This window comes from Nocardioides sp. 1609 (assembly GCF_004522105.1).
Taxonomy (GTDB): domain Bacteria; phylum Actinomycetota; class Actinomycetes; order Propionibacteriales; family Nocardioidaceae; genus Nocardioides.
Map to the genome: position 1 here is coordinate 454,700 of NZ_SPUJ01000004.1, position 55,092 is coordinate 509,791.

Sequence of the window (55,092 nt, forward strand, 5' to 3'; positions counted from 1 at the left end):
GGCCCGGGTCGTCGAGGCCGGGTCGTTGACGACGACGTCGCCGCTCGCGGTGAAGCCGACGATCACGAGCAGGTGTCCGGCGGTCGAGGAGATGGGGGCGCCGTCGAGCTCGCCGGCGCCGAAGGAGACCGAGGCCACCAGCGGGATGCCGGCGGCGATGAACCGCTCGGCCTCCCGCAGCGAGCGGAGCCGGGTCACGAAGGCCTTGCCCGCGCGCGGGGCGGCGTAGGCGGTGTTGAACGGCCAGTTGCCGGTGCCGTCGTAGGAGTGGTCGAACGTCGCCCGGGCGGCGAAGTCGACCCACGGGTCGGTGTGGCCGCCGGGGACCCAGGAGTAGGCCCGCGGCCGCGGCAGCTTGCCGTAGTAGCCCAGCACCATCGAGGTGGACGTCGGGCTGCACCAGGCCTCGCCACCGCCGCCCCACTGGGGGAAGTGGCCGGTGTGGGTCATCTGCGAGTAGAGCGGGACGTCGAGCACCGTGCCGCGCGCGGGACCGGGACGCGACGTGCCCGGGGCGTCGGCCGGCAGCCGCGAGGTGACGGCGCCGACGGTGTCGAAGGACGGCGTGGCCGTCGTGCCGGCGCGGCGGGCCAGCACGACCCGGACCTGCCAGGAGCCGAGCCCGCCGGGCGCGCGCCAGGTGTCGACGTTGACGTCGGCGAGGTCGTCGGACTGCCCGCTCTGCGTGGTTCGCTCGAGGTGGACGTCGGAGGAGGCCCAGCGCCCGAGGAGGTCCCAGCTGGACAGCCGGCCGGCGGCGTCGCGCCCGCGCACCCGGACCTCGACGAAGCTGTCGCCGGGCGTGGCCGCCGACCAGGACGGGATCAGCTCGGTGAAGGAGAAGCCGGGGGAGACCCACGGCGACTCCCAGGTCGCGGCGTCGTAGCGCCTGCCCGCGACCGAGCGCCGGGCCGTCGGGGCCGCGAGGGTGACCCGCCCGCGGGCGACGGCGGCGCCGGAGACCTTGCCGGCGCGCAGCTCGGCCGTGGAGTCCCACTGGGCGTAGTCGATCTGACGGGCCGTGGCGGGTGCCGCCTGCGCCGTACCGGGGCTCATCGCGGCAACGTAACAGGAGGTGAGGACGGCGCCGAGGCCGATCCGGACCAGCGGCCGGACCAGGGGCCGGACCAGGGGTCGCACGAGGGGCCGGACGCGGGGGAAGGTCACCGCAGCACGGTACGTCACACTCGTCACTCCTGCCACAGAAGTCGCGGATGCGCCGCCCGGCCCCGGCGTTCTCTAGACTCGGGCAGTGACTTTCCGGCTCTACGACACCGCGACGCGCGAGGTGCGCGACTTCGTCCCCCTGGAGGAGGGCAAGGCGGGCATCTACGTCTGCGGGCTCACCGTGCAGTCCGAGCCGCACGTCGGCCACGTGCGCTCGGCGGTGAACTTCGACGTGCTGCGGCGCTGGCTGACCCACACCGGGCACGACGTCACCTTCATCCGCAACGTCACCGACATCGACGACAAGATCCTCACCAAGTCGGCCGAGCAGGGCCGCCCGTGGTTCAACCTCGCCTACGCGATGCACGCCGAGCTCACCCGGGCGCTCGCCTCGATCAACGTGCTGGCGCCGACCTACGAGCCCGGCGCCACCGGCCACGTGCCCGAGATGCTCCAGATGATTGAGACGCTGATCGCGAACGGGCACGCCTACGCCGCCGAGGACGGCTCCGGCGACGTCTACTTCGACGTCCGGTCCTGGCCGGCCTACGGCGAGCTCACCGGGCAGAAGGTCGACGACATGGAGCCGGCCGGCGACGCCGACCCGCGCGGCAAGCGTGACCCGCGCGACTTCGCGCTGTGGAAGGGCTGGAAGCAGGACTCCGAGCCGGCGACCGCGGCCTGGCCCTCGCCGTACGGCCCCGGCCGTCCCGGCTGGCACATCGAGTGCTCGGCGATGGCGGGCAAGTACCTCGGGCCCGCCTTCGACATCCACGGCGGCGGCGTCGACCTGCGCTTCCCGCACCACGAGAACGAGCAGGCCCAGTCGCGCGCGGCCGGCCACGCGTTCGCGTCGTACTGGATGCACAACGCCTGGATCACCACCGCCGGCGAGAAGATGAGCAAGTCGCTCGGCAACAGCCTGCTGGTGCCCAAGGTGCTCGAGCGGGTGCGCGGGATCGAGCTGCGCTTCTACATGGTCAGCGCGCACTACCGCTCGCACGTCGAGTTCTCCTTCGAGGCGCTCGACGAGGCCGCGGTCGGCTTCCGGCGCATCGAGACGTTCCTCGACCGCGCCGGTGCGGGCGAGGTCGGCGCCGTGCCCGCGGAGTTCGTCGCCGCGATGGACGACGACCTCGGCACCCCCGCCGCCGTCGCCGTCATCTTCGACACCGTCCGCGAGGGCAACCGCGCCGAGGACCCCGCGCCGCACGCCGCGGCCGTGCGCGCCATGCTCGGCGTCCTCGGCCTCGACCCGGCCGACCCCGCGTGGGGCGCCGGCTCCAGCGACGACGCCGCCCTGACCGCGGTGGTCGACGCCCTCGTCGCCGGGCTGCTCGAGCAGCGGGCCGAGGCCCGGGCCGACAAGGACTACGCGCGCGCGGACGTCATCCGCGACCAGATCAAGGCGGCCGGCATCGTGGTGGAGGACACCCCTGCCGGCCCGAAGTGGAGTCTCAGCGATGCCCGGTAACTCTCAGCGCAAGGGCTCGATCCGCAAGTCGAGCAAGAAGCCGACCGCCGGCTCGGGCGGGCGCGTCAAGCGCGGCATCGAGGGCAAGGGCCCGACGCCGAAGGCGACCGACCGGCCCTACCACAAGGCGCACAAGGCGGCGCAGGCCAAGCGCGACGGCGCCGGGCAGGGCGGGCGCTCGTCGTCCGGCAACCGGCAGCGCCGCAAGGGCAGCGACTCCGAGTGGGTGGCCGGGCGCAACTCCGTGCTCGAGGCGCTGCGCGAGGGCATCCCCGTCAACGCCGTGTACGTCGCCGAGGGCGCCGAGCGCGACGGGCGGTTGCGCGAGGCGTTCAAGCTCGCCCAGGACAAGGGCGTCAGCCTGCTCGAGGTCAGCAAGGGCGAGCTCGACCGGCTCACGTCGGGCGCGATCCACCAGGGTCTCGCCGCGCGGATCCCGCCGTACAGCTACGCCCACCCCGACGACCTGCTCGACCTCGCCGACAAGAACCGCGAGAAGCCGCTGATCGTCGTCCTCGACTCGATCACCGACCCGCGCAACCTGGGCGCCGTCGTCCGGAGTGCCTCCGGGTTCGGTGCCCACGGCGTCGTCATCCCCGAGCGCAGGGCCGCCGGCATGACCGCCTCGGCGTGGAAGACGAGCGCCGGTGCCGCCGCCCGGATCCCGGTCGCGCAGACCGTCAACCTGGTGCGGCAGCTCAAGGCGTTCCAGGACGAGGGCTGCATGGTCGTCGGCCTGGCTGCCGACGGCGACCTCTCCCTGCCCGACCTCGTGGCCGACGCCGACCTGGCCCGCGGCCCGCTCGTCGTGGTCGTGGGCGCCGAGGGTGGCGGACTCTCGCGCCTGGTCTCCGAGACCTGCGACCACCTCGTCTCGATCCCGATGGCGACCACGCTCGAGTCGCTGAACGCCGGCGTCGCGGCGTCGGTCTGCCTCTACGCGATCAACCAGGCCCGCAGCTGAGCCGACCCGTCGGAGCTCTCCGGGGCCGTCGTCAGTCGGCGTCGCCACCGAGCGGCAGCGCGAGCTCGTCGGGCTTGTGGCGCAGGATCGTGTCGACGTAGTCACGGGCGGAGTCGTACAGGTCGACCTCGGCGCCGGCGCGCTCGGAGAGGTACCAGCGGTGCTGGAGCACCTCGTGGAAGATCTCGGCCGGCTCAAGCTTGCCGCGTGCCTCGGGCGGGACCATCCGGATGATGGGCTCGTAGACCTCGACCAGCCAGCGGTTGGCGACCAGGCCGCGGTCCTCGCGCCCCAGGTCGTAGGCCGCGGTGTAGGACGCCAGGTCGTTCAGCAGCCGCCGGGCCTGGGCGTCCTCGACGTTGAGACCGGTGAGGCCCTGCAGCTCGCGGCAGTGGTGGCCGAGCTCGACGACCTTCGGCTGAATCCGGATCGCGTCGCCGTCGAGGTCGGTGACGATGTCGAGCTCCTCGACGTCGAAGCCGAGGTCGTTGAGCCGCTCGATGCGCTGCTCGATGCGCCACATCTCGCCGGTGCCGAACTCCTCGACGACGGTGAGCTCGTCCCACAGCGCGTGGTAGCGGTCGGCCAGCAGCTCGATGATGGCGTGGGCGCCGACGTCGGTGCCCAGCGAGTTGCTGGCCTGGAGGTCGAGCAGCTCGGCGAACACGTTCTCGGTGGCGATGGTGACGTCGTACTCACGCATGCCGGCCGACAGCGTCTCGCGCAGCTCGCCGGTCTCGGCGTCGACGAGGTACGCCGCGAACCCGCCCGCCGCGCGCCGGAACAGCACGTTGCTGAGCGAGACGTCGCCCCAGTAGAAGCCGGCGAGGTGCAGCCGGACGAGCAGGACGACGATCGCGTCGACGAGGGAGGGGATGTTGTCGATGGTCAGGCCGTGGGAGAACAGGCTCCGGTAGGGGAGCGAGAACCGCAGGTGCTCGGTGAGCAGGGCCGCCGGCAGGTCCTCGCCCGAGGCGTCCGTGCGCCCGGTGACCACGCCCTGCGGGACGACGGCCGGCAGGCCCAGCCGCTGGAGGTCGCGCAGCAGCCGGTACTCCCGGAACGCGATCTCCTGCACGGTCTCCTTGACGGCGTACGTGCGCTGGCCGAGCCGGACGATCCGCACGACGTGCCGGCTCAGCCCGCGCGGCAGCGGCACCACGTGGTCGTCGGTCCACTCCTCGAGCGGAGTGGTCCAGGGCAGCGTCAGCAGCGCCGGGTCGGGGCGGTTGGCCACGATGTGCAACGCCATGACGCCACCGTAGCGGCCCACGATCGTCTACGGTGCGCCCATGATCTCCCTCCGCGCAGCCGCCGTGACCGCCGTCAGCGCCGCCGTCCTGTTGTCGCCGGTGCCGGCGATCGCCGACGGCTACACCCAGGTGGACGCCGTGCGCGACGTCACCCGGATCGACCTCGACGAGGAGGGCGACGTCACCGGCACGCCCGCACGGGGCGAGTCGGACACCGACATCCGCAGCGTCCGTTTCGACCTCGGCCCGCGCAGGCTCGTCATCGTCGCGAAGATGCGCTCGATCGGCCCGCGGGTCCGCGTCTTCGGGGTCGTCCGGACGAAGGGGACCACCTACGAGCTGATGGTCACGGCTGGTGGTCGCCTGCGGATCGACGACCGCAGCGAGGGACGGCAGACGTGCGAGGGCGCGGTCGCGCGCACCACCCCCGCGACCCGGGCCTACCGGGTGGCGGTGCCGACGTCGTGCCTCGGCGACCCGCGCTGGGCGCGCCTCGGGCTCGCCGTGGCGCGCTTCCGGCAGACCGAGTCCGAGTTCTCGGTCGTGGTCGACGACGTCGCCCGTACCGGCTACCCGAACCCGGACGCCGAGTTCGCGCTCGGCCCGCGCATCACCCGCGGCTGACCGGTCGCGGCTCGAGGAGGACGGCGCCCGCCCCCTGCTCGTGCAGGGTGTCGCCGGGGTTGGTGAGCGCGCAGCTGCGCAGGCTCAGGCAGCCGCAGCCGATGCAGGCGTCGAGCTTGTCGCGCAACAGCTCGATCCGGCGGATCTGCTCGTCGAGCCGGGGCCGCCAGGCGCGGCTGATCCGGTGCCAGTCCGACTTGGTCGGCGTCCGGCCCTCCGGCAGCTCGGCCAGCGCGGCGCCGATCTCCTCGAGGCTGAGGCCGACGCGCTGCGCCGTCCGGACGAACGCGACCCGGCGCAGGGTCGACTTGGCGTAGCGGCGCTGGTTGCCGGTCGTCCGCTCGGAGCCGATCAGGCCGCGTTCCTCGTAGAAGCGGAGCGCGCTCGGCGCGACCCCCGACCGCTCGGCGAGCTGGCCGATCGTGAGTGACATGGACCGACTGTACTTCGAGTTACCTTGAGGTTGCCGGTCGTGCGCGATCGGGCTCCCGTGGGCCAGTAGGATGCCTGCGCACGCCGGTGTAGCTCAGTTGGTAGAGCGCTTCTCTTGTAAAGAAGATGTCGCGGGTTCGACTCCTGTCACCGGCTCCACCCCTCGCCGAGCCCAGCGGACCGACCGGGCTCCCGACCTACCGCAGGCGGCGGGCCGCGAAGCGCGGCTCGGTCGAGGCGATCGCGTCCTGGGCGGCCACCAGCTGGATCTCGCGGGTGCCCGCGGCCAGCGTGGCCTCCAGGACGGCGTAGACCGCGGACGTCGTGAGCTCGAGCGCCCGCGCCGGCGAGCCGGTGCTGCGCAGGTGGGCGAGGTAGAGCGCGGCGGTCACGTCGCCGCAGCCGTTGGGGGCGATGGGCAGCAGCGGGGTCGTCACGGCCCAGGCGCCGTCGTCCGACACGGCGACGACGTCGAGGGTGTCGGGCTCGGAGTCACCGTGCAGCACCGAGGTGACCAGGACGTCGCGCGGGCCGGTGGCGCGCACGACGTCGACGGCGGCCAGGACCTCGTCGAGGGTGCCGGTCTCGCGGTCCGCGAGGAAGTCGAGCTCGAAGTGGTTGGGGGTGACGACGTCGGCGCGGGGCACGACCTGGTCGCGCATGTACTCCGGGATGCCGGGCCTGACGAACATCCCGCGGCCGCGGTCGCCCATCACGGGGTCGCAGCAGTAGACGGCGGCGGGGTTCAGCTGCTTGACCTTCGCGACGGCGTCGAGGATCACCGCCCCGACGGCGGGGTCGCCCTGGTAGCCGGACAGGACGGCGTCCGCGGTGCCCAGCACGCCGCGGTCCTCGATGCCCGCGATGACCTCCCGGACGTCGGCCGGGTCGAGGAGCGGGCCGCGCCAGGCGCCGTACCCGGTGTGGTTGGAGAAGTGCACCGTCAGCACCGGCCACACCTCGTGGCCGAGCCGCTGGAGCGGGAAGACCGCCGCGGAGTTGCCGACGTGCCCGTAGGCGACCGAGGACTGGATCGACAGGATCTTCACCGGCCCATCGTGCCAGAGGTGGCACCCTGTCCCCATGTCGCTTCCCCACGGTCGCCACTACCCGCCCGACACCTACCACGGCACCGACGGCGAGGTGTCGGCCTGGATGCGGCGGGCGGGCGAGCCGGCGGACGTCACCTACCGCACCGGCGGCACCTGCGAGTACCTCGCCACCGGCGACCGCACCGAAGGCCGCTTCGGCCTGTACCGGTGGAGCTTCGGCGAGGCCGAGAGCGGGCCCGACCCGCACTTCCACCGCTCGATCTCCGAGCAGTTCTACGTGCTCTCGGGTGAGGTCCGGCTCTTCGACGGCAACGACTGGACGACCGCCAGGTCCGGTGACTTCCTCTACGTGCCCGAGGGCGGCCTGCACGGCTTCCGGGGCGGCGGGCGCGCCACGATGCTGCTCATGTTCGCGCCGGGCGGGCCGCGGGAGGACTACTTCGAGACGCTGGCGCGGGGCGAGGAGATGAGCGAGGAGCAGCGGGCCGAGTTCATGGTCCGGCACGACACCTACTGGGTGTGACCGGGCCGGCGTGATCGACCCTGAGTAGCGTCGGAGCCATGACGGACATGGACTACCGACCCCTCGGCGACTCCGGACTGATGGTCAGCGCGGTCGGCCTCGGCTGCAACGCCTTCGGCCGCCGGGTCGACCTCGACGGCGTCCGCGGCATCCTGGACGCCGCGACCGACGTCGGGGTCACCCTCCTCGACACCGCCGACATCTACGGCGACCCGCCGGGCCGCAGCGAGGAGCTGCTCGGCGAGGCGCTCGACGGGCGCCGCGACGACTTCGTGCTGGCCACCAAGTTCGGCATGGACATGCGCGGGGCCCACGGCGAGGACCACGGCGTCCGGGCCTCGCGACGCTACGTGCGCCGCGCGGTCGAGGCGAGCCTGCGCCGGCTCCGCACCGACCACATCGACCTCTACCAGCTGCACACGCCCGACGAGACCACGCCGATCGAGGAGACCCTGTCGGTGCTCACCGACCTGGTCCGCGAGGGTGCGATCGGCTACCTCGGCTGCTCGAACTTCGCCGCGTGGCAGGTCGCGGACGCCGACTGGACCGCCCGCAGCGCCGGCCTGGAGCGTTTCGTCAGCGTGCAGAACCGCTACTCGCTGCTCGACCGGACCGTCGAGGACGAGGTGACCCCGGCCTGCGAGCAGTACGGCCTCGGCATCCTGCCGTTCTTCCCGCTCGAGTACGGGCTGCTCACCGGGAAGTACCGGCGCGGCCAGGCCGCGCCGTCCGGCTCGCGGGCCGCGTCCGCCGCCGCGCCGTGGCTGGAGAGCGCCGACTGGGACCGGATCGAGGCCGTCGAGGCCTACGCCGCCGCCCGCGACCTCGAGCCGATCGACGTCGCCGTCGCCGGGCTGGCCGCGCAGCCCGCCGTCGCGTCGGTGATCGCCGGCGTCAGCTCGGGCGACCAGGTGCGCCGCAACGCCGCGACCCTCGCCTGGGAGCCCACCGAGGCCGACCTGGTCGAGCTCGACGAGATCACCACCACCTGACAGCGGCGTCGCCCGGCCGCGTTCGGTGCGCGCGGCCGCCCTACTCCGTCGTGACCTCCGTCGGGACGCCCAGCGACCAGTCGATCGGGTCGGCCCCGCGCTCGGCGAGCAGCGCGTTGGTCCGGCTGAACGGGCGCGAGCCGAAGAAGCCGCGCGAGGCCGAGAGCGGGGAGGGGTGCGCCGACTCGACGACCGGCGTCGCTCCGAGCACCGGCTTCAGCGACTGGGCGTCACGACCCCAGAGGATCGCCACGAACGGCGGGCCCGACTCGGCCCGGGCCACGAGCGCGCGGATGGCGCACTCGGTGACCTCCTCCCACCCCCGGCCGCGGTGGGACGCCGGCGTGCCCGGCCGCACGGTCAGCACCCGGTTGAGCAGCATCACGCCCTGGTCGGACCACGCCGTGAGGTCGCCGTGGCGCGGCGGGACGACGTCCAGGTCGGCCCGGAGCTCGGTGTAGATGTTGACCAGGCTGCGGGGCAGCGGCCAGACGTCGTGCTCGACGGCGAAGCTGAGCCCGATCGGGTGGCCCGGCGTGGGGTAGGGGTCCTGACCGACGACGAGCACGCGGACGTCGGCCAGGGGTGCCCGGAACGCCCGGAACACGGCGTCGCCGGCCGGCAGGTAGGGGCGCCCGGCGGCCAGCTCCTCGCGCAGGAAGGTGCCGAGCTGCCCGATCCGGTCCTCGACCGGCGCGAGGGCCTCCGCCCAGTCGGCGGCCATCAGTCCACGGTCGACGAGTCCCGCCAGTGCGCCCATGCCGCCGACGCTACCGGCGACGGCCGGTCCCGAAGGGGTGGTGGGCTCCCGGACGGCAGCCTCAGCGGCGCTCGGGGACCCGCGCCGGGCGCTGGAGGCGGTCGAGGAACGCGACGAGCACGGCCTCGCGCAGCGCCGGGGCGGCCAGGTCGAGCAGCGCGTTGACCTCGGCCATCCGGGACGGGAGCGCGAGCCCGCCGTCGGCGCTCTCACCGATCAACCCGGCCGCGGCGAGCAGGCCGTCGAAGTCGTCGTCGCTGATCCCGGCCGGGTCGAGGGCCGAGACGAACGCCGCGACGCCGGCGTCGACGACCACCGGTCCGGCGGCCCGTGCCGCCGCGGTCGCCCCGGCGATGGCGGTCAGGAGCTCGGGCACGTGCGGCCGGGTGGCCGCGCTGACCGACAGGTGCACCGTCGCGGGGTGGCCGGCGTAGGACATCTGGGGCTGCACGTACCAACCGCGGTCGGCCATCTCGTCGCACAGCGTGAACGGGTCGAGCGTCTCGTCGGTGGCGAGGGCGACCAGCGTCGAGTCGGGCGGGACGACCAGGCGCAGCCCGGGGATCGGGGCGACGCCGGCCACGATGGCGTCCACGGCCGCGAAGACCTCCTCGGCGAGGCGCTCGTAGCCGGCGTCCCCGATCGACTCGACGACCGCCCAGGCGCCGGCCAGGGGACCGCCCGACCGGGTCGACTGCAGCGTGGAGTTCAGCATCGTGTACCCCGGCCAGGCAGCGCTCGCGAAGTACTGTGCCCGGCGCAGCGCCGAGGTGCGGTGCAGCAGGAGGGAGGCGCCCTTCGGGGCGTAGGCGTACTTGTGGAGGTCGACCGAGATCGACGTGACCCCCTCGACCGCGAAGGTCCACGGCGCGACGTCGCGGCCGAGCCGGCCGGCGTAGGGAAGCACCCAGCCGCCGATGCAGGCGTCGACGTGGCACCGGAGCCCGCGCCCGGCCGCCAGGGACGCGAGCTCGGTGACCGGGTCGACCACGCCGTGGGCGTACGACGGCGCGCTGGCCACCACCAGCACGGCGCGCTCGCCGAGGTCGTCCAGGGCCCGTGCCGTCGCGGCGACGTCGGCCCGGAAGTCGGAGCCGACCGGCACGAGCACGGCCTCGACGCCGAAGTAGTGCGCCGCCTTGTGGAAGGCCGCGTGCGCGGTGTCCGGCAGCACCATCGCCGGGCGCACGACGTCCGGGCGCGCGTCGCGGGCGCCCTGCACGGCCAGCAGCACCGACTCGGTGCCGCCGGAGGTGATCGTCCCGACGACGGTGTCGGGGGCGTCGAGCAGGCCGGCGGCGAAGCCGACCAGGTCGTTCTCCATCGCCAGCAGGCTCGGGAACGCCGTCGGGTCGAGCCCGTTGGACCCCGCGAACGCCGCCACCGCCTCGCGACCCACGCGGTCGACGTCGGCGAGACCGGAGTCGTAGACGTAGGCGAGGGTGCGCCCGCCGTGCACCGGCAGGTCGGCGGCCTGGAGCGTCCGGAGCCGGGCCAGGACGGCGTCCTCGGGGACGGACGGGCCGGTGGTCCGGCCGGTGGTCTGGCCGGTGGTCTGGTCGGTGGTCATGCGTGCTCCTGCCGGTCGGCGGTCTGCTGGTCGAGCTCCTCGTCGAGCCGGTAGCGGGCCAGCCACCACAGGCTCGCCACCACGAGCACCGCGGGCAGCAACGAGAAGCCCAGCGTGATCGCGGTGACGGCGCTGTCGGGCTGGGCGACGTCGCCGGTCGTGCCGGAACGGTAGTCGCCGAGGGCGAGCACCAGCGCGAACAGGCCGGGCCCCAGGGCCAGCCCGAGGGTCTCGCCGGCGGTCCAGACCCCGGTGTAGACGCCGGTCCGGTTCTCGCCGGTGGTGTGCGCGTCGGCGGCCGCCACGTCGGGGAGCATGGCGAGCGGGAAGACCTGGCAGCCGGCGTACCCCACCCCGACCAGCGCGACCGCCGCGAAGACGGCTGCCGCAGGAGCGACCTGCGCGGTCGCGGCGACGGCGGCGCCGAGCGCCAGCACGAGCGACGCGGCGAGGTAGGCGCGCCGCTTGCCGACGCGCGCGCCGATCGCCGACCAGGCCGGGGTCAGCAGCAGCGCGGGGCCCACGAAGCAGACGAAGAGGACGGTCGCGGAGCCGTCGCGACCCAGGACGTCGCCGGCGAGGTAGTCGACGCCGGCCAGCATGCAGCCGGTCGCGAGGGCCTGCAGCACGAACGTCGTCAGGAGCAGCCGGAAGTCGCGGGCGCCGGCGACGATCCTCAGCTGGTCGCGCAGCGTGCCCGGTCCGGGGTCGACCGCGCCGATCGGTGCCCGGCGGGTCCCGCGGTAGGCGCCGACGACGCCGACGAGGATCAGCGCGGCCATCACCAGCCCCATCACCCGGTAGCCGTCGCGCCCGCCCACGGCGTCGCGGATGACCGGGGCGGTCGCGCCCGCCAGCAGGATGGTGAAGGCGAGGATCGCGACCCGCCACGTCATCAGACGGGTGCGCTCGGCGTAGTCGTGGGTGATCTCGGCCGGCATCGCGACGAACGGGACCTGGAAGAAGGCGTAGGCCGAGGCGCACGCCAGGAACACCACCAGCACCCAGGTCGTCTCGAGGAGCCGGGAGTCCATGTCGGGTCCGGCGAAGAGCAGCGCGAACCCGGCCGCCAGCGCGATCCCGGCCCGGAGCAGCCACGGCCGCCGCGCACCGCGCGGATCGACGGTCCGGTCGCTGATCCGGCCGGCGACCGGGTTGAGGACGACGTCCCACGCCTTCGGGAGGACGACGACCAGACCGGCGAGCACGGCGGCCACCCCGAGCGTGTCGGTGAGGTAGGGCAGCAGCATCAGGCCCGGCACGGTGCCGAAGGCGCCCGTGGCCACCGACCCCATGCCGTAACCCACCCGGACCGAGCGGGTCAGCGGTGCCGACGCGGAGGCGGCGGGGGTCGCGGAGGTCACCCGCCGCAGACTAGAGGGGCAGCGCCGGGATCGAGGTCAGATGCCGCAGGTCGGTGCGCTCCAGCTGCGTCCGGCCCGGATGTCGACGTGCACGTGGTCGTCGTGACCGGGGTAGCCGGGGCCGAAGATGCCGCCGAACCCGGTGGAGCGGGCGTTCTGTGCGAGCGAGCAGAAGGAGGCGCCGACCAGGTCGATCGCGTTGCCGTAGGTGTGCTGGCCGGTGCCGCTGCCGCCGACCTGGCGGTCGCAGGCCTGCGAGCGGAAGCCGGAGGTCACGGTCAGGGGCACGTTGCCCATCCGCTGCCGCAGGGCCTCGGCCCGCCACATCGCGCGCTTGAGGTTCTCCTTGACCTGGGCCGCCGGGACGGAGCCGCCGCTGTACCCGCCGGCCCCGCAGCCGCCGTCGACCTCGGCGTAGGAGAAGTGCGCCGGGGTGCAGTCGGCGTCCTGGAGGGCGTAGATCTTCGCGTACGTCGCCGGCCCCGCGACCCCGTCGGCGCCCAGGCCGTGGGCGGACTGGAAGTTGCGGACCGCTGCGACGGTCTGGGGCCCGTAGCTGCCGTCGATGCCCATGTTGACGCCGTACCCGGCCCACCCCGCGACCCGGACCTGGAGCTCGGCGACGTCGGCGCCGCTCGCGCCGGAGGACAGGTTCCTGGTCCAGGAGTAGCACTCGTCGGCGTGGGCGGGCGCGGTGGTCGCCGCGGTGACGACGACGACCCCGAAGAGCGTGAGAGCCAGGGAGGCCAGGAGGGTGCGGAGACGGAGCATGAGGGTGTCCTTCCGTGGGGGTGCCGGTGCTCCCACCCTCCACCGGGCAGCACCGCGTCGGTACGGAGGTTTCCCTCGACGGTCGCTGCTCAGACGCCGCAGCTCGGCGCGGCCCAGTAGGAGGGGGAGCGCAGGTCGACGTGCACGTGGTCGTCGTGGTCCGGGAAGCCCGGGCCGAGGATGCCGCCGTAGCCGGTGGTGGTGGCGGTCTGCGCCAGGCTGCAGAAGTCGTGGCCGACCAGGTCGAGGGCGTTGCCGTAGGTGTGCTGACCCGAGCCGCTACCACCGACCGCGACGTCGCAGGACGCCGACCGGAAGCCGTCGGTGACGGTGAGCGGGTGGTTGCCGAGCCGTTGCCGCAGGGCCTCGGCGCGCCACATCGAGCGCTCCAGGTTCTCCCTGACCGTGGCCTCGTCGACGGAGCCACCCGCGAACCCGCCGGCACCGCAGTTCTGGCTGACCTCGGCCCACGAGAAGTGGGCGGTGGAGCAGTCGGCGTTCTGCAGCTCGTAGATCGCCTCGAAGGTCGCCTGGCCCGCGACGCCGTCCGCGGCCAGGCCGTGAGCGGACTGGAACCCCTTGACCGCCTGGGTGGTCTGCGGTCCGAACTCGCCGTCGATGGCCATGTTGGTGCCGTTGCCGATCCAGCCGGCGACGCGCGTCTGCAGCTCGGCGACCTCGGGTCCGCTCGCTCCCTCGGCCAGGCTGCCGCTCCAGGAGTAGCACTCGTCGGCGTGCGCCGGGGGCGACGTGGCGGCGCTGACGCCGACGACGCCGGTCGTGGTGAGGGCGAGCGCGGCGAGGGCTGCGCGCATGCGGTACATGGGTCGGTCCTTCCGGTGGGAGGCGGTGCACCTCCACCCTCCGCGTCCCGGTGCCGCCCCGAAACCGGGGTAACCCTCGGTGCCCGGAACGGCGCTATCGGGCGAGCGCGCGCGATCCCCCCGAGCCGTGCCGGCGGCGTTTCGCCGTCCCGATGGGCGCGTCGGGGCCTGCGGTGGTCGGTGGCACCGGCTCGTCGCCGGAGCCGGCCCACTGGCCGAGCCACTCGTCGAGGACGGCCCACGTGGTGCCGCGCGCGGCCCGGCCGGTGAGCATCCCGAGGTGGCCGCCGGGCACGATCTCGAACCGGACCTCGGGGGAGCCGGTCAGCAGGGGCACGACCGCCTTGACCGCGCCGACCGGCGCGATCCCGTCGCTGGCGCCAGCGAGGACGAGCACGGGCACCGTGACGTCGGCGAGGGCGACCTCCCGGTCGCCGACGTCGAGGACGCCCCCGACGAGGGCGTTGCCCTTGACGAAGCGGTGGTAGAGCTGTCCGAACGTGCGGCCGGGGTAGGCGGTCATCCCGGCCGTGAACCGGTCGACGGCCTGGATCTGGGCGAGGAAGTCGGCGTCGTCGTAGCGGCTGGCCTTCGCGATCGGCTTCGTCACGAGCTTCTGGAACGACGACAGCTGGAAGGCCCACCGCACGAGCGGGGTGGGCGCCCCGCCGAGGAGCCGGTAGCCCCGGGTGACCAGGCCGTGGCCGTTGGTGACGTCGAGGAGCGGCCGCAGCGGTGCGACGAGCGGGACCTGGCTGACGTCGACCGGCGAGCCCAGGACGGTGATGGAGGCGATCGGCAGGTCCTGGTCGGCCGCGGCGGCGAGCAGCGTGAACAGTCCGCCGAGGCTCCAGCCGACGACGTGGACCGGTCGCCCTCCGGCGTGCGAGGACGTCGCCCGGACGGCGTCCGGGACGACCTCCTCGATCCAGTGCTCCATGCCGAGGTTGCGGTCGCGGAAGGACACCTGGCCGTACTCGACGAGGTAGGTCGGCCGGCCCTCGGTCACCAGGTGCTCCACCAGGGAGCAGTCGCGGCGCAGGTCGTAGCAGAGCGCGGGGGCGGCCAGCGGGGTCACCAGCAGGACGGGGTCGCCCTGCTCGAGCACCCTGGCCGCGGGCCGGTAGTGGTAGACCTCGCGCAGGGTGCCGTCGTCGATCAGCGTGCGCGGCATCGGCCGGAGGTCGGCCAGCCCGCCGTACAGGACCGTGTGCGCGAGGTTGCCCGCCGCCGAGACGACCTGGTCGGGCTTGGGGATGAGGTCCACCTGGGCAAGGTACCCCGCCTCACGGCCGGCCCGGTCAGAACCGGAACCCGAGGGCGCCGATGATGTCGGCGTTGGCGTAGCGCAGGTAGTCGGCCGCCTTCTTGGCCGGCACGCCCTGCTGGTGCGTCTCGACGGTGATGACGATGAACTCGTTGATGTTGTTGGCCCGCCAGGCACCGGGCTTGCCGGTGAGGAAGGCGTCGTCCTCCAGCTTCCACGACATCTCCTCGACGAGCTCGTCGTCGATGGCCTTCGCGGCCGCCTTGGCGTCCTTCATGGTCAGCACGATGTGGGAGAGCGCGAGGTCGCCGTCGAGGGCGCGGTAGGTCCACTCGGACGCGCGCCGGCAGCCCAGGGAGGTCAGGGCGGCGTCGTTCTCGACACCGGTGCAGCTGTCGTAGTCCCAGCCCTTCTTGAACGCCGCGTCGAGCTTCGGGCTCCCGGGGAACTGGAACTCCCAGTCGCGCGCGTACTCCCGGTAGCTGAAGGGGTCGCCCGCGGGCGGGTCGACGGGGTCCGTCGGTGCCGGCGGGGAGGTGGGCGCCGGCGGCGAGGTGGGCTCGACCGGTTCGGTGGGCTCCACAGGTGTGGTCGGCTCGGTGGGCTCGGTGGGCTCGGTGGGCCCGGTGGGCTCCGTCGGGGCGGGCGAGGACGACGTGCCGCCGGTCGGGGAGCCGGTCGGGTCGTCGCCGGCGTCGGAGCCCTGGTCGTCGCCGCGGAGGAGGGTGACGCCGAGGGCCGTGCCGGCGGTCAGCACCACGAAGAGCACGACGCCGACGACCACGAGGAGGCCGGTGCGCCGGCGGGGACCGCGGGGCGGACCCGGCTGCCAGGGACCCGAGGGACCGTAGGGTCCGCCCGGGCCGGACGGGCCGGACGGGCCGGACGGGCCGGACGGGTACGTCGGCCCGGACGGGTACGACGCCCACGGCGGTTGCGCGGCCGCCGGCGGGTAGCCGGGGTAGCCGGGCGCGCCGACCTGCGTGGGCGGTGCGCCCTGGGGCGGACCCGCGGGCGGTCCCTGCGGCGGCGGACCGGCGGGCTTGCCGAGGTCCGGCGGCGGCGCGCTGCCCCACGGTGACCCGGATCCCGGGACCTGGGTCGGGTCGGAGCTGCCGGACGGCGGGGGTGGGGGCTGCTCGGGCACGAGCGGTTCCTACCCGCCGTCGTGGAGATCGAACCCGGTCGCGCCGAAGAGCGCGTGCGGGGCCCCGGTGGCCTGGGCCCAGTAGCGGTCGCCGAAGGACCAGTGCCACCACTCGGTGGGGTAGTTCACCAGGCCCGCCCCGGTCATCGCGCGCACCAGCTCGCGCCGCAGGAGCAGGGCGTCGCCGGTGACGTCGGGGTGGTCGGTGTAGCAGCGCCCGCCGCTCTCCTCGGGGCTGGCGTCGAGCGGGCAGCCGACGTCGAGGACCTCGCCGCCGGGCGTCGTGAGCAGGACGTCGACCGCGGCCCCGGCCGTGTGCGGTGCGACCGCGGGCGGGGAGATGAAGCGGCTCGCGAGCCGGTGGATCGTCGCGGCGTCGTCGGCGGGTCGCTCGGCGGCGAGCCGGGCGGCGTACCGCTCGAAGTAGTGGCGCTGCAGCGCCGGCGGCCGGTAGCCCTCGTTGAGGGCGAGTCGCAGGTCGGCGGGCAGGTCGGCGGCCGCGTCGAGCAGGCGGTCGAGCACCGGACGACGGACGAGACGGCCCGCGGCGGTGTCACCGGTGAAGGCGAGCACGCCCTCGACGTCGACCAACCCGTCGCCGGCCTCGTCCACCTCGACCGAGGTGACGGCGTCGTCGCACATCAGGACGACGTCGTCCCAGGCCGTGCGGCTCGTCACGAGCGCCCGACGGCCCGCACGCTCTTGGCGTGGGTGCTGTGCTCGACGTCGGCCAGCTCGGTCATGAACGCGTCGGCCCACGCGGCGACGTCGTGCTTCTTGATCGTGCGGCGCATCGCCTTCATCCGCCGGGTCAGCTCCTTGTCGTCGGCCCGGAAGGCCTCGAGCAGCGCCGCCTTCATGCCGTTGATGTCGTAGGGGTTCACCAGCCAGGCCTGGCGCAGCTCGTCGGCGGCGCCGGCGAACTCCGAGAGCACCAGGGCGCCGTCGTCGCCGGTGCGGCAGGCGACGTACTCCTTGGCGACCAGGTTCATGCCGTCGCGGTAGGGGGTCACGACCATGACGTCGGCGGCCGTGTAGAGCGCGGCCATCTCCTCACGCGGGTAGCTGCTGTGCAGGTAGCTGATCGCCGGACGACCGATCCGCCCCAGGTCGCCGTTGATGCGCCCGACGAGCCGGTCGATGTCGTCGCGCAGGATGCGGTACTGCTCGACCTGCTCGCGCGAGGGCACCGCGACCTGCACGAAGACGGCGTCCTCGACGTCGAGCTCGCCGGTCTCGATGAGCTCGGCGTACGCGCGCAGCCGGGCGTAGATGCCCTTGGTGTAGTCGAGGCGGTCGATGCCGAGGAAGAGCCGGCGCGGGCTGCCGAGCGCCTCGCGGATATCGGCCGCGCGGGCGACGACGGCCTCGTCGCGCGCCAGCGCCTCGAAGCCGGCCGCGTCGATCGAGATGGGGAAGGCGGCGGCGCGCACGGTACGGCCGTCGGGCAGGTACACGAGCTCGCGGTGGGTCTTGTGGCCGACGCGCTGCCGGACGAGCCGGACGAAGTTCGCGGCGCCGCCGGGCAGCTGGAACCCGACCAGGTCGGCGCCCAGCAGGCCCTCGAGGAGCTGACGGCGCCAGGGCAGCTGCTGGAACAGCTCGGCCGGCGGGAACGGGATGTGCAGGTAGAAGCCGATGCGGAGGTCGGGACGCAGCTCACGCAGCATCTGCGGCACCAGCTGCAGCTGGTAGTCGTGGACCCACACGGTCGCGCCCTCGGCGGCGACCGACGCCGCCTTGGCGGCGTACTTCTCGTTGACCTTGACGTAGCTGTCCCACCACTCGCGGTGGAACTCCGGCTTGGCGACCAGGTCGTGGTAGATCGGCCAGATCGTGGCGTTGGAGAAGCCCTCGTAGAAGCGCTCGATCTCCTCGGCGGTGAGCCCGATCGGCACCAGGTGCAGGCCGTCGGCCTCGAACGGGTCGAGGTCGCCCTCGCCGGCGTCCTCGGACGGACCGCCGGGCCAGCCGATCCAGGTGCCGTCGTTGGCCCGCATCACCGGCTCGATCGCGGTGACCAGGCCACCCGGGGACGGGCGCCAGCCCTGCGTCCCGTCGGGCTGGGTGACCCGGTCGACCGGCAGACGGTTGGCGACGATGACGAGGTCGGCGGGCATCCTTGCACCCTAGGACGTGGTGTCGGGTCAGCCCGACACCGCTACGGGTGGTGGCAGGATCGCGCACGGCTCGTGACCGCACGAGCATGAGGACATGAGCCAGACCATGACCCAGCCCCCGACACCGCCCCGGTACGAGGAGCCGACCGAGCGACCGGGCGTGCCCGCGCGCCCCGGTGTCGTGCGCCGGCTGGTGCGCGACACGGCGTACCTCACCTCCGGGGTGGTGCTCGGGGCGGTCGGCCTCTGCGTGAGCGTCGTGGGGCTGGCCGCCGGGCTGGGCCTGCTCGTCGTCTGGGTCGGGCTGGCGGTGCTCGTCGGCACCGTGCTGGTGTCGCGCGGCCTGGCCCACGTCCAGCGCGGCCAGCTACGCACCCTGCAGGGTCGGCCGGCCCCGCTGCCGACGTACCTGGTCGCGCCGGCGGGTTCCGGGAGCGTGCGCCGGCTCCTGACGCCGCTGCGCGACCCGCAGTCGTGGCTCGACGTGATCTGGGGCCTGGTCGGCTTCGTCACCGGACTGGTCGGGTTCTGCCTCGCGGCGAGCTGGTGGGTCGCGGTCGCGAACGGCCTCACCTACTGGTTCTGGCAGCAGTGGCTGCCCGAGGGCGACACGTCCGGGCTGGCGGAGCTGATCGGGTGGGGCGAGGGCCGGCGCGACGAGAGCCTGCTCCAGCTCGGCGTCGGCCTGGTCGCCCTGGTCACCCTGCCCCTGGTCGTGCGCGCCTGTGCCGCGGTGCACGCCGGCGTCGCCGACACCCTCCTGTCGAGCCGGGCCCGGCTGCAGTCGGAGGTGCGCCTGGTCGCCGACAGCCGTACGTCGGCCCGCCTGGCCGAGGCCGACTCGCTGCGCCGGCTCGAGCGCGACATCCACGACGGCCCGCAGCAGCGCCTGGTGCGGCTGACGATGGACCTCGGCCGCGCCCGCAAGCAGCTCGAGCAGGACCCCGACCGGGCCGCCGCCATCCTCGACGACGCGCTGCAGCAGGCCCGCGACACGGTGGGGGAGCTGCGTGCGCTCTCCCGCGGGATCGCGCCGCCGCTGCTCGTCGACCGGGGGCTGCGGGTCGCGCTGGAGGAGCTGCTCCAGCGCGCGACCGTCCCCGTCGCCTCGCACGTCGACCTCCCGGAGCGGCTGCCCCCGCACGTCGAGACGACCGTCTACTTCGTGGTCGCCGAGGCGTTCACCAACATCGCCAAGCACAGCGGCGCGCAGCGCGCCGCGCTCGCGGTCACCCACGCCGAGGGCCGGGTCGCGGTCGTCGTCCAGGACGACGGCGCGGGCGGCGCGCACGTCGCGAAGGGCTCCGGCCTCGCGGGTCTCGCGCAGCGGCTGGCCGGTGTCGAGGGCACGCTGGACGTCGAGTCGCCGCTCGGGGGCCCGACCGTGCTGAGGGCCGCGCTCCCGGCCGGGGATGATGCTCGGACATGACCTCCCCTCCGGTGCCGTCCCCGTCCCGGCCGCGACCCCTCAGGATCGTGCTCGCCGACGACTCGGTCCTGCTGCGCGAGGGCCTGCAGCTGCTGCTCGCCGAGGCGGGCCACGAGGTGCTCGCGGCGGTCGGTGACGGCCCCGCGTTCGTGACGGCGGTGCTCGAGCACCGTCCGGACCTCGCGCTCGTCGACGTCCGGATGCCCCCGTCGCACACCGACGAGGGACTGCGGGCCGCGGTCGAGGTGCGCCGCAGCTGGCCGGCCGCGCGGATCATGGTGCTGTCGCAGTACGTCGAGGTGTCCTACGCCGACGACCTGCTCGCCTCCGGCCCGCCCGACCAGGGCGGCACCGGCTACCTGCTCAAGGACCGGGTCGGCGACGTCGACGAGTTCCTCGCCGGCCTGGCAACGGTGGCGCGCGGCGGCACGGTGCTCGACCCGCTCGTGGTGCGTCAGCTGATGGGGCGGCGCCAGGACCCGCTCGAGGCGCTCACGCCGCGCGAGCGCGAGGTGCTGGCGCTGATGGCCGAGGGACGGTCGAACGCCGCGGTCGCCGAGGCGCTCACCGTGACCCTCGGCGCGGTCGAGAAGCACACGCAGCGGATCTTCGCCAAGCTCGGTCTCACCCCCGACGACGACGCCGCGCACCGGCGGGTGCTGGCCGTCGTCCGGTTCCTGCGGGCGGGGTAGCGCCGCTCAGGGGTAGGTGACGCCGACCTGGGCGAGGAGGTCCTCCATCTGCCGCATGAGCGTGAGCGTCTGCGCGTGCGGGACCAGCGGGCTCTCGCGCAGCCCGGCGCGCAGGCAGCGGCCGACCTCGACCGCCTCGTTGCCGTAGCCGACGCCGATCACGGCCTCGGCGCCCTCGATCGGGACCGCGACGCCGAGGTCGGTGTGGTCGTTGTCGCCGCCCTCGGCGAACGGCGTGAACGTGGCCCGCGTCGGGTGGTGGAAGTCGGCGAGGTCGATCCGGCCCCGGTCGGTGGCGATCGTGGCGGCCCGCGAGGACCACGAGGTCATCGACGCCGACATGGTCGCGACGACGCCACCCGGGTAGCGGCCCGCGACCGCGATGTCGAGGTCGATGCCGCTCGCGGAGACGGTCGCGGCGGCGGTGAGGGCCTCGGCCTCGCCGAAGAGCAGGTGGGCCGTCGTGAGCGGGTAGACGCCCATGTCGAGCATCGCGCCGGCGCCGAGGGCCGGGTCGAGGAGTCGGTCGTCGGGGCTGAGGGCGGCGACGTCGACGACGAAGCCGAGCTCGGCGTGCCACTGCCGCGGGGTGCCGAAGCGGCCCTCGCGCAGCCCGTCCGCCACGGCACGGACGACGGGGTGGCACGCCGTCCACATCGCCTCCATGAGGAAGCGGTCGTGCTCCCGGGCCAGCGCCACGATCGCCTCGGCGTCGGCCGCGGTGACGGCGAGCGGCTTCTCGCAGAGCACGTGCTTGCCGGCCTCGAAGGCCAGCCGCGCGTGCTCGAGGTGCAGCGCGTGCGGGCTCGCGACGTAGACGACGTCGACGTCGGGATCCGCGACCAGCGCGTCGTACGACGCGTGCGCGCGGCAGCCGGCGGCGCCGTACGCCGCGGCGAAGGACTCCGCGGAGCCGGCCGAGCGCGAGCCGACCGCCACCAGCTCGGCGTCCGGCACGAGGGCGAGGTCGGCGGCGAACTTGCGGGCGATCTTGCCGGTGGCCAGGACGCCCCAGCGCACCGGGCGGTCGGCGGTGCCGTCGTGGGTCATCCCCCCAGCCTAGGACGTCCGTACGCCGCGGTTCGGCGGTGCGAATGACACAGGTGTGATTCGCCGTCTACAGTGGCGTCGACAGACATGCGACGACCTCGCGGGAGATGAGCGATGGAAGCCCAGCGGCACGACGACGCTAGCGACCCGAACGGCCAGGAGGCCGCCGGGACACTCAGCGACCGCGACCGCGAGATCCTCGCGTTCGAGCGACAGTGGTGGAAGTTCGCGGGGGCCAAGGAGAGCGCGGTCCGCGAGAAGTTCGACATGAGCTCGACCCGCTACTACCAGGTCCTCAACGCCCTCATCGACCGTCCCGAGGCCATCGCCGCCGACCCGCTCCTGGTCCGCCGGCTGCGCCGGCTGCGCTCCGAGCGGCAGCGCCAGCGCTCCGCCCGCCGACTCGGGTTCGAGCTCTAGGGATGAGCGGCCGTCCCACGCAGCGCGGCGTGGTCTTCCCCTCGCCGGTCGTCGTCCTGAGCATCGTCGCGGTGGCCATGGCCGCGATCGCCTTCTTCGTCACCCGCGGCGTCGAGCCCGACGAGCGCGACGTCGCGACCACGGTGCAGTCCACGCCCAGCCAGACCCCCAGCGTCGAGCCGACCGGGAAGCCCGGCAAGCAGAAGCCGAAGCCGAAGCCCATCGACCGCGCGAGCTTCTTCGTGGAGGTCTACAACAACTCCGGCATCACCGGCCTGGCCGGCAGCGTCGGCACCCAGGCCACCGACGCGGGCTGGAAGGTCGTCGGCACCGACAACTGGTACGGCACCGTCTCCGGCAACACCGTGTTCTTCCCGGAGCGCCTCGAGCGCGCGGCCAAGCAGCTGGCCCTCGACCTCGGCATCCAGCGCACGGCACCGGCCGTCGGCCAGATGAGGCTCGACCGGCTCACGATCGTCCTCACCAGCCCGCTCTGACGCGGGCGCCCGCTCCGGACCAGTCCTCCGCGTCCGGTCGACGTGTGGTGGGGTAGGGGCGTGGAGTTCACCTCGAGCCAGGGGGAGCAGCGGTACGCCGCCCTGGTGCGCGTCGCCGCTGAGACCGTCGTCGGGCTCGACTTCGACGGCGTCCTGGCGCCGATTGTCGACGACCCCACCGAGGCGCACATCCACCCCGACGCCGGCGAGGTCCTGGTCGGCCTCGGCGCACAGGTGCTCGCGGTCGCCGTCATCACCGGCCGCCCGGCGCGCCAGGCCCTCGACCTCGGCGGGCTGGAGGCGGTCGGCAACGCGATGGGCGACACCGGCAAGGACCTGTACCTCTTCGGCCAGTACGGCAACGAGCGGTGGAGCTCGACCAACCGGCGGGTGATCGGCCCGCGACCGCCGCACGGCCTGGCCAGCTTCGAGGGCGAGCTGCCGCGCGCGCTGCGGCGGGTCGACGCCGGCGGGGCCTACGTCGAGGACAAGGGCCTCGCGGTCGCCGTCCACACCCGTCGGCTGCCGGACGCCGAGGCGGCCTTCGCGCGGTTGCTGCCCGAGCTCGAGGCGCTCGCCGCCCGTCACGACCTGGTCGTCGAGCCCGGACGCAGCGTGATCGAGGTCCGTTCGCCGGGCTCGCACAAGGGGACCGCCGTCCGCACCCTGGTCGAGGAGCTCGGGGCCGGCGGGTTCTTCTTCGCCGGCGACGACCTCGGCGACCTCGAGGCCTTCGAGGCCGTGCGTCAGCTCGGCGACGACGGCATGCCGACCCTGCTGGTCGCGTCGTCCTCCGACGAGGAGAACGCCCTCGTCGGGCTCGCGGACGTCGTCGTCCCCGGTCCCGCCGGGGTGCTGGAGCTGCTGCGCCAGCTCACCGAGGACGCGGCCGCCCTGAGGGCCTGATCCGCCGAGGCCGCTCCGAGGTCTCGACGCGTCGGTCCGCGCCGCCCGCAGGCTCCCTGCGTGCCGCCCTGCTCGACCGCCGCCGATCCCACATCTCGGGACTCGGTGACGCATCGTGAGACGGCACGTCGTACAGTCGGAGACAGCTCATCACGAGGGACTGAGGGAACGGCCCAGCGAAGTCCCGGCAACCGCCACGAACCTCCGCCTCCGGACAGACCCGGAACGGATCGTGGAAACGGTGCCAAATCCGCCCGGACGCGAGATCCGCCCCGGGGAAGATGAGAAGGAGGACCTTCATGAGCGCTCCCACGATCGACCAGCCCGCCGCCACCCCCACAGCGACGGCCACGGGACCCGGCCCCGTCCGCGAGGGTGCCTTCGGGAACGCCCGCAGCCTCGTGTGCCGCGAGTGTCGCCACGAGGTCGAGCTCGGCCCGCACTACGCGTGCCCCGAGTGCTTCGGCCCCCTCGAGATCGCCTACGACTTCCCCGCGGTGACCCGCGAGGAGATCGCGGCCGGGCCCCGCAACATCTGGCGCTACAAGGCGCTGCTGCCGGTGCCGACCGACATCGAGCAGAGCCCGAACACCGAGCCCGGCTTCACCCGGCTGCTCAAGGCCACCAACCTCGGCGCCGAGCTCGGCATCGACAACCTGTGGGTCAAGGACGACTCGACCAACCCCACCAACTCCTTCAAGGACCGCGTCGTCGCCTGCGCGCTGAGCGCGGCCCGCGAGCTGGGCGCGACGACGTTCGCCTGCCCGAGCACCGGCAACCTCGCGAACGCCGTCGCCGCGGCCGGCGCCCGGGCCGGCATCCGCACGGTGGTGTTCATCCCGAGCAACCTCGAGCAGCCCAAGCAGGTGAACTCGGCGATTTTCACCGACCAGCTGGTCGCCGTGAACGGCAACTACGACGACGTCAACAAGCTCGCCTCGGAGATCGCCGGCGAGGAGGAGGGCTGGGCGTTCGTCAACGTCAACGTGCGCCCCTTCTACGCCGAGGGGTCCAAGACCCTGGGCTACGAGATCGCCGAGCAGCTCGGTTGGCGGCTGCCCGACCAGATCGTCATCCCGGTCGCGTCCGGCTCGCAGCTGACGAAGGTGCACAAGGCCTTCCAGGAGCTGATCGCGCTCGGCCTCGTCGACGACAAGCCGTACCGCGTCTTCGGGGCCCAGGCCACCGGCTGCTCGCCGGTCTCGATCGCCTACAAGGCCGAGACCGACGCCATCCGGCCGGTGAAGCCCGACACCATCGCCAAGAGCCTGGCGATCGGCAACCCGGCCGACGGCGTGTACGTCCTCGACATCTGCCGGGAGTCCGGCGGCGCGGTCGAGGACGTCTCCGACGACGAGGTCCGCGCCGGCATCGTCCTGCTCGCGCGCACCGAGGGGATCTTCACCGAGACCGCCGGCGGCACCACCGTCGCGGTGACCCGCAAGCTCGTGGAGACCGGCCAGCTCGACCCGACGCTCGAGACCGTGGTGATCAACACCGGCCACGGGCTGAAGACCCTCGACGCCGTCTCCGGGATCGTCTCCGCGGCCGCCACCATCGAGCCGTCCTACGATGCCTTCCGGGCCACCGGCCTCGGCGCCTGAGCCCGCCCCCCAGCTCCTGAGAACCGAGAAGGAAGAACCAGCGTGAGCGTCTCCGTCCGCGTCCCGACCATCCTGCGCACCTACACCGCCGGCGCGTCCGAGGTGAGCGCCACCGGCGCCACCCTGGCCGAGGTGCTCGGCGACCTCGACGCCACCTACCCCGGCATCCGGGCCAGGATCCTCGACGACGACGGCAAGCTGCGCCGCTTCGTCAACGTCTACGTGGGCAACGACGACGTCCGGTTCCTCGAGAACCTCGACACGGCCACGCCCGACGGCGTGCAGGTCTCGGTCATCCCGGCCGTCGCCGGGGGCTGACTGTCCCCCGCCGAGCGTGGGTGGGCCGGTCTTGGTGGTGGCCCCACGCTTGCAATTGCAGCGATCTGCTCGGTCGGTGGCGCAGAAGCTGGCCAAATCGCGGCAATTGCACGCGAGAGGCAGGCCCCCGGCTCAGGCCGGCTCGGCGATGATGACGACGTTGCTCTCGTAGGAGCTGCCGTTCCAGTCGGTGCAGGTGACCAGCACCAGCCGGGCCCCGCGGTCGTCGCGGCGGTCCTGGCCGAAGAGGCCCTGGGCGCCGGCGGCGACCTCCTCACGACTGAGCACCTCGCGCCGCAGGACCCGGTAGTGCTGGACGCCGGCGCGGGTCCGGACGTCGATCCGACGGCCGCGCAGTCCCGAGGTGGTGCTCACCTCGTCGAGGGCGCCGCCACCGGTGTGGACGGTGTGGCCGGTGATGACGACCTGGCCGCGGGCGGCGCCCGGGCGGGCGCTGTCGTCCCACCACCCGACGGTGGTGGCGTCCGCGGGCGGGTCGAGGACGGCGTCCCCGGTCAGTCCGATCGGGACGACCGAGGCGTCGATGTCGAGCGAGGGCACCACCAGGCGCAGCGGCGCGGCGGCGGGGACGACCGGACGGTCCTCCGGCGACGACCCGGGGCCCGGACCGACCGCGCCCCACGCCACCAGGCCGACGCACAGCACGAGCAGCGTGGTGGTCGCCGCCGCGAGCATCCCGTCCAGCCGCGGCCCCGGGCCGCTGCTGCTAGCGGACGGCACGGCGGTAGGACGCCAGGCCGGCGGCGCCCGCGAGCACCGCGAGCGCGGCGACGGCGGCACCGGCGCCCCGGTGGCCCGGTCCACCGTCGGCCGGCGCGGCGGTGGGACCACCGGCCAGGCCCGCCGGGATCGACGTCGGGACCGTGGGCTCGGCCTCCGGCTCGGCGGACGGCGTCTGCTCCACCGGCGGGGCGACGACCCGGCCGCTCGGACCGCACGTCGAACGACCGACCTCGACGGCCAGCGGCTCGAAGCCGAGCTGGCGTGCGGCCGGCAGCACCTCGACGTCCAGGGCGGTCACCTCGATGCTGTCCCTGCCGGCCCGGACCTGCTTGTTCAGCGTGGCGTCGAGCAGGTTGTCCTCGAGCGGTGCGAGCTGCTCGGCGACGGCGGCGAGCACGTTCTCCTGGAGGGCCGACTCGAGCTCGTCGAGCAGGACGCCGGCCGGCGCGAGGACGCCGTCGAAGCCGGTCTCGAGCTGGGTGGTGAGCGCGGCGGTGAGGGTCGCCGCGACCTCGTCGAGGTTGGTCGCGAGCTTGGTGTTCGGCGCGGGGTCGGCGGGCAGCGACAGCAGCTCGACCCGCTCCCCGGCGACCGCGATCGCGACCTCGGCGCCGGCGAGCCGGGAGTCGCCGTCGGCGGAGGTGCTCGTGCCCCTGCACCAGCTCTGCACGGCGTCCAGGTCGAGGGTGAGGCCGAGGTCGCCGAGCGAGGTCAGCGCCGTCGCGAGCCCGTCCTGGGCGGCCGGCAGCGCGGCGTCCAGGAGCGGGGCGAGGGCGTCCTGCAGCTCGGTGTCGAGGCCCTGGAGGAGGTCGGAGCGCACGATGGTCAGGCCGCTGAGGTCGAGGGTGCCGGCGTCGATCGTCAGGGTCTCGCCGGGGGTGAGGCAGCTGCCGTCACCGACCGCCCCCACGCCGGCGCCCCGGCCGGCGAGCCCGGCGCACGCGGCGGACCGGCCGGCGCCGTCGACGACGGAGGTGGTCGCGTCCTGGGTCAGGACGCTCCCGGAGGCGAACGACTGACCGCCGAGCGCGGTGACCACGGGGGTTCTGGTGCCGGTCGAGGACTCGCGGGTGCCGTCGTGGGTGACCGCGTAGGTCTCCGACCCGGCCGGGGTGCCGGCGAGGCTCACGGTGAGCGCCGTGGCCGAGGCCCGGGCGACCGGAGCGGCGGCGGCCCCGGGCGCCGCGGTGAGCAGGACCAGCCCGCCGGCGGCGGCGAGGACGCCGAGACGGACGAGGGTGCGGGGCGCGCGGTCTTCGAGGTGCACGACCTCCCAACGACGTCCGCGGCCGCGCGTTACGCCCCGGTAACCGCGAGGGTCAGCCGTCGTCGAGCCGGTCGCGACGCCCGACGAGGTGGTCGCGCTCGGCGGCGTTCTCGCACGCTCCGATGGCCGCGTCGTAGGCCGTGCGCGCCTCGGCGCTGCGCCCCGCGCGGGTCAGCAGCTCGGCCCGGACCGCCGGGAGTCGGTGACCCGGCAGGTCGAGCCCGTCGAGCAGGGCCAGCGCCGGCCCCGGACCGTCGGCCTCGGCGACGGCGACCGCCCGGTTGAGCCGCACGACCGGGGAGCCGGTGAGGTCCTCGAGCTCGGCGTACCAGCGGGTGATGCGCGACCAGACGGTGTCGGACGCGGTGGGGGCGATGGCGTGCTCGGCGGCGATGAGGGCCTGCAGCAGGTACGGCGTCGACGTGGTCCCGGCGGCCAGCGGGGTCAGCAGGTCGAGCGCCTCGACGATCTCGGTGCGCCGCCACCGGCTGCGGTCCTGGTCGGGCAGCAGCACCAGTGCGCCGTCCGCCACCCGCGCGTCCCGCCGGGAGTGCTGCAGGAGCATGAGGGCGAGCAGGGCGTCGAGGTCGGGTCGGGCCGCGTCCGGGGCGACCTCGCGCAGCACCCGCACCAGCCGGAGCGCCTCGCCGGCCTCCTCGGAGCGCACGACGTCGGCGCCCGACCCCGGCGCGTACCCGGCGGTGAACGCGAGGTAGGCGATGTCGGCGACGTCCGCGACCCGTCGCAGGAGCGCCTCGCCGGTGGGGACGGCGAACGACGCGCCCGCCAGCCGCTTGCGGGCCCGGGTCAGCCGGGCGGCCATCGTGGCGGTCGGCACCAGGAACAACCGGGCGACGTCGGCCGTCGGGACCCCGAGCACCAGCCGCAGGGTGAGCGCGGCGGCGTGCTCCGCAGGCAGGGTCGGGTGGGCACAGAGCAGCACGAGGCGGAGTCGCTCGTCGACCACCCCCGCCTCGCCGGGCGCCGATCCGTCGGCCAGCACGCGCCTGGCCTCCTCGGTCAGGTCGGTCTCGACGGCCAGCAGGGGCAGGGACCGGTGCGCGACGGCCTCGGCCCGCAGCCGGTCGAGGACCCGCCGTCGGGCCGCGACGAGCAGCCAGGCCCGGGGGTTGGCCGGTTCGCCGTCCTCCGGCCAGCGCCGGGCCGCGGCCTCGAAGGCGTCGCCGAGCGCGTCCTCGGCCAGGTCGAGGCGCCGGAACTGCGCGACGAGCAGGGCGAGGAGGCGGCCCCACTCCTCGCGCAGCAGCCGCTCGAGGATCACGTCGGGTGGCAGGTCGGGCCTCCGGTCAGAAGTCGGGGACGTCGACGCACTCGCGCACCTCGACGGCGTACTCGCGGGGCAGCAGCGTCGCGAGCTCGACCGCGACCGAGAGGTCGGGGACGTCGATGAGGTAGAAGCCGCCGAGCTGCTCGACGGTCTCGGCGAACGGGCCGGCCGTCACCGGGCGACCCGTGCCGGACGCGTCGCCGGACCCGGTGCCGGACCCGGTGCGCGACCCGGTGCCGGACTCGGTGCCGGACGCGGTGCCGGACGCGGTGCCGGACGCGGTGCCGGACTCGGTGCCGGACCCGGTGCGCGACCCGGCGGGCCGGACGGTGCGCGCGGTCTCCGGCCGGCTCAACGCCTCCCCGCCGACCACCGCGCCGCGCTCGCGGACGGCCCGGTCGAAGGCCTGGAAGTCGGCGATGACCCGGTCGCGGAGTGCGTCGTCGGCGTCGTCCCACGCGTCGAAGTGGCCGGCCTCGGCCATGAGCAGCAGGAACCGGCTCATCGGGCAGCCCTGCGGTGGTGCGCGGTCGAGGAGCCGGGCCGGGGCGCGGCGCGGTGGCTGCTCATGCCTCGGGTCCCGGCTGGCAGGCGCGGACCTCGACGGCGCCGTCGCCGTCCTCGGCGAGCATCGCGGCCACCTGGACCAGGTCGTCGAGGTCGTCGGACTCGACGAGGTAGAAGCCCGAGAGCTGCTCGACGGTCTCGGCGTACGGCCCCTCGGTGACGACGACCTCGCCCCCGACGCGACGCACCTGCCGCGTCCCGCGGGAGTGGGTGAGCTCGGCGCCGCCGGTGATCCGGTGACCGCGGGCCTCGAGGGCGGCCGAGAAGGCGTGGTGCTTCGCGAACACGGCGGCCTGCTCGTCGGAGGAGAGGGCCTCCCAGGCGTTCTCGTCGCCGGGCAGCAGGATGGCGTAGGTCGTCGTCATGGCGTCCTCTTTCTGGGTCGGTGTGAGTCTTTCACCGAGATGACGTGCGGGCACCCCCGGAATCGACACCGTCCGTTCAGGGGCCTGTGGGCGAGATGGGGGCATGGCATCCCGACCCCTGACCCTCCTGGCCGCCACGGCCGCCGCCGGCGTCCTCGGCGGTGCGTACGGCGCCCGCGGGCTGCTCGCCCGTCAGGCGGCGACCGCCCGCCGGCTGATCGGCAAGCCGCTGGGGGAGAGCCCGCCCGACGCGGACCGGGTCTGGCGCTCGTCGTACGGCGACCCGCTCGACCTGCTCCTCGTCGGCGACTCGATCGCGGCCGGCCTCGGGGCCGAGCGCCGCAAGGACACCCTCGGCGGTCGGCTCTCGAAGGGGCTGGCCAAGCGGACCCAGCGCGCGGTGCGGCTGCGCACGGTCGCCGTGGTCGGCTCGGAGAGCTCGATGCTCGCCGGACAGCTCGCCGCGCTCCCGGTCGGCTACCGCCCCGACGTCGCCGTCATCGTCGTCGGCGGCAACGACGTCACCCACCGGGTGCCCGTCGCGGAGTCGGTGCGCCACCTGGAGGACGCCGTCCGCGAGCTCCGCGAGCGCGGCGCCGAGGTCGTCGTCGGCACCTGCCCGGACCTCGGCGCGCTGCGACCGGTGCCGCAGCCACTGCGCGCACTCGGCTCGCGCGCCTCGCGCCAGCTCGCGACCGCGCAGGCCGCGGCCGCCGTCCGCACGGGGGCGCACGCGGTGTCGCTGGCGAGGGTCGTGGGGCCGTTCTTCATCACCAACCCCGACGAGATGTTCAGCCTCGACCGGTTCCACCCGAGCGCACTCGGCTACCGGCGGACCGCGGCCGCGCTGCTGCCGTCGGTGCTGACCGCGCTCGGCCTGCACGACCGGGTGCCGTTCGGGCACCACGCGCCGCACGTGCCCGGGTGAGAGGCTGGCCGGCGTGACCGACGTCCTGCTGGTGACCTGCTCCGGCTACCCGGACGGGGAGCCCGGTCACGAGCTGCTCGACGCCGCGCTGGCCGAGCTGGGCGTGAGCAGCCGCTGGGCCGTGTGGGACGACCCGTCCGTCGACTGGGCCGGCGCCCGCCTCGTCGCGGTGCGGTCCACCTGGGACTACCAGGACCGGCGGCCGGAGTTCCTGACCTGGGCCGAGGGGATCGGACCGGCGCTGGTCAACGGTGCGGCCGCGTTCCGGTGGAACACCGACAAGAGCTACCTCGTCGACCTCGCCGAGCAGACCGACCTGCCCGTCGTCCCGAGCGTGCTCGCGGGCGACGAGGACGCCGTCCGGGCCGCGGCCGGGGGGTTCGGCACCGCCGTGGTGAAGCCCCGGGTCGGGGCGTCCGGGGTCGGCGTCGAGGTCGTCGTGGACGCTGCCGCCTGGCGCCCCGCCGTGCCCGGCAGCGGCGGCCCGTGGCTGGTCCAGCCCCTCGTCGACTCGGTGCACCGCGAGGGGGAGCAGTCGGTCTTCGTCCTCGACGGCCGGCCGGTGTCCCAGGCCAGGAAGGTGACCGGCGGCCACGACGTCCGGGTGCACGAACGCCACGGCGGCACCACGACCGCCGTCCCCCTCGAGGACGCGGCCGCCCGGCTCGCCGTGGACGCCGTCGCCGTGGCGTCCGGGCGCACGGGAGCCGACCTCCTCTACGCCCGCGTCGACCTGCTCCACCTCGACGGCCGCCCGGTCGTCAGCGAGGTCGAGGTCACCGAGCCCGGCCTCTACCTGAGGATCCTCCCGGCGAACGCGACCGCCCTCGCCGCCGCCCTCGCCGCGCGGCTCTGACCCGCCCCGCGGGGGTAGTCCCGGACGATCGGCCCCACTTCCTCGCCGGAAATGGGGCCGACCGTCCGGGACTACCCCGCCCCGGTGGTGCTGACCTCCGTCTCGCGGGAGCGGGTGGCGCCCCGGCAGGGGCACGGCGCGGCCGGCGCCGGGACCGACCGCCGCCCGGTGCTGGGTTGTCACTCTCGGGGGGCGAGTGCTAAACATGAGGCTGGCACTCTTACTATGAGAGTGACAACCGGAGCGGTGTCAGCTGAGGTCTTCAGCGCCGGCGAGCAGGGTTCGCCGGGTCGTGCGGAGGCCGTCCGTCGCGGGCAGCCCACCACCTCCGGACCCCCAACTCCACAGGCAAGGAACTCCAGGAGTTATGCCCAAGCTGATTGCTTTCAACGAGGAGGCCCGGCGCGGTCTCGAGCGTGGCATGAACACGCTCGCCGACGCCGTCAAGGTCACTCTCGGCCCCAAGGGCCGCAACGTCGTGCTCGAGAAGAAGTGGGGTGCCCCCACGATCACCAACGACGGCGTGAGCATCGCCAAGGAGATCGAGCTCGAGGACCCCTACGAGAAGATCGGCGCCGAGCTGGTCAAGGAGGTCGCGAAGAAGACCGACGACGTCGCCGGTGACGGCACGACGACGGCCACCGTGCTGGCCCAGGCGATGGTCCGCGAGGGCCTGCGCAACGTGGCCGCCGGCGCGAACCCGATGGGTCTCAAGCGTGGCATCGAGGCCGCCGTCGTGGCGGTCGCCGAGCAGCTGCAGGCCATGGCCAAGGAGGTCGAGACCCGCGAGCAGATCGCGGCCACGGCCACCATCTCCGCCGGTGGCGACACCACCGTCGGTGACGCCATCGCCGAGGCGATGGACAAGGTCGGCAAGGAGGGCGTGATCACGGTCGAGGAGTCGAACACCTTCGGCATCGACCTCGAGCTCACCGAGGGCATGCGCTTCGACAAGGGCTACATCTCGGCCTACTTCGTCACCGACCCCGAGCGCATGGAGACCGTGCTGGAGGACCCCTACGTCCTCATCGCGAACTCCAAGGTCAGCAACGTCAAGGACCTGCTGCCGCTGCTCGAGAAGGTCATGCAGTCCGGCAAGCCGCTGCTGATCATCGCCGAGGACGTCGACGGCGAGGCGCTGTCCACGCTGGTCGTGAACAAGATCCGTGGCACCTTCAAGTCGGTCGCCGTCAAGGCTCCCGGCTTCGGTGACCGCCGCAAGGCCATGCTGCAGGACATCGCCATCCTCACCGGTGGCCAGGTCATCTCCGAGGAGGTCGGCCTCAAGCTCGAGTCGGCCGGCGTCGAGCTGCTCGGCCAGGCCCGCAAGGTCGTCATCACCAAGGACGAGACCACCATCGTCGAGGGTGCCGGCGACCAGGGCCAGATCGAGGGCCGGGTCAACCAGATCCGCGCCGAGATCGAGAAGTCCGACTCCGACTACGACCGCGAGAAGCTGCAGGAGCGCCTGGCCAAGCTGGCCGGCGGCGTTGCGGTCATCAAGGTCGGCGCGGCCACCGAGGTCGAGCTCAAGGAGCGCAAGCACCGCATCGAGGACGCCGTTCGCAACGCGAAGGCGGCCGTCGAGGAGGGCATCGTCGCCGGCGGTGGCGTGGCGCTCGTCCAGGCCGCGGCCACGGCGTTCGACAAGCTCGACCTGGTCGGCGACGAGGCCACCGGCGCGAACATCGTCCGCGTCGCGACCTCGGCCCCGCTCAAGCAGATCGCCATCAACGCCGGCCTCGAGGGCGGCGTCGTGGCGGAGAAGGTCGCCAACCTCACCGCGGGCCACGGCCTCAACGCCGCGACCGGTGAGTACGTCGACATGATCGGCGAGGGCATCATCGACCCCGCCAAGGTGACGCGCTCCGCGCTGCAGAACGCCGCCTCCATCGCGGCGCTGTTCCTCACCACCGAGGCCGTCGTGGCCGACAAGCCGGAGAAGGCGGCGCCCATGGGCGGCGACCCGTCCGGCGGCATGGGCGGCATGGACTTCTGAGTCCCGCCGCTGCCTGACCCGCACCACCGTCGACCCGCCCCCCACAAGGGGCGGGTCGGCGTTCTTTTTCGGCGCGGGACCGGGTCAGCCGGTCGGCGCGGGCCGACGCCCGGGGACCGGAACGCCGGCGCCGCGGTCAGCGCCAGCGGAACGAGACGACCATCGGGTCGATCTGGCCGCGCCGGGCGGCCTGCGAGTCCGACCGGCTGTGCTGGAAGGTCACCCGGTAGAGGTACGTGCCGCGCTGCGCGAACCACGTCTCCTCGGTGAACGACAGGTTGTCCTTGGTCGAGAAGTACGACGCGCGGATGCGCACCGCCCGCTCGCCGTCGAGCCAGGCCCGCGGCATCAGGCCGCTGAACTTCAGCTCGATGGTGTCGTCGGCCTCGTCGAGGTTCTCCACCGCGGCCTCGGCCGCGATCTCGAGCAGCTCCGGCGACGTGATCGGGATGACCGGCTCGCTGCGCCGGATGAAGACCGAGGAGTAGTAGCCCGCGGTGTCGCTGTAGTCGCGCGCCCCGACGCCGTCCTGCACGATGCCCTTGTCGATCGTGCCCCACCCGGAGGGGGCCCGCAGGGACGCCGCCCCGAGCTCGATTTGCACGCCGGAGGAGGCGGGCACGTCGGGGTACGTCGGGGTCGGGGTCTTCTTCGGCTCGGGCGGCGGCTCCGGCGGGTCGACCGTCGTGGTCGGGGAGGCCGGCGTGGTCGGAGCGGTCGTGGTCGGCGAGGGGGCCGTCGGGACGCTCGAGGTGACCGACGTCGACCCCGTCGGGTCGGCCACCGGGTCACCGCCGCCGTCGTTGGCCATCACGGCCACGGCGACGCCGCCGACCACCGCGACGACGGCCGCCACCACGGCGGCCACGACGACGCCGGTCCGGCGCCTGCGGGGAGCCGGCGGGCCGCCGTAGGACGGTGGCGGCACCCACGGCGCACCCGGCGCCGACGACTGGCTGGGCCGGCCGGGCTGGCCGGGCTGGCCGGGGTGGCTCGGCGGGCCGGGGTGGCTCGGCTTCGCCAGGGCCGGAGGCGGTGCCGGCGGCCAGGACGGGGCCGCGGTTGGGAACGGGCGCAGCGGCGGGTGCGGCACCCGGGCGACCTGCGCGAGCTCGCGCAGGTCGGCGCGCATCGCGCCGGCGTCGGGGTAGCGGCGGCCCGGCTCCTTGGCGAGCGCCCGCTGCAGGACGTCGTTGACGGCTCTGGCGACGGGCGAGTCGTCGACCAGCCGCGGGACCGGCGCGTTGAGGTGGCTCATCCCGATCTCGACGTCGCTGCCGGCGTACGGCGCGGACCCGACGGCCATCGTCCAGAGGACGCAGCCGAGGGCGTAGATGTCGGCGGCGGCGGTCGCGGGCTCGCCGCGCAGCCGCTCCGGGGCCAGGTACGCGAAGGTGCCGGCGACCGCGCCGGTGACGGTGTTGCCGGGGGTGCGGTCCTGGGCGATGCCGAAGTCGCACAGGTAGGCGTAGGTCTCCGAGCCCGCGTCGCGGAGCAGCACGTTGCTGGGCTTGAGGTCGCGGTGGACGACGCCGGCCGCGTGCGAGTCGCGCAGCGCCCAGGCCATCTGCTCGGCGATCGTCGCGGCCTCGACGGCGGGCACCGGTCCGTAGCGGCGGATCGCGTCGCTCAGGTCGCCGCCGCCGACGTACTGGGTGGCGATGTAGAGGCAGCCGTCCTGCTCGCCGTGGTCGAAGATCGCGATGACGTGGGGGGAGTCGAGGCGGGCCAGCACGGTCGCCTCGCGCGCGAACCGGGCCCGGTAGTCGGGCTGCTCCGCGAACTCGGGGGAGAGGACCTTGAGGGCGACCGTGCGGCCCAGGCCGCGCTGCTCGGCGGCGAACACGACGCCCATGCCACCCCGGCCGAGCTGGCGGGTGATCCGGTATCCGCCGAACTCCTCGCCCACGGAGGGGAAGCGCGCCACGATGACTCCTACTCAAGGACGGGGGGACGTCCGGAAGGTATCCCGTCGCCGGAGGGTCGAAACCCGGGCGTGTGACACGGTGGCGGGGTGACTTCGGAGGGACGCCGCGAACGGCTCGAGGACGTCGCGGCCGAGATCGTCGAGCCGCTGCGGCGCTACCTCGCCCGCCGGACCGACGCCGCGACCGCCGACGACGTCCTCGCCGACACGCTGCTGGTGTGCTGGCGGCGGATCGACGAGGTGCCGGACGACGCCCTGCCCTGGGCCTACGGCGTCGCCCGCCGCTGCCTGGCCAACGCCGAGCGCGGGGCCCGACGCCAGCGTCGGGTGGCCGGCCGGATCGCCGTCGTCGACCCGCCGGCCGCCGCCACCGCGCCGTCCGGCCCGGCCGACGAGGCCGTCGGCGAGGCCCTGGCCGCGCTCCCGGCGTCCGACGCCGAGCTGCTGCGGCTGTGGGCCTGGGAGCAGCTCACGCCGTCGGAGATCGCGGTGGTGCTCGACGTGACGCCGAACGCCGCGAGCATCCGGCTGCACCGCGCCCGCGGCAGGCTGCGCGAGGAGCTGCGAAAGATCGGGGTCGGTGCCGGACATGAGGGGCCGACGGAGGGGAGGAAGCCGTGAACGAGCACCACGACCACGTCGGCCGGGACGACCGGGACGACGAACTGCGCGCCCTGCTCGCCGCGCACGACCCGGCCGCCTCCCTGCCACCGGCCGACCCGTCCCGGGTGGCCCGACTCCTGGAGGACACCATGACCGACGTGCACACCGACGAGTCACGCACCGACGGCACCCGCCACCGCAGCCGCCTGACCTGGCTGGTCGCCGCCGCGGCCGCCGTCCTCATCGGCGGCGGCATCCTCTACGCGACGGTGGGGGGCGACGACGAGACGCCCCCGGTCGCCGGCGAGCCGGCGTCGAGCGCGCCGACGTCCGAGGCCGCCCAGAGCGTCACCCGGCTGGGCGTCGACACCGCCGGCGCGAGCGGGCGCTGCCTGCCGCCCGAGGAGTCGCCGCAGGTCGTGGCCGCCCAGTCGCTCGCCTTCGACGGCACCGTCACCGCGATCAGCGGCGACAAGGTCACCCTCGAGCCGACCAGGTACTACACCGGCGAGGAGACCGACCTGGTCACCGTCACCGCGCCCAGTGACGACATGGCGGCCCTGCTGGCCGGCGTCACGTTCGAGGAGGGCGGCCGCTACCTCGTCTCGGCCACCGACGACCGGGTCACCCTGTGCGGCTTCACCGCCCCGTACACGGAGGGCCTGGCCGCCGTGTACGCCGAGGCCTTCCCGGGCTGAGCGGTGACCGCCGGACTGCTGCTCGCCGCCGGAGCCGGCTCCCGGATGGGCCGGCCCAAGGCCCTGGTGCGCGACGCCGACGGCACGTCGTGGCTGGTGCGGTCGCTCGGGGTGCTGCGCGACGGCGGCTGCCACCGCGTCACGGTGGTGCTCGGCGCGGCCGCCGCCGAGGCCGGCCGCCTGGTGCCCGCCGGCGTGCCCGTGGTGGTCGCCGAGGACTGGGCGACCGGCATGGCGGCGTCCCTGCGCGCCGGACTGGCCTCCCTCGGCGGTGACGCGGGCGACGCCGTCGTGGTCCACCTCGTCGACCTGCCCGACGTGACCGCCGACGTGGTCCGCCGCGTCGCGACCGGCGCCGGTCCGAGCACCCTCGCCCGGGCGGCCTACGGCGGCGTGCCGGGTCACCCCGTCGTGCTCGGCCGCGAGCACTGGGCCGGCGTCGCCGCGGTCGCCGCCGGGGACGCGGGCGCCAAGGCCTACCTCGCCGCCCACGACGTGACGCTCGTGGAGTGCGGCGACCTCGCCCGCGGCCTCGACGTCGACACCCCGCCCGCCGTCCCCGGGGGCTGAGCGCCCGTTCCCCGCCCGGGGCGTGCCCGCGCCCAACCTCCCGCCAACAGGGCGGTGACTAGCCTGGCGAGGTGATGCCGACGTCGACCGCGGAGACCGCCGAACGACTCGCGGCGACCGGGTACCTGTGCGACGACGACCTGGCCACGGTCGCCTACCTCGCGCTCGCGATGCAACGGCCGCTGCTCCTCGAGGGCGAGCCCGGCACGGGCAAGACCGCGCTGGCGGAGGCGCTGGCCGAGGCGCTCGACGTCCCGCTGGTGCGGCTGCAGTGCTACGAGGGCATCGACGTCACCCAGGCGCTCTACGACTGGGACTTCCCCCGGCAGGTGCTGCACCTGCGGGCGCTGGAGGCGGTCGGTCGCGGCGGTGCCGGCGCGGACGGCGGCGACGGCCTGGCCGAGGCCGAGAAGTCCCTGTACGACGAGCGGTTCCTGCTCGCCCGGCCGGTGCTGACGGCGCTGCGGAGCCCGGCGGTGCTGCTGGTCGACGAGGTCGACCGCGCCGACGACGAGTTCGAGGCGTTCCTGCTCGAGGTGCTCTCGACCTACCAGGTGAGCATCCCCGAGCTCGGGACGATCCGGGCGGTGACGCCACCGGTCGTCGTCCTCACCTCCAACCGCACCCGCGAGCTGCACGACGCCACCAAGCGGCGCTGCCTCTACCACTGGATCGACCACCCCGCCCTGGCCCGCGAGGTCGCGATCGTGCGGTCGCGGGCGCCGGAGGTGTCCGCGGTCCTGGCCCGGCAGGTCGTCGGCGTCGTCCAGCGGCTGCGCGACCGGGGTGACCTCGAGAAGCCGCCCGGTGTCGCCGAGACCCTCGACTGGGCCCGAGCGCTGCACCAGCTCGGCACGACCGAGCTCGACCTCGAGACCGCGTCGCGCACCCTCGGCGCGCTGGTGAAGTACCGCGAGGACGGCGAGCGGGTGAAGCAGGCCCTCGACCAGATGCTCCGGGCATGAGCACCGGCTCCGGGCCCGGGACCACCCACGAGGTCGACGAGGTGCTGCTCGCCTTCACCGGGGCGCTGCGCGCCGCCGGCGTCCCGGTCACCCACGACCGCGCCGCCGGCTTCCTCGCCGCTGCGGCGACCGTCGGGCTCGCGGACCGACGCGCGACCTACGTCGCGGGTCGGGCGACGCTGTGCTCCTCCCCCGACGACCTCCTGCGCTACGACCAGGTCTTCGAGGCGTTCTTCGACCACCGCGACGGACTCCCGCGCGAGCGGCCGGCGGCGCCGCGCGAGCAACCCGCGGTCGCCGACCTCGCGCTCGACGAGCAGGACGGCGACGGCGACGGCGAGGAGCGCGAGGACGTCGTCCGGGCGCTCGCCAGCGACCTCGAGACCCTGCGCCACCGCGACGTCGCCACGATGACGGCCGCCGAGAAGCACCGCCTGGCCGGGCTCTTCTCGACGCTGCGCCCCCGGCCGCCCCTGCGTCGCACCGTCCGGCAGGAGCCGTGGCGCCGCGGGCACGTCGACGCCGCCCGCACGATCCGGGCGAGCCTGCGCCTGCACGGGGAGCCGGCGCCGATCCAGTGGCGGCACCGCCGGGTGCGCCCGCGTCGCGTCGTCCTGCTCGTCGACGTCTCCGGGTCGATGAGCGGGTACGCCGACGCGCTGCTCCGCCTCGCCCACACCCTCACCCGGGCGCTCGCCGTCCGCGGGGGGCGGGTCGAGACGTTCACCGTCGGCACCCGGCTCACCCATCTCACCCGGGCGCTGCGCACCCGCGACGTCGAGCGCGCCCTGGTGGCCGCCGGCGAGGCGGTGCCCGACTGGTCCGGCGGCACCCGGCTGGGGGAGACGCTCAAGGTCTTCCTGGACCGCTGGGGGCGGCGCGGCACGGCCCGTGGCGCGGTCGTCGTCGTGTTCAGCGACGGCTGGGAGCGCGGCGACGCCGCTCTCCTCGGCGAGCAGGCGCGTCGCCTGCGCGCGGTGGCGCACCGGGTCGTGTGGGTCAACCCGCACCGCGGCAAGGTCGGCTACGAGCCGGTGCAGCAGGGCATCCTGGCCGTCCTGCCGCACGTCGACGAGCTGGTCGCCGGGCACACGTTGGCGACGTACGAGGAGCTGGTGGAGGTGGTGGCCCGTGCGTGACGTGCTCCCGGAGCTGATGCGGTGGTGGGAGGCCGGCGAGACCGTCGGCGTCGGCACCGTCGTGGCGACGTTCCGATCGGCCCCGCGGCCGCCCGGCGCCTCGATGCTGGTCGGTCCCGACGACTCCGCCGTCGGCTCGGTCAGCGGCGGCTGCGTCGAGGGCGCCGTGTACGACCTCGCGCAGGAGGTGATCGCCTCCGGCGAGCCCGTCCTGCACCGCTACGGCGTCTCCGACGACGACGCCTTCGCCGTCGGCCTGACCTGCGGCGGCATCCTCGACGTCTGGGTCGAGCAGGTCTCCCGCGACACCTTCCCCGAGCTCGCCGCCGTCGCCGCCGACGTCGAGGCCGGCCGTCCGGTCGCCCTCGCCACCGTCATCGAGCACCCCGACCCCGCCCGTCTCGGCACCCGCCTCGTCGTCCGCCCGGAGGCGGTGGTCCCGGAGGAGGTGGTCCCCCCGACGGCGCCGTCCCGCCTCTGGTCGGACCGCGCCACGGACGCCGTCACCGACGACGCGCTGGGGTTGCTGGCGCAGGGGGCGAACGCGACGCTCACCTACGGACCCGACGGCGAGCGCCGTGGCGAGGGGATGCGGGTGTTCGTGTGGGCGTTCGCGCCCAAGCCCCGACTGCTCGTGTTCGGGGCGATCGACTTCGCCGCCGCGGTCGCACGGGTCGGCGCCTTCCTCGGCTACGACGTCACGGTCTGCGACGCGCGCCCGGTGTTCGCCACCGCCAGCAGGTTCCCGGACGCCGACCGCGTCGTCGTCGACTGGCCGCACCGCTACCTCGCGGCCGAGCAGGCGGCCGGCGCCGTCGACGGCCGGACGGTGGTCACCGTGCTCACCCACGACCCGAAGTTCGACGTCCCGCTGCTCGAGGTGGCGCTGCGGCTGCCCGAGGTGGCCTACGTCGGCGCGATGGGCTCCCGGCGCACCCACGACGACCGGATGGCCCGGCTCCGCGAGGCCGGGCTGACCGACGACGAGCTCGCCGGGCTGTCCAGCCCGATCGGCCTCGACCTCGGCGCCCGGACCCCCGAGGAGACCGCGATCAGCATCGCCGCGGAGTTCATCGCCGGCCGGTGGGGCGGCAGCGGACTGCCGCTGGCGGAGCGGGACGGTCGCATCCACGGCTGACCCGTCCGCGGACGTCCGGAACGAACCGTGACCCCGGTCACACGGGGCGTTGTACCGTGCACGGCATGCAGTCGGAGCTGGACGCCCGCAAGCGAGAGTGCCACCACGCGTGGACGACGTTCGTCGAGCACGGCGACCAGGTGGCGCCGCTGGTGCGGCCCGAGATCCTCTCCAGCTGGGCGCGCTCCGGTGCCGCCATCGACAGCGAGCTGACGGCGGCGCCGCTGGCCGACGAGTCCGAGACCGCCGCGATCTGGCGCGACTCGCCGCTGCAGGTCGCGGTCGAGCGGGTCGAGGAGGAGCTGCGCCGCACCGCCCAGGACGGCGACCTCGTGCTCGCGGTCACCGACGCCGACACCCGCATCCTGTGGACCTACGGCGGCCGGGTGATGCGCCGCAAGGCCGAGGCGGTCAACTTCGTGCCCGGCGGGCGCTGGGACGACGAGTCGATCGGCACCAACGCCCTCGACCTGGCCAACCGCACCGACGCGCCGTCCATGGTCTTCAGCGCCGAGCACTACGCCTCGATCGTGCACAACTGGGTCTGCTGGGCCGCCCCGGTCCACGACCCCGTCAGCGGCCGGCAGCTCGGCGTCCTCGACCTCTCGACGACGTGGGACCGCACCCACCCGATCGGGCTGGCGACCGCGCGGGTGATGGCCCGGCTCATCGAGACCGCGCTACCGCACTCCAGCCACCACCCCTCGGCCCGCGCGCTCGACGACACCGGCGACCCGGGCCTCGTGCTCACCCTCCTCGGCACCGCGGAGGTGCGGCTCGACGGCCAGCGGCTGCTGCTCAACCGCCGGCAGACCGAGGTGCTCGCCCTGCTCGCGCTGCACCCCGGCGGGCTCAGCCTCGAGCAGCTCCACGCCCTCGTCTACGGCGACCAGGCGGTCACGTTCTCCACCCTCAAGGCCGAGGTGTCCCACCTGCGCGCCGCGCTCGGCGGCCAGCTCTCCTCCCGCCCCTACAAGCTGCTGATGCCGATCGACACCGACGTCGACCACGTGCTCGGCCTGTTGCGCCGCGGCCGGGTCGCCGCGGCCGTCGAGTGCTACGGCGGCGACCTCCTGCCCGGCACCAACTCGCCCGCGCTCGCCGAGCTGGGGGAGTACGTCGCCGTCGCGGTCCGGGAGGCGCTGCTGGCCGAGCCCGACCCGGACGCCGTGCTCACCTACGCCGAGCGGTCGCCGTACGACACCGCCGTGGTCGAGCACTGCCTCGCCGTCCTGGGGGAGCGCGCCCACCCGGCCAAGCCGCTGCTCAAGGCGCGGCTGGCCGCCGCCGACTGACGGACGGCCGACCGGGCGCCAGGGTCGATCGGTGCAGGGTCAGTCGGTGCAGGGGCCGACGTTCGCGACCGCCGACTCGGAGTAGAGCTGCACGCACACGACCGGCTCGCGGAGGTCGTCGGCGTCGGACCCGCGCGCCGGGCGGACCTCGTACCAGGTGCTCCCGTCGTCACCCTCCGGGTCTACCTCGTCGCTCACCTCGCCGACCTCCAGGTCGCGGCCCAGCAGGACCGAGGTCTCGGCGGCGATCCGGTCCGCCGTGATCCCCGGGCCGGAGGCGAGGTCGGCGCCGAGGTCGGTCGCCGCCTCCAGCTCCTCCTCGCTCAGTCGCACGTGGTCCAGCGTGAGGACCAGCAGGAACCCGCCCGCGACGAGCAGCACGGCCCAGTTCCGCAGGTTGAGCAGGGTGTGGCCCTCCGGAGCGGGCTCGGTGCGTCCGGGACGGACCCAGGCGGTGACGTTGCGGTGCCAGCGGCGAGACCCGACGAGGGCGATCCCGGCGAGCACGGCGACGACGACCCACGACGCGACGAGGAAGTAGCTCATGGGCCGACTGTCTCCGGCGGCCGGATCCGCAAACGTGGCCGGCGGCTCACCAACCCCCCGCCAACCCTCCCGGCCTAGCGTGACGTGGGTCACGCGCACCTGCGCGCAACGTCTTCGTTGCAAGGGAGAGACATGACCCGGATCAACCTCACCGTCGACGGCGCCAAGGTGGCCGACGACGTCGAACCGCGGATGCTGCTCGTGCAGTACCTGCGGGAGAAGCTCGGCAAGACCGGCACCGTCATCGGGTGCGACACCAGCAACTGCGGCGCGTGCACCGTGCACCTCGACGGCACCAGCGTGAAGTCGTGCAACGTGCTCGCCGTGCAGGCCGACGGGTCCGAGGTCACCACGATCGAGGGTCTCGCCGGGACGTACGACGGCGGTGACCTGCACCCGGTGCAGGAGGCCTTCCGGGAGTGTCACGGCCTCCAGTGCGGCTTCTGCACCCCGGGGATGATCATGCAGACGACGGCGCTGCTCGCCGAGAACCCGGACCCGTCCGAGGAGGAGATCCGGCTCGGCCTCGAGGGCAACCTCTGCCGCTGCACCGGCTACCACAACATCGTCAAGGCCGTGCAGCACGCCGCGGCCCAGGGCCAGACCGAGGGGGCGGGCTCGTGACCGCCGTCCAGGACGCCCCCGAGGCCCAGAAGGAGATCGGCCGCGACCGCCGGCGCAAGGAGGACCAGCGCCTCATCACCGGGCGCACCCGGTGGACCGACAACATCACCCTCCCCGGGATGCTGCACCTCGCGATGGTCCGCAGCCCCTTCGCGCACGCCAGGATCAACGGCATCGACACCGCCGAGGCGGCCGCGGCGACCAACGTCGTCGCCGTCCTCACCGGCGCCGACCTCGGCGAGACGCAGGGCGCGTGCATCAACGCCTGGCCCATCACCCCCGAGCAGGTCACGCCCCCGCACCTGCCGATGCCGAGCGACCGGGTCGCCTTCGCCGGCGAGATCGTCGCCGTCGTCGTCGCGCGGACCGCCGCCGAGGCGCGCGACGCCGCCGAGCTCGTCGACGTCGACTACGAGGAGCTGCCCGCGGTCGTCGGGCTCAAGAACGCCATCAAGGACGAGGTGCTCGCCCACCCCGACCTCGGCACCAACAAGTCGGCGTTCTGGCGCTTCGACTCCGAGGAGGCCGGCACCGGCGGCAACGTGGACGCGGCCATCGAGAAGGCCCGCGTCGACGGCGTCGTGATCGAGCGCGAGTACCGCCAGCAGCGGCTCATCCCGGCGTTCATGGAGCCGCGCTCGGTCGTCGTGGACCCCACCGGCGAGCAGGTCACCATCTGGTCGGCCACCCAGATCCCGCACATCCTCCGGTTCGCGCTGGCCGCGACGACCGGCGTCCCCGAGTCGAAGATCCGGGTCATCGCGCCCGACGTCGGCGGCGGGTTCGGCGGCAAGCTGCAGCAGACGCCGGAGGAGATGATCGCCTTCGCCGTCGGACGGCGGCTCGGCAAGCCGGTCAAGTACACCGAGACCCGGAGCGAGAGCCTCGTCAGCGGCCACCACGGCCGCGACCAGTGGCAGAAGCTGACCCTGTCGGCCGAGAAGGACGGCACCGTCACCGGCTTCAAGGTCGAGCTCCTCGCCGACCTCGGCGCCTACGTCGCCATCGTCGGCGGCGGCGTCCCGGTGCTCGGCGCGTTCATGTTCAACGCGATCTACAAGTTCCCCGCCTACCAGTTCAACTGCCAGACCGTGCTCACCAACACCACGTGGACCGACGCCTACCGCGGCGCCGGCCGGCCCGAGGCGACGTTCGGCGTCGAGCGGATGATGGACGAGCTCGCCGCCGAGGTCGGGGTCGACCCGATGGAGATCCGCAAGCAGAACTGGATCACCCACGAGGAGTTCCCCTTCACCACGGTCGCCGGTCTCGAGTACGACTCCGGCAACTACGAGGCCGCCACGGCGCGCGCCATGGAGATGTTCGGGTACGACGAGCTGCGGGCCGAGCAGAAGCGGCGCCGCGACGCGGGTGACACCGTCCAGCTGGGCCTGGGCATCTCGACGTTCACCGAGATGTGCGGCCTCGCGCCGAGCCGGGTGCTCGGCTCGCTCGACTACGGCGCGGGCGGATGGGAGCACGCCAGCGTGCGCATGCTGGCCACCGGCACCGTCGAGGTCGTCACCGGTGCGAGCTCGCACGGGCAGGGCCACGAGACGGCGTTCAGCCAGATCGTCGCCGACCGGCTCGGCGTCCCGTTCGAGAACGTCGAGGTGCTGCACGGCGACACCCAGATCGCGCACAAGGGCCTCGACACCTACGGCTCGCGCTCCCTCGTCGTCGGCGGTGAGGCGCTGGTCCGCGCGGCCGACAAGGTGATCGAGAAGGCACGGCCGTTCGCGGCCCACATCCTGGAGGCCAGCGAGGACGACCTGAAGTTCCACGAGGGCCGGTTCCAGGTCGTCGGCACCGACCAGGGCATCGGCCTGACCGAGGTCGCGACGGCGGCGTTCGCCGCGCACAACCTGCCCGACGGGGCCGAGCCGTCGATCGACGCCGAGGCGACCTTCGACCCGGTGAACTTCAACTACCCGCACGGCACCCACCTGTGCGCGATGGAGGTCGACACCGAGACCGGCGCGGTCAAGATGCGCAAGTACGTCTGCTGCGACGACATCGGCAACATCGTCAACCCGCTGATCGTGGCCGGGCAGATGCACGGCGGCCTGGTGCAGGGCATCGCGCAGGCGCTGTGGGAGGAGGCGGTGCACGACGACGCCGGCACGCTGGTGTCCGGGTCGTTCGTCGACTACCTCCTGCCGACGGCGGCCGACACGCTCAGCTTCGAGATCGACCACACCACGACGCCGGCGACGACCAACTCGCTCGGCACCAAGGGCGTGGGCGAGGCCGGCACGATCGCCTCGACGCCGGCCGTGGTGAACGCCGTCGTCGACGCGGTGCGCCACCTCGGCGTCACCGACGTCCAGATGCCGTGCACCCCCGAGCGGGTCTGGACGGCGATCAACGCACCCGGCCGCGGCCACGACGGTGGACCCGCGACGCAGGAGGCGGCGATGCCGCACTTCGACCCCGATGCCGAACCCGGCCCGAGCAGCACGGAAGGAGCGGGCGCATGATCCCCGCCCAGTTCGACTACCTGGCGCCGACGACCGTCGAGGACGCGCTGGCGGCCCTCGCCGAGCACGGCGACGACGCCAAGATCATCGCCGGCGGTCAGAGCCTGCTGCCGGTGCTGCGGATGCGTCTCAACGCCCCCGAGGTCGTCATCGACCTCGGCAAGATCGCCTCCCTGCGCGGCGTCCGCGACGACGGCGACGCGATCGTCATCGGCGCGATGACGCCGCACGCGGTGGTCGGCTCCGACCCCCTCGTCGCCGAGCACGCGGCGCTGATCACCAAGGCGGTCGAGCACCTCGCCGACGCCCAGATCCGGCACCGTGGCACCTTCGGCGGCGCGCTCGCGCACGCCGACCCGGCCGGTGACCTGGGCGCTCCCACGCTCGCCCTCGGCGCCGAGTTCGTGATCGCGGGACTGGGTGGCAGCCGCACGGTCCCGGCCGCGGAGTTCTTCGTCGACCTCTTCGAGACCGCGATCGGCGAGGACGAGATCCTCACCGAGGTCCGGGTGCCGAAGCACACCGGGTGGGGCGCGCACTACGAGAAGTTCGTGCGGGTGGCGCACCAGTGGCCGATCGTGGCGGTGGCCGCGACCGTCCGGGTCGACGGCGCCACCATCGCCGAGGCGCGGATCGGGCTCACCAACATGGGCAACACGCCGCTGCGCGCCCGGACGGTCGAGGACGCGCTCGCCGGACAGCCCGCCACCGACGCCGCCGTCCGCGCGGCGGCCGCGCACGCGGCCGACGGCGCCAACCCGCCGTCCGACCTCAACGGCGCCGCCGACTACCGGCGGCACCTGTCGACGGTCCTGACCCGGCGCGCGGTGCTCGCCGCGGCCGGGGGGTGAGGGGACGCCGATGGACCTCACCCACCGGTTCACCGTCCCGATCGGCGTCGAGGAGACGTGGGCGGCCTTCCAGGACATCGCGGCCCTCGCCGAGTGCTTCCCGGGCGCCCAGGTCACCTCGGCCGACGGCGACACCTTCGCCGGCTCGGTGAAGGTCAAGCTCGGCCCGATCGCGCTGGTCTACAACGGGTCGGGCACCTTCGTCGAGAAGGACGACGCCGCGCACCGGTTCCTGGTCGACGCCAAGGGCAAGGACAAGCGCGGCAACGGCACCGCCGGGGCGAAGGTGACGCTGTCGATGGTCGGGAGCGCCGGCGCGAGCGGCCCGTCCACCGACGTCGAGGTGGTCACCGACCTCGCGATCACCGGCAAGCCGGCGCAGTTCGGGCGGGGCGTGATGCAGGACGTCTCCGACAAGCTCCTCGGCCAGTTCGTGGCCTGCCTCGAGCAGCGCCTCACGGCCCAGCCCGAGCCCGCCGCCGCGCCCGACCTCCCACCGGAGCCCGAGCCCGCGCCGGAGCCCGCGTCGGAGCCGGCGTCGGAGCTCGGCGCGGCGCCGGCGACGTTCGCGCCCGACCTCGAGCCCACCCCGATCGCGGACGCCGCCGCGGCCGCCCCCCAGCCCGCCGCAGCACCGGCCCCCACCCCGCGGGCGGTGCCGCCACCGCGCGCCGTCCCGAACCGGGCGCCGGACGACGACGCGCTCGACCTCGGCGCCGCCGTGCTGCCGGTGCTTGCCAAGAGCTACTGGAAGCAGGGTCTCGCCGGGCTGGTTGCTGTGCTGGTGGTGTGGCGGCTGCTGCGCCGCTGACGACTCGGTGGGTCAGCCGGCGAGGACGTACCCGTGGAGCTGGCAGTTGTTGGTCTCGTCGGCGACCAGCCGTCCGGACACCACGGTGCCGTCGTTGCCGACGTAGTCGAAGAGGACGAGGTTGAGGTTGGCGTTCGCCGTCGCGGCCGGGATCAGCTCGAAGGTGTCCGCCGGGTCGAAGCCGCCGTCCTCGATGTCGCCCTCGACCGGCTCAGCCGGGTCCGGGTCGCTGTCGCCGAGCACGAACGTCGAGATGGAGCCGCCGGATCGGGTCGTGCGGGCCACCAGCGCGGTGTCGTAGACGCTCGAGCAGCTCGCCGTGAGCGTGAGGCCACCCTGGCTGTAGATGACCCGGGCGCCCGTGGACGGGGGCACCTTGTAGCGGATCTTGGTGACCGTCTGACCATTGACCTTGGCCGCGTTCGGGACGACCCCGAGGGTGCCCTCGCGGACGTCCTGGCCGGTGAGCGTGTCCTTCTTGACCTTGGCGCCGGTCACCGCGTTGGCCTTGATGTCCTTGGTGCCGATCTTGGCGGCGGCGTAGCTGGTGCCCCCGAGGGCGACGACGAGAGCGAGGGTGGAGGTGGCGGCGGCGTAGCGGCCGGCGGTGACGGGCATGTGTCGTCCTAGGGCAGGGAGCGGGAGATTCCGGAGATGTCGGACATTCGATCCCGCACCCGCCGGCGGCGCCATGGCCCGGACGGGTCTTGACGGATGCTCAGCGGGCGTCGCCGATCCGGATCGGCCCGGACGCCGTCAGCGGGTCGACCGCCTCGCCGCGCTGGGTGACCACGACCTGCCCGGCGGCGAGCAGCCGGGCCGCGGCCCGGCGGGCGGCGTCCATCAGGGCGCGCCAGTCGTCGCGGCCGAGGTCGGCGGCCACGGCCCGTGCCGCCTCGGACGGGCAGATGGTCTTGCCGACGTCGCGCGCGTCGAGCAGCGCGAGGATCGAGGCCTCCAGGGCACGGTCGGTGCGGTCCACGCCTCCCATGGTGCCCGTAGCGTCGGAGCATGCGCCGCACCCTTCCGATGCTGCTGGTCCTGGCCCTCGTCGCCACCGGGTGCTCGGGGGAGGACGACGAGCCCGACGCGAGCGGGACGCCGTCCTCGTCCTCGTCCTCGTCCGAGCCGTCGCCGAGCGAGCCGGCGGAGCCGAGTGAGCCGGCCGAGCCGAGTGAGCCGGCCGAGCCGAGCGAGCCGGCCGAGCCCGCCGAGGACCCGCTGCCCCCGGTCACGAACGACCTCTCGCTGCCCGCGCTGATGCGTGAGCCGCTGACCGGCCGCGGCCTGCGGGTCACCCGCACCGTCACCGAGCAGCCCGGCTACACGCAGCAGGAGATCACCTACCGCAGCGACGACCTGACGATCTCCGGTGAGCTCTTCCGACCGGACGGTCGCGGCCCGTTCCCGGCGATCGTGCTCAACCACGGCTACATCGACCCCGCCTACTACGAGACCGGCCAGGGTCTCGCCCGCGAGCAGCTGTGGCTGGTCCAGGCCGGGTACGTCGTCCTGCACACCGACTACCGCGGCCACGCGACGTCCGACGACGTCTCCCAGGTCGACCTCGAGTCCCGGCTCGGCTACGCACGCGACGCCGCGAACGCCGTCCGGGCGCTGCGCCAGCAGCCGTACGTCGACGGCGACCGGGTCGGCATGCTCGGCCGGTCGATGGGCGGCGGGGTCACCCAGAACGTCCTGGTCGCCTACCCGGGGCTCGTGGACGCTGCGGTGATCTATGCGTCGGTGAGCTCCGACTTCGTCGAGAACGTCCGTCAGTTCACCGAGCCCAACCGGCCCGACGCGGCGCAGGGGTACTACGACCGGTTCGGGACGCCCCGCAGCGCGCCGGAGTTCTACGCCGGCCTCTCGCCGCGCACCTACTTCGACCGGATCACCGAGCCGGTGCTGTCGCTGCACGGCGCGGTCGACGCGACGTGCCCGCCCCGGTGGGCCCGCGACACGCAGCGCCTGATGACCCGCGCCGGCGTCGACGCCACCCTCGAGCTGTACGACGGTGAGGACCACACGTTCTACAGCCGGTGGGAGGACTCCATCCGGCGCAGCGACCGGTTCTTCGAGCGTCACCTGTGATGGGGCTGGGTAGGGTCCGAGCATGAGCGGCGTGACCGACCCCCGCGGTGCCTACCGTGCAGACCTGGCGAGCGACAACATCACCTGGTTCACCACGCAGGCGCCGCCCGACGCCCTCGTCGACCACGTCCTCGGACTGCTCGACCTTCAGCGCACCGACCTGCGCCCGACGCCCCACGGCGGTGGCGTCGCGACGTCCGACGGGTCGCTGCGGCTGACCGCCGTCGCGGGCCCGCACGGGGCCGCCTGCTCCGTCTGGAGCGACGCGCCCGCCGGCGCCTCCCGGGTCACCGAGGCGCTCAACCGGGAGTCGCACGCGATGATGGCGGCCTTCAACCGCGGCGAGCAGGCGACGAACGCCGTCCACGCGCGCTGGGCGCCGCTCGTCGGGGGAGCGGTCCGCCCCGACTTCGAGGGTTCGCCGGTGCTCGGCGTGGTCGAGGGCGCGGACGTCGTCCCGATCCTCGCCCCGCCCGCGTCCCCTGCGTCCGCCGCGGGCGCGGGCCGGGTGGTGAGCCTGCGCAAGGGCGGGAACGTGTCGTTGACCAAGGAGGTCGCCGAGCTCTCGACGATCAGCGTCGGCCTCGGCTGGGACGTCGCCGACGGCTCCGGGCCGGGCTACGACCTCGACGCCTCCGCGATCATGTGCGGCGCCTCGGGCCGGGTGCTGTCGGACCAGCACTTCGTGTTCTTCAACAACCTCGCCTCGCCCGACGGCACCGTGCGGCACGCCGGCGACAACCTCACCGGCGAGGGCGACGGCGACGACGAGGTCATCGACATCGACCTCGCCCGGATGGCGGCCGAGGTCGACCGGATCGTCTTCCCGGTCTCGATCTACGACGCCGACGCCCGCCGGCAGAGCTTCGGCCAGGTCCACAACGCCTTCATCCGGCTGGTCGACGCCGCCGACCACCGCGAGATCGCCCGCTACGACCTCTCCGAGGACGCCTCGATCGAGACCGCGATGATCTTCGGCGAGGTCTACCGCCGCGACGGCGAGTGGAAGTTCCGCGCCGTCGGCCAGGGCTACGCCTCCGGCCTGCACGGCATCGCCCTCGAGTTCGGCGTCGACGTCTAGCGCTCGATCGCGACCGGTCTCGGGTGGTGTGGTCTCGACTCGGCTCGCTGGCGCTCGCCGGCTCGACCAGCGGGGTCCGGTGGTCGAGCCGTGGGGACGAAGTCACCGCGAGTCGAGACCTCGCGGGTGGTGTGGTCTCGACTCGGCTCGCTGGCGCTCGCCGGCTCGACCAGCGGGGGTTGCCGGTGGTCGAGCCGTGGGGACGGAGTCACCGCGAGTCGAGACCTCGGTGGGGTGGTGTGGTCTCGACTCGGCTCGCTGACGCTCGCCGGCTCGACCAGCGGGGGTTGCCGGTGGTCGAGCCGTGGGGACGGAGTCACCGCGAGTCGAGACCTGGTGACGGGTGGGGGTGGTCTCGACTCGGCTCGCTGGCGCTCGCCGGCTCGACCAGCGGGGGTGCCGGTGCTCGAGCCGTGGGGACGGGGTCACCGCGAGTCGAGACCGGTCTCGGGTGGTGTGGTCTCGACTCGGCTCGCTGGCGCTCGCCGGTTCGACCAGCGGGGGGTCCGGTGGTCGAGCCGTGGGGACGGAGTCACCGCGAGTCGAGACCGGTCTCGGGTGGTGTGGTCTCGACTCGGCTCGCTGGCGCTCGCGGTTCGACCAGCGGGGGTGTCCGGTCCGGTGGTCGAGCCGTGGGGACGGAGTCACCGCGGGTCGAGACCTCGCGGGTGGGGGTGGTCTCGACTCGGCTCGCTGGCGCTCGCCGGTTCGACCAGCGGGGGTTGCCGGTGGTCGAGCCGTGGGGACGGTGTCACCGCGAGTCGAGACCTGGGTGGGGTGGGGTGGTCTTGACTCGGCTCGCTGGCGCTCGCCGGCTCGACCAGCGGGTGGCGGGCTCGACCGGTGGCGGGCTTGGCCGGCGGACCGTTGGTCGAGCCGCGGGGACGGAGTCACCGCGAGTCGAGACCGGTCTCGGGTGCTGTGGTCTCGACTCGGCTCGCTGGCGCTCGCCGGCTCGACCAACGAGGTCGGTCACCGGTCGCTGACGGTGGCGGCTCGACCAGCGAGGTGGTCACCGGTCGCAGACGGTGGCGGTTCGACTGGGGGAGGTCGGTCACGGCCGGTCGCGGAGCGCCTGCGAGAGGTCGTGGGCGGCGCGGAGCAGCAGCTCGCCCAGCTCGCGGCGGCGGGCCTCGCCGAAGCGTTGCTCGATGCCGGTCAGGCTCAGGGCCCACTGCGGCCGGCCGTCGCGGTCGAAGACGGCCGCGCCCATGCCCCAGCTGCCCTCGACGAGCAGGCCGGGGTTGACGGCGTACCCGGTCTCGCGGGTGGCGGCGACCCGGGCGCGGATCGCCCGGGCGGAGTGGGCGGGGCCGTGGTCGAGGGTCAGGTCGGTGCGGGCGAGGTAGTCGCGCGCCTCGGCGTCGGGGAGGTGCGCCAGGATCACCAGCCCGGCCGAGGCGACGCCGAGCGGGAACCGGATGCCCTCGTGCAGCACGTGCGAGCGGATCGGGAAGCTGCCGTCCTCGCGGACCAGGCAGATCGTCTCGTCGCCGCGCCGGGCCGAGAGGAAGGCGCTCTCGCCGGTCGCCACCGACAGTCGGCGGACGACGGGCCGGGCGAGCGCGGTGACGTCGTACCGGGCCCGGGCGGCGCCGCCGAGCAGGTACAGCTCGGGGCCGAGCAGCCAGCGCCCGGTGTCGGCGTCGCGGTCGAGCAGCCCCTCGGCCTGCAGCGACGTCAGCAGCCGGTGGACCGTCGGGCGCGCCAGCCCCGTCCCGCGGGCCAGCTCGGACGTCGTCGCGCCGTCCGGCTCGTGCGCGGCGACCTCGCGCAGGGTCGCCCCGACGCGGCCGACGACGCTGACGGGGGTGTCCACCAGGTGAACGCTAGCGTCCACCGAGGTTCGCTGGGTGACTGATCCCGGCCCCGGGGCCGGGCACGGTTGACGACGGCGCCCGGCTCCGGTGAGGTCGGGGCATGGACAAGGTGGTGAGCTCGGCGGCCGACGCGGTCGCCGACATCGGATCAGGATCGACGATCGCGGTCGGCGGCTTCGGGTTGTGCGGCGTCCCGGCGACCCTGATCGACGCGCTGCTCGCAGCCGGCGTCGGTGACCTCGAGGCGTTCTCCAACAACGCAGGCGTCGACGACAAGGGGCTCGGTCGGCTGCTCGCGGCCGGTCGGCTGCGGCGGATGGTGGCGTCCTACGTCGGGGAGAACAAGGAGTTCGCCCGGCAGTACCTCTCCGGCGAGCTCGAGGTCGAGCTGACCCCGCAGGGCACCCTCGCCGAGCGGATGCGCGCCGGTGGCAGCGGGATCGCGGCGTTCTTCACCGCCACCGGCGGCGGCACCCAGGTCGCCGAGGGCGGGCTGCCGTGGCGCTACGACTCCGAGGGCAACGTCACGGTCTCCTCGCCGCCCAAGGAGACCCGGATGTTCGACGTCGACGGCGAGCCGCGCGAGTTCGTGCTCGAGGAGGGCATCACCGCCGACTTCGGGCTGGTGCGCGCCTGGAAGGGCGACCGCCACGGCAACCTCGTCTACCGCCGGTCGGCGCGCAACTTCAACCCGCTCGCCGCCATGTGCGGCCGGGTCACCCTCGCCGAGGTCGAGCACCTCGTGGAGCCCGGTGAGCTCGACCCCGACGGCATCCACACGCCCGGCGTGTTCGTGCAGCGCGTCGTCGTGCTGACTCCCGAGCAGGCGGCCGACAAGCCGATCGAGAAGCGCACCGTGCGCACGCGGGAAGGTGCCTGACATGAGCTGGACACGCGAGGAGATGGCCGCCCGGGCCGCGGCCGAGCTGACCGACGGGTCCTACGTCAACCTCGGGATCGGGCTGCCGACGCTGGTGCCGAACTACGTCGCCGACGACGTCGAGCTGGTGCTGCAGTCCGAGAACGGCGTGCTCGGCACGGGCGCCTATCCGTGGGACGGCGAGGAGGACGCCGACCTCATCAACGCCGGCAAGGAGACCGTCACGCTGCGCGCGGGAGCGTCGTTCTTCGACTCCGCGACCAGCTTCGGGATGATCCGCGGCGGGAAGATCGACGCCGCGATCCTCGGTGCGATGCAGGTCAGCGCGGCCGGCGACATCGCCAACTGGATGATCCCCGGCAAGATGGTCAAGGGCATGGGCGGGGCGATGGACCTCGTCCACGGCGCGAAGCGGGTGATCGTGCTGATGGAGCACGTCGCCCGCGACGGCTCCTACAAGATCGTCGAGCAGTGCTCGCTGCCCTACACCGGCAAGCGGGTCGTGCAGCGGATCATCACCGACCTCGCCGTCGTCGACGTCACGCCCGACGGGCTGCTGCTCGTCGAGCTCGCCCCCGGCGTCACCGAGGACGAGGTCCGCGAGAAGACCGAGCCCGCGCTGCTCACCCCCTGACCCACGCTCCGCGTCGAGCGGGGCGGACCCGTCCGGGCCTCGTGGTGGGCGGCGCGGGCCCGGCGGGGCGGTCAGTCGCCGAGCGCGGTCAGCGCGGCGTACTCCTCGTCGGTCAGCTCGATGCCGGCGGCGGCCGTGTTGGACTCGAGGTGGTCGAGCGACGACGTGCCGGGGATCGGCAGCATCACCGGCGAGCGGCGCAGCAGCCAGGCCAGCGCGAGCTGCGACGGCGTCGCGTCGTGGTCCTTCGCGGCGGCACCGAGGACGCCGTCCTCGGCCGACAGCTCGCCGGTGGCGAGGGGGAACCACGGGATGAACCCGATGTCGTTGCGCTCGCAGAAGTCGAGCAGCTCCTGGGCGTCACGGTGGGCGAGGTTGTAGAGGTTCTGCACGGTGGCGATCGGCGCGATCGCCTGGGCCATCTCGAGCTGCTCGACCGAGACCTCGGACAGGCCGATGTGGCGGATCTTGCCCTCGTCGCGCAGCTTCACCAGCTCCCCGACCTGGTCGGCGAGGTCGACGGCCGGGTCGATCCGGTGCAGCTGGAACAGGTCGATCCGCTCGACGCCCAGGTTGCGCAGCGACATCTCGCACTGCTGGCGCAGGTACTCCGGTCGGCCGACCGGCGTCCAGATGCCCGGGCCCTGGCGGGTCAGCCCCGCCTTGGTGGCGATCACGACGTCGTCGGCGTACGGGTGCAGCGCCTCGTGGAGGAGCTGCTCGGCGACGACCGGGCCGTAGGAGTCGGCGGTGTCGAAGAACGTGACGCCCAGCTCGACCGCGCGGCGGAGCACGGCGACGGCGGTGTCGTGGTCCCTCGGCGGGCCCCAGACCCCGTCGCCCGGGAGCTGCATGGTGCCGTAGCCGAGTCGGACGACGGGCAGGTCGCCGCCGATCGCGTAGGTGCCGGACGGTGCTGCGGTGCTGTCACCGGTCGTGGGGTTGGCGCTCATGGGTTCACTGCTCGCTCTCGCTGAGGTCGCCGGCCCAGGCGGTGTGGAACGTGCCCGGCCGGTCGACGCGCTGGTAGGTGTGGGCCCCGAAGTTGTCGCGCAGGGCCTGGATCAGGGCCGCGGGCAGGCGCTCGCGGCGCAGCCCGTCGAAGTACGACAGTGACGACCCGAAGGCCGGCACCGGCACACCCGCCTGGGCGGCGGTGGCCACGACCTCGCGCCAGGCGTCGACGCCGACCCGGACGGCGTCGGCGAAGAACTGCGTGGTCAGCAGCGTGGTGAGGTCGGGCTCGTCGGCGTAGGCCTCGGTGATCCGGCCGAGGAACCGGGCCCGGATGATGCAGCCGTCGCGCCAGATCTTCGCGACCTGGCCGAGGTCGACGTCCCAGCCGTGCTCCTCGGCGCCGACGGCGATCTGGTCGAAGCCCTGGGCGTAGGCGACCACCTTGGAGGCGTACAGCGCCGCGCGCACCTGGTCGATGAACGTGTCGCGGTCGATCTCCACCCGCTGCTCGTCGGGGCTGGTGGAGAACACCTTGCGTGCGGCGGCCCGCTGGGCGGCGTGGCCCGAGAGGCTGCGGGCGAACGTCGCCTCCGCGATGCCGGTGATCGGGACGCCGAGGTCGAGGGCCGACTGGACGGTCCACCGGCCGGTGCCCTTCTGCTCGGCCGCGTCCTGGACGACGTCGACGAACGGCTGCCCGCCGGCGTCGGTGTGGCGCAGGACGTCGGCGGTCATCTGGATGAGG

56 protein-coding genes, 1 tRNA gene and 1 riboswitch (2 of these 58 only partly in view) are annotated in these 55,092 nt (G+C 74.0%); of the genes, 31 read left to right on the forward strand and 26 right to left on the reverse strand.

Annotation, left to right across the window (positions count from 1 at the left end; all coding sequences use genetic code 11):
• On the reverse strand, positions 1–1,167 hold the 5' portion of the coding sequence (locus E4623_RS12495) for a C39 family peptidase (protein WP_134766848.1). Its footprint begins 126 nt before the window's first position; 1,167 of the gene's 1,293 nt are visible here — the first part of the coding sequence; its start codon is at positions 1,165–1,167; its stop codon lies beyond the left edge, outside the window.
• Positions 1,168–1,252: 85 nt separating this feature from the next.
• On the opposite strand from E4623_RS12495, the gene cysS reads away from it, so the two are divergent.
• Positions 1,253–2,641, forward strand: coding sequence for a cysteine--tRNA ligase (cysS, locus tag E4623_RS12500; protein WP_134766849.1), 1,389 nt, complete (start codon positions 1,253–1,255; stop codon positions 2,639–2,641).
• Positions 2,631–3,605: a 23S rRNA (guanosine(2251)-2'-O)-methyltransferase RlmB gene (gene rlmB / locus E4623_RS12505; protein ID WP_134766850.1), complete on the forward strand. Its 975-nt coding sequence runs from the start codon at positions 2,631–2,633 to the stop codon at positions 3,603–3,605. The genes cysS and rlmB overlap by 11 nt, the downstream gene beginning before the upstream one ends.
• 31 nt (positions 3,606–3,636) lie before the next feature.
• Here the strand turns inward: rlmB and E4623_RS12510 are convergent, their stop codons facing one another.
• Positions 3,637–4,857 carry a DUF4032 domain-containing protein gene (locus E4623_RS12510; protein WP_134766851.1) on the reverse strand — a complete coding sequence of 407 codons (1,221 nt, stop codon included), beginning with the start codon at positions 4,855–4,857 and terminating at the stop codon, positions 3,637–3,639.
• Between the two features lie 40 nt (positions 4,858–4,897).
• Between E4623_RS12510 and E4623_RS12515 the strand changes: the two genes are divergently transcribed.
• Positions 4,898–5,482, forward strand: a complete 585-nt coding sequence (locus E4623_RS12515; RefSeq protein WP_134766852.1) for a hypothetical protein — start codon at positions 4,898–4,900, stop codon at positions 5,480–5,482.
• Here E4623_RS12515 and soxR read toward each other — a convergent pair.
• Positions 5,469–5,915 carry a redox-sensitive transcriptional activator SoxR gene (gene soxR / locus E4623_RS12520; protein ID WP_134766853.1) on the reverse strand — a complete coding sequence of 149 codons (447 nt, stop codon included), beginning with the start codon at positions 5,913–5,915 and terminating at the stop codon, positions 5,469–5,471. The two genes, E4623_RS12515 and soxR, sit on opposite strands and share 14 nt — an antisense overlap.
• Before the next feature lie 82 nt (positions 5,916–5,997).
• Between soxR and E4623_RS12525 the strand changes: the two genes are divergently transcribed.
• Positions 5,998–6,073, forward strand: a tRNA-Thr gene (locus tag E4623_RS12525).
• A gap of 38 nt (positions 6,074–6,111) precedes the next feature.
• Here E4623_RS12525 and pdxY read toward each other — a convergent pair.
• The gene (gene pdxY, locus E4623_RS12530; RefSeq protein WP_134766854.1) at positions 6,112–6,963 is read right to left on the reverse strand and encodes a pyridoxal kinase PdxY; all 852 of its coding nucleotides are present in this window, start codon (positions 6,961–6,963) and stop codon (positions 6,112–6,114) included.
• A gap of 34 nt (positions 6,964–6,997) precedes the next feature.
• Between pdxY and E4623_RS12535 the strand changes: the two genes are divergently transcribed.
• Positions 6,998–7,489, forward strand: coding sequence for a cupin domain-containing protein (locus tag E4623_RS12535; RefSeq protein WP_134766855.1), 492 nt, complete (start codon positions 6,998–7,000; stop codon positions 7,487–7,489).
• A gap of 38 nt (positions 7,490–7,527) precedes the next feature.
• Positions 7,528–8,481 carry an aldo/keto reductase gene (locus E4623_RS12540; RefSeq protein ID WP_209020652.1) on the forward strand — a complete coding sequence of 318 codons (954 nt, stop codon included), beginning with the start codon at positions 7,528–7,530 and terminating at the stop codon, positions 8,479–8,481.
• Positions 8,482–8,521: 40 nt separating this feature from the next.
• On the opposite strand, the gene E4623_RS12545 is transcribed toward E4623_RS12540, so the two are convergent.
• The 9 genes from E4623_RS12545 to E4623_RS12590 all read right to left on the reverse strand — a co-directional run bounded on the left by E4623_RS12545 (position 8,522) and on the right by E4623_RS12590 (position 18,304).
• Positions 8,522–9,241, reverse strand: a complete 720-nt coding sequence (locus E4623_RS12545; RefSeq protein ID WP_134766856.1) for a uracil-DNA glycosylase — start codon at positions 9,239–9,241, stop codon at positions 8,522–8,524.
• Positions 9,242–9,302: 61 nt separating this feature from the next.
• A complete protein-coding gene (locus E4623_RS12550; protein ID WP_134766857.1) occupies positions 9,303–10,811 on the reverse strand; it encodes an aminotransferase class V-fold PLP-dependent enzyme in 1,509 nt (502 codons plus the stop codon).
• The gene (locus E4623_RS12555; RefSeq protein ID WP_245155052.1) at positions 10,808–12,175 is read right to left on the reverse strand and encodes an MFS transporter; all 1,368 of its coding nucleotides are present in this window, start codon (positions 12,173–12,175) and stop codon (positions 10,808–10,810) included. Before E4623_RS12555 ends, E4623_RS12550 begins: the two co-directional genes overlap by 4 nt.
• Positions 12,176–12,211: 36 nt before the next feature.
• Complete coding sequence (locus tag E4623_RS12560) at positions 12,212–12,946, reverse strand: M15 family metallopeptidase (protein WP_134766858.1); 735 nt, start codon at positions 12,944–12,946, stop codon at positions 12,212–12,214.
• Between the two features lie 89 nt (positions 12,947–13,035).
• On the reverse strand, positions 13,036–13,770 hold the full coding sequence (locus tag E4623_RS12565; protein WP_134766859.1) for a M15 family metallopeptidase: 735 nt from the start codon (positions 13,768–13,770) through the stop codon (positions 13,036–13,038).
• A 94-nt stretch (positions 13,771–13,864) separates the two neighbouring features.
• Positions 13,865–15,037 carry an alpha/beta fold hydrolase gene (locus E4623_RS12570; protein WP_209020653.1) on the reverse strand — a complete coding sequence of 391 codons (1,173 nt, stop codon included), beginning with the start codon at positions 15,035–15,037 and terminating at the stop codon, positions 13,865–13,867.
• A gap of 34 nt (positions 15,038–15,071) precedes the next feature.
• Complete coding sequence (locus E4623_RS12575; protein ID WP_167736598.1) at positions 15,072–16,184, reverse strand: hypothetical protein; 1,113 nt, start codon at positions 16,182–16,184, stop codon at positions 15,072–15,074.
• Positions 16,185–16,193: 9 nt separating this feature from the next.
• Positions 16,194–16,862: a M15 family metallopeptidase gene (locus tag E4623_RS12585; RefSeq protein ID WP_209020654.1), complete on the reverse strand. Its 669-nt coding sequence runs from the start codon at positions 16,860–16,862 to the stop codon at positions 16,194–16,196.
• A complete protein-coding gene (locus E4623_RS12590) occupies positions 16,859–18,304 on the reverse strand; it encodes a trehalose-6-phosphate synthase (RefSeq protein WP_134766861.1) in 1,446 nt (481 codons plus the stop codon). The genes E4623_RS12585 and E4623_RS12590 overlap by 4 nt, the downstream gene beginning before the upstream one ends.
• Positions 18,305–18,398: 94 nt before the next feature.
• Between E4623_RS12590 and E4623_RS12595 the strand changes: the two genes are divergently transcribed.
• On the forward strand, positions 18,399–19,733 hold the full coding sequence (locus tag E4623_RS12595; protein WP_134766862.1) for a sensor domain-containing protein: 1,335 nt from the start codon (positions 18,399–18,401) through the stop codon (positions 19,731–19,733).
• Complete coding sequence (locus E4623_RS12600; protein WP_134766863.1) at positions 19,730–20,425, forward strand: response regulator transcription factor; 696 nt, start codon at positions 19,730–19,732, stop codon at positions 20,423–20,425. Before E4623_RS12595 ends, E4623_RS12600 begins: the two co-directional genes overlap by 4 nt.
• A 6-nt stretch (positions 20,426–20,431) precedes the next feature.
• On the opposite strand, the gene E4623_RS12605 is transcribed toward E4623_RS12600, so the two are convergent.
• A complete protein-coding gene (locus E4623_RS12605; RefSeq protein ID WP_134766864.1) occupies positions 20,432–21,475 on the reverse strand; it encodes a Gfo/Idh/MocA family oxidoreductase in 1,044 nt (347 codons plus the stop codon).
• Between the two features lie 114 nt (positions 21,476–21,589).
• On the opposite strand from E4623_RS12605, the gene E4623_RS12610 reads away from it, so the two are divergent.
• From E4623_RS12610 to E4623_RS12630, 5 genes are all read left to right on the forward strand, one after another.
• Complete coding sequence (locus E4623_RS12610) at positions 21,590–21,895, forward strand: DUF3263 domain-containing protein (protein ID WP_134766865.1); 306 nt, start codon at positions 21,590–21,592, stop codon at positions 21,893–21,895.
• A gap of 2 nt (positions 21,896–21,897) precedes the next feature.
• On the forward strand, positions 21,898–22,392 hold the full coding sequence (locus E4623_RS12615; protein ID WP_134766866.1) for a LytR C-terminal domain-containing protein: 495 nt from the start codon (positions 21,898–21,900) through the stop codon (positions 22,390–22,392).
• Between the two features lie 60 nt (positions 22,393–22,452).
• A complete protein-coding gene (otsB, locus tag E4623_RS12620; protein WP_134766867.1) occupies positions 22,453–23,298 on the forward strand; it encodes a trehalose-phosphatase in 846 nt (281 codons plus the stop codon).
• Positions 23,299–23,442: 144 nt separating this feature from the next.
• A riboswitch (SAM riboswitch) is annotated at positions 23,443–23,586 on the forward strand.
• Positions 23,587–23,597: 11 nt separating this feature from the next.
• A complete protein-coding gene (thrC, locus tag E4623_RS12625) occupies positions 23,598–24,902 on the forward strand; it encodes a threonine synthase (RefSeq protein WP_134766868.1) in 1,305 nt (434 codons plus the stop codon).
• A 42-nt stretch (positions 24,903–24,944) separates the two neighbouring features.
• Positions 24,945–25,220: a MoaD/ThiS family protein gene (locus tag E4623_RS12630; RefSeq protein ID WP_134766869.1), complete on the forward strand. Its 276-nt coding sequence runs from the start codon at positions 24,945–24,947 to the stop codon at positions 25,218–25,220.
• A 132-nt stretch (positions 25,221–25,352) separates the two neighbouring features.
• On the opposite strand, the gene E4623_RS12635 is transcribed toward E4623_RS12630, so the two are convergent.
• From E4623_RS12635 to E4623_RS12655, 5 genes are all read right to left on the reverse strand, one after another.
• Positions 25,353–25,961, reverse strand: a complete 609-nt coding sequence (locus tag E4623_RS12635) for a class F sortase (protein ID WP_134766870.1) — start codon at positions 25,959–25,961, stop codon at positions 25,353–25,355.
• Positions 25,948–27,231, reverse strand: coding sequence for a hypothetical protein (locus E4623_RS12640; RefSeq protein ID WP_134766871.1), 1,284 nt, complete (start codon positions 27,229–27,231; stop codon positions 25,948–25,950). Before E4623_RS12640 ends, E4623_RS12635 begins: the two co-directional genes overlap by 14 nt.
• A gap of 52 nt (positions 27,232–27,283) precedes the next feature.
• A complete protein-coding gene (locus E4623_RS12645) occupies positions 27,284–28,513 on the reverse strand; it encodes a DUF6596 domain-containing protein (protein ID WP_245155053.1) in 1,230 nt (409 codons plus the stop codon).
• A gap of 25 nt (positions 28,514–28,538) precedes the next feature.
• Positions 28,539–29,024, reverse strand: a complete 486-nt coding sequence (locus E4623_RS12650) for a YciI family protein (protein ID WP_245155054.1) — start codon at positions 29,022–29,024, stop codon at positions 28,539–28,541.
• A 61-nt stretch (positions 29,025–29,085) separates the two neighbouring features.
• Positions 29,086–29,451, reverse strand: coding sequence for a YciI family protein (locus E4623_RS12655; protein ID WP_167736600.1), 366 nt, complete (start codon positions 29,449–29,451; stop codon positions 29,086–29,088).
• Positions 29,452–29,554: 103 nt separating this feature from the next.
• Here E4623_RS12655 and E4623_RS12660 point away from each other — a divergent pair, with 103 nt between their 5' ends.
• The 3 genes from E4623_RS12660 (at position 29,555) to groL (ending at position 33,234) form a co-directional block, all read left to right on the forward strand.
• On the forward strand, positions 29,555–30,379 hold the full coding sequence (locus E4623_RS12660; protein ID WP_134766873.1) for an SGNH/GDSL hydrolase family protein: 825 nt from the start codon (positions 29,555–29,557) through the stop codon (positions 30,377–30,379).
• Between the two features lie 13 nt (positions 30,380–30,392).
• On the forward strand, positions 30,393–31,235 hold the full coding sequence (locus tag E4623_RS12665) for a hypothetical protein (RefSeq protein ID WP_167736601.1): 843 nt from the start codon (positions 30,393–30,395) through the stop codon (positions 31,233–31,235).
• A 367-nt stretch (positions 31,236–31,602) separates the two neighbouring features.
• Complete coding sequence (gene groL / locus E4623_RS12670; protein WP_134766875.1) at positions 31,603–33,234, forward strand: chaperonin GroEL; 1,632 nt, start codon at positions 31,603–31,605, stop codon at positions 33,232–33,234.
• Between the two features lie 136 nt (positions 33,235–33,370).
• Here groL and E4623_RS12675 read toward each other — a convergent pair whose 3' ends face one another.
• On the reverse strand, positions 33,371–35,161 hold the full coding sequence (locus E4623_RS12675; protein WP_134766876.1) for a serine/threonine-protein kinase: 1,791 nt from the start codon (positions 35,159–35,161) through the stop codon (positions 33,371–33,373).
• A gap of 87 nt (positions 35,162–35,248) precedes the next feature.
• Between E4623_RS12675 and E4623_RS12680 the strand changes: the two genes are divergently transcribed.
• From E4623_RS12680 to E4623_RS12710, 7 genes are all read left to right on the forward strand, one after another.
• A complete protein-coding gene (locus E4623_RS12680) occupies positions 35,249–35,782 on the forward strand; it encodes a sigma-70 family RNA polymerase sigma factor (RefSeq protein ID WP_134766877.1) in 534 nt (177 codons plus the stop codon).
• Positions 35,779–36,462, forward strand: coding sequence for a hypothetical protein (locus tag E4623_RS12685; protein WP_134766878.1), 684 nt, complete (start codon positions 35,779–35,781; stop codon positions 36,460–36,462). The genes E4623_RS12680 and E4623_RS12685 overlap by 4 nt, the downstream gene beginning before the upstream one ends.
• Positions 36,463–36,465: 3 nt before the next feature.
• The gene (locus E4623_RS12690; RefSeq protein WP_134766879.1) at positions 36,466–37,032 is read left to right on the forward strand and encodes an NTP transferase domain-containing protein; all 567 of its coding nucleotides are present in this window, start codon (positions 36,466–36,468) and stop codon (positions 37,030–37,032) included.
• A 74-nt stretch (positions 37,033–37,106) separates the two neighbouring features.
• Positions 37,107–37,997 (forward strand): MoxR family ATPase, encoded by an 891-nt coding sequence (locus E4623_RS12695; RefSeq protein ID WP_134766880.1) that lies wholly within the window; start codon positions 37,107–37,109, stop codon positions 37,995–37,997.
• Positions 37,994–39,136: a VWA domain-containing protein gene (locus E4623_RS12700; RefSeq protein WP_134766881.1), complete on the forward strand. Its 1,143-nt coding sequence runs from the start codon at positions 37,994–37,996 to the stop codon at positions 39,134–39,136. Before E4623_RS12695 ends, E4623_RS12700 begins: the two co-directional genes overlap by 4 nt.
• The gene (locus tag E4623_RS12705) at positions 39,129–40,274 is read left to right on the forward strand and encodes an XdhC/CoxI family protein (protein WP_134766882.1); all 1,146 of its coding nucleotides are present in this window, start codon (positions 39,129–39,131) and stop codon (positions 40,272–40,274) included. Before E4623_RS12700 ends, E4623_RS12705 begins: the two co-directional genes overlap by 8 nt.
• 65 nt (positions 40,275–40,339) lie before the next feature.
• The gene (locus tag E4623_RS12710; RefSeq protein ID WP_134766883.1) at positions 40,340–41,569 is read left to right on the forward strand and encodes a transcriptional regulator; all 1,230 of its coding nucleotides are present in this window, start codon (positions 40,340–40,342) and stop codon (positions 41,567–41,569) included.
• A gap of 39 nt (positions 41,570–41,608) precedes the next feature.
• Here E4623_RS12710 and E4623_RS12715 read toward each other — a convergent pair whose 3' ends face one another.
• Positions 41,609–42,115: a hypothetical protein gene (locus E4623_RS12715; RefSeq protein WP_134766884.1), complete on the reverse strand. Its 507-nt coding sequence runs from the start codon at positions 42,113–42,115 to the stop codon at positions 41,609–41,611.
• A gap of 132 nt (positions 42,116–42,247) precedes the next feature.
• On the opposite strand from E4623_RS12715, the gene E4623_RS12720 reads away from it, so the two are divergent.
• The 4 genes from E4623_RS12720 to E4623_RS12735 are packed head-to-tail and all read left to right on the forward strand — an operon-like array spanning position 42,248 to position 46,881.
• On the forward strand, positions 42,248–42,739 hold the full coding sequence (locus tag E4623_RS12720; RefSeq protein WP_134766885.1) for a (2Fe-2S)-binding protein: 492 nt from the start codon (positions 42,248–42,250) through the stop codon (positions 42,737–42,739).
• Positions 42,736–45,219 (forward strand): xanthine dehydrogenase family protein molybdopterin-binding subunit, encoded by a 2,484-nt coding sequence (locus tag E4623_RS12725; protein WP_134766886.1) that lies wholly within the window; start codon positions 42,736–42,738, stop codon positions 45,217–45,219. The genes E4623_RS12720 and E4623_RS12725 overlap by 4 nt, the downstream gene beginning before the upstream one ends.
• Positions 45,216–46,070: a xanthine dehydrogenase family protein subunit M gene (locus tag E4623_RS12730; protein WP_134766887.1), complete on the forward strand. Its 855-nt coding sequence runs from the start codon at positions 45,216–45,218 to the stop codon at positions 46,068–46,070. The genes E4623_RS12725 and E4623_RS12730 overlap by 4 nt, the downstream gene beginning before the upstream one ends.
• 10 nt (positions 46,071–46,080) lie before the next feature.
• Positions 46,081–46,881 (forward strand): SRPBCC family protein, encoded by an 801-nt coding sequence (locus tag E4623_RS12735; protein ID WP_134766888.1) that lies wholly within the window; start codon positions 46,081–46,083, stop codon positions 46,879–46,881.
• Positions 46,882–46,893: 12 nt separating this feature from the next.
• On the opposite strand, the gene E4623_RS12740 is transcribed toward E4623_RS12735, so the two are convergent.
• Entirely contained in the window at positions 46,894–47,499 is a 606-nt protein-coding gene (locus E4623_RS12740) for a hypothetical protein (protein ID WP_134766889.1), read from the reverse strand.
• A gap of 100 nt (positions 47,500–47,599) precedes the next feature.
• Entirely contained in the window at positions 47,600–47,863 is a 264-nt protein-coding gene (locus E4623_RS12745) for a DUF3253 domain-containing protein (protein ID WP_245155055.1), read from the reverse strand.
• 29 nt (positions 47,864–47,892) lie between these two features.
• On the opposite strand from E4623_RS12745, the gene E4623_RS12750 reads away from it, so the two are divergent.
• Entirely contained in the window at positions 47,893–48,975 is a 1,083-nt protein-coding gene (locus E4623_RS12750) for an alpha/beta fold hydrolase (protein ID WP_134766891.1), read from the forward strand.
• A gap of 22 nt (positions 48,976–48,997) precedes the next feature.
• On the forward strand, positions 48,998–50,056 hold the full coding sequence (locus E4623_RS23350) for a TerD family protein (RefSeq protein WP_280633657.1): 1,059 nt from the start codon (positions 48,998–49,000) through the stop codon (positions 50,054–50,056).
• 1,054 nt (positions 50,057–51,110) lie between these two features.
• Here E4623_RS23350 and E4623_RS12760 read toward each other — a convergent pair.
• Positions 51,111–51,875, reverse strand: a complete 765-nt coding sequence (locus E4623_RS12760) for an IclR family transcriptional regulator (protein ID WP_134766892.1) — start codon at positions 51,873–51,875, stop codon at positions 51,111–51,113.
• Between the two features lie 101 nt (positions 51,876–51,976).
• Here E4623_RS12760 and E4623_RS12765 point away from each other — a divergent pair, with 101 nt between their 5' ends.
• The gene (locus E4623_RS12765) at positions 51,977–52,756 is read left to right on the forward strand and encodes a CoA transferase subunit A (protein ID WP_134766893.1); all 780 of its coding nucleotides are present in this window, start codon (positions 51,977–51,979) and stop codon (positions 52,754–52,756) included.
• Between the two features lies 1 nt (position 52,757).
• On the forward strand, positions 52,758–53,390 hold the full coding sequence (locus E4623_RS12770) for a 3-oxoacid CoA-transferase subunit B (protein WP_134766894.1): 633 nt from the start codon (positions 52,758–52,760) through the stop codon (positions 53,388–53,390).
• 71 nt (positions 53,391–53,461) lie between these two features.
• Here E4623_RS12770 and E4623_RS12775 read toward each other — a convergent pair whose 3' ends face one another.
• Together E4623_RS12775 and gndA are read right to left on the reverse strand one after the other, a co-directional pair.
• Complete coding sequence (locus E4623_RS12775; protein WP_134766895.1) at positions 53,462–54,343, reverse strand: aldo/keto reductase; 882 nt, start codon at positions 54,341–54,343, stop codon at positions 53,462–53,464.
• A 4-nt stretch (positions 54,344–54,347) separates the two neighbouring features.
• Positions 54,348–55,092, reverse strand: partial view of an NADP-dependent phosphogluconate dehydrogenase gene (gndA, locus tag E4623_RS12780; RefSeq protein ID WP_134766896.1) — the 3' portion only. The gene runs 722 nt beyond the window's last position; the window shows 745 of its 1,467 coding nt (coding positions 723–1,467); the start codon falls outside the window, past its right edge; the stop codon is at positions 54,348–54,350.

Bases quoted from the DNA above. Each gene is read 5' to 3' on its own strand.
- rlmB (WP_134766850.1), top strand. From the start codon at position 2,631: ATGCCCGGTAACTCTCAGCGCAAGGGCTCGATCCGCAAGTCGAGCAAG.
- E4623_RS12510 (WP_134766851.1), bottom strand. From the start codon at position 4,857: ATGGCGTTGCACATCGTGGCCAACCGCCCCGACCCGGCGCTGCTGACG.
- E4623_RS12515 (WP_134766852.1), top strand. From the start codon at position 4,898: ATGATCTCCCTCCGCGCAGCCGCCGTGACCGCCGTCAGCGCCGCCGTC.
- soxR (WP_134766853.1), bottom strand. From the start codon at position 5,915: ATGTCACTCACGATCGGCCAGCTCGCCGAGCGGTCGGGGGTCGCGCCG.
- E4623_RS12535 (WP_134766855.1), top strand. From the start codon at position 6,998: ATGTCGCTTCCCCACGGTCGCCACTACCCGCCCGACACCTACCACGGC.
- E4623_RS12540 (WP_209020652.1), top strand. From the start codon at position 7,528: ATGACGGACATGGACTACCGACCCCTCGGCGACTCCGGACTGATGGTC.
- E4623_RS12545 (WP_134766856.1), bottom strand. From the start codon at position 9,241: ATGGGCGCACTGGCGGGACTCGTCGACCGTGGACTGATGGCCGCCGAC.
- E4623_RS12550 (WP_134766857.1), bottom strand. From the start codon at position 10,811: ATGACCACCGACCAGACCACCGGCCAGACCACCGGCCGGACCACCGGC.
- E4623_RS12560 (WP_134766858.1), bottom strand. From the start codon at position 12,946: ATGCTCCGTCTCCGCACCCTCCTGGCCTCCCTGGCTCTCACGCTCTTC.
- E4623_RS12565 (WP_134766859.1), bottom strand. From the start codon at position 13,770: ATGTACCGCATGCGCGCAGCCCTCGCCGCGCTCGCCCTCACCACGACC.
- E4623_RS12590 (WP_134766861.1), bottom strand. From the start codon at position 18,304: ATGCCCGCCGACCTCGTCATCGTCGCCAACCGTCTGCCGGTCGACCGG.
- E4623_RS12595 (WP_134766862.1), top strand. From the start codon at position 18,399: ATGAGCCAGACCATGACCCAGCCCCCGACACCGCCCCGGTACGAGGAG.
- E4623_RS12600 (WP_134766863.1), top strand. From the start codon at position 19,730: ATGACCTCCCCTCCGGTGCCGTCCCCGTCCCGGCCGCGACCCCTCAGG.
- E4623_RS12605 (WP_134766864.1), bottom strand. From the start codon at position 21,475: ATGACCCACGACGGCACCGCCGACCGCCCGGTGCGCTGGGGCGTCCTG.
- E4623_RS12610 (WP_134766865.1), top strand. From the start codon at position 21,590: ATGGAAGCCCAGCGGCACGACGACGCTAGCGACCCGAACGGCCAGGAG.
- E4623_RS12615 (WP_134766866.1), top strand. From the start codon at position 21,898: ATGAGCGGCCGTCCCACGCAGCGCGGCGTGGTCTTCCCCTCGCCGGTC.
- thrC (WP_134766868.1), top strand. From the start codon at position 23,598: ATGAGCGCTCCCACGATCGACCAGCCCGCCGCCACCCCCACAGCGACG.
- E4623_RS12650 (WP_245155054.1), bottom strand. From the start codon at position 29,024: ATGAGCCGGTTCCTGCTGCTCATGGCCGAGGCCGGCCACTTCGACGCG.
- E4623_RS12655 (WP_167736600.1), bottom strand. From the start codon at position 29,451: ATGACGACGACCTACGCCATCCTGCTGCCCGGCGACGAGAACGCCTGG.
- E4623_RS12660 (WP_134766873.1), top strand. From the start codon at position 29,555: ATGGCATCCCGACCCCTGACCCTCCTGGCCGCCACGGCCGCCGCCGGC.
- groL (WP_134766875.1), top strand. From the start codon at position 31,603: ATGCCCAAGCTGATTGCTTTCAACGAGGAGGCCCGGCGCGGTCTCGAG.
- E4623_RS12695 (WP_134766880.1), top strand. From the start codon at position 37,107: ATGCCGACGTCGACCGCGGAGACCGCCGAACGACTCGCGGCGACCGGG.
- E4623_RS12700 (WP_134766881.1), top strand. From the start codon at position 37,994: ATGAGCACCGGCTCCGGGCCCGGGACCACCCACGAGGTCGACGAGGTG.
- E4623_RS12710 (WP_134766883.1), top strand. From the start codon at position 40,340: ATGCAGTCGGAGCTGGACGCCCGCAAGCGAGAGTGCCACCACGCGTGG.
- E4623_RS12715 (WP_134766884.1), bottom strand. From the start codon at position 42,115: ATGAGCTACTTCCTCGTCGCGTCGTGGGTCGTCGTCGCCGTGCTCGCC.
- E4623_RS12720 (WP_134766885.1), top strand. From the start codon at position 42,248: ATGACCCGGATCAACCTCACCGTCGACGGCGCCAAGGTGGCCGACGAC.
- E4623_RS12730 (WP_134766887.1), top strand. From the start codon at position 45,216: ATGATCCCCGCCCAGTTCGACTACCTGGCGCCGACGACCGTCGAGGAC.
- E4623_RS12735 (WP_134766888.1), top strand. From the start codon at position 46,081: ATGGACCTCACCCACCGGTTCACCGTCCCGATCGGCGTCGAGGAGACG.
- E4623_RS12740 (WP_134766889.1), bottom strand. From the start codon at position 47,499: ATGCCCGTCACCGCCGGCCGCTACGCCGCCGCCACCTCCACCCTCGCT.
- E4623_RS12750 (WP_134766891.1), top strand. From the start codon at position 47,893: ATGCGCCGCACCCTTCCGATGCTGCTGGTCCTGGCCCTCGTCGCCACC.
- E4623_RS23350 (WP_280633657.1), top strand. From the start codon at position 48,998: ATGAGCGGCGTGACCGACCCCCGCGGTGCCTACCGTGCAGACCTGGCG.
- E4623_RS12765 (WP_134766893.1), top strand. From the start codon at position 51,977: ATGGACAAGGTGGTGAGCTCGGCGGCCGACGCGGTCGCCGACATCGGA.
- E4623_RS12770 (WP_134766894.1), top strand. From the start codon at position 52,758: ATGAGCTGGACACGCGAGGAGATGGCCGCCCGGGCCGCGGCCGAGCTG.
- E4623_RS12775 (WP_134766895.1), bottom strand. From the start codon at position 54,343: ATGAGCGCCAACCCCACGACCGGTGACAGCACCGCAGCACCGTCCGGC.